At 63.4% G+C, this 54,977-nt stretch carries 57 protein-coding genes (2 of these 57 cut by a window edge); 26 read left to right on the forward strand and 31 right to left on the reverse strand.

Annotated features, from left to right (window positions below; genetic code table 11):
- From D0Z70_RS06980 to D0Z70_RS06990, 3 genes are all read right to left on the reverse strand, one after another.
- Nucleotides 1-196, reverse strand: partial view of a DUF1176 domain-containing protein gene (locus tag D0Z70_RS06980; protein WP_119744776.1) — the 5' end (the start) only. It extends 851 nt beyond the left edge of the window; the window shows 196 of its 1,047 coding nt (coding positions 1-196); the start codon lies at nucleotides 194-196; the stop codon falls past the left edge of the window.
- 109 nt (nucleotides 197-305) lie between these two features.
- Nucleotides 306-1,631, reverse strand: coding sequence for a NupC/NupG family nucleoside CNT transporter (locus D0Z70_RS06985; protein ID WP_119744778.1), 1,326 nt, complete (start codon nucleotides 1,629-1,631; stop codon nucleotides 306-308).
- A gap of 222 nt (nucleotides 1,632-1,853) precedes the next feature.
- The gene (locus tag D0Z70_RS06990) at nucleotides 1,854-3,434 is read right to left on the reverse strand and encodes a tetratricopeptide repeat protein (RefSeq protein WP_182913873.1); all 1,581 of its coding nucleotides are present in this window, start codon (nucleotides 3,432-3,434) and stop codon (nucleotides 1,854-1,856) included.
- Between the two features lie 132 nt (nucleotides 3,435-3,566).
- On the opposite strand from D0Z70_RS06990, the gene D0Z70_RS06995 reads away from it, so the two are divergent.
- A complete protein-coding gene (locus D0Z70_RS06995) occupies nucleotides 3,567-4,796 on the forward strand; it encodes an MFS transporter (protein ID WP_119744782.1) in 1,230 nt (409 codons plus the stop codon).
- Nucleotides 4,797-4,806: 10 nt separating this feature from the next.
- Here D0Z70_RS06995 and D0Z70_RS07000 read toward each other — a convergent pair whose 3' ends face one another.
- The 6 genes from D0Z70_RS07000 to typA form a co-directional block, all read right to left on the reverse strand.
- Nucleotides 4,807-5,280, reverse strand: coding sequence for an ArsR family transcriptional regulator (locus D0Z70_RS07000; RefSeq protein ID WP_119744784.1), 474 nt, complete (start codon nucleotides 5,278-5,280; stop codon nucleotides 4,807-4,809).
- Nucleotides 5,258-5,650 carry a hypothetical protein gene (locus D0Z70_RS07005; RefSeq protein WP_119745177.1) on the reverse strand — a complete coding sequence of 131 codons (393 nt, stop codon included), beginning with the start codon at nucleotides 5,648-5,650 and terminating at the stop codon, nucleotides 5,258-5,260. Before D0Z70_RS07005 ends, D0Z70_RS07000 begins: the two co-directional genes overlap by 23 nt.
- Before the next feature lie 90 nt (nucleotides 5,651-5,740).
- Complete coding sequence (locus D0Z70_RS07010; RefSeq protein ID WP_119744786.1) at nucleotides 5,741-6,088, reverse strand: hypothetical protein; 348 nt, start codon at nucleotides 6,086-6,088, stop codon at nucleotides 5,741-5,743.
- A 64-nt stretch (nucleotides 6,089-6,152) separates the two neighbouring features.
- Nucleotides 6,153-6,644: a response regulator transcription factor gene (locus D0Z70_RS07015; protein ID WP_119744788.1), complete on the reverse strand. Its 492-nt coding sequence runs from the start codon at nucleotides 6,642-6,644 to the stop codon at nucleotides 6,153-6,155.
- A 171-nt stretch (nucleotides 6,645-6,815) separates the two neighbouring features.
- Nucleotides 6,816-6,983, reverse strand: coding sequence for a hypothetical protein (locus D0Z70_RS24870; protein ID WP_182913874.1), 168 nt, complete (start codon nucleotides 6,981-6,983; stop codon nucleotides 6,816-6,818).
- A 111-nt stretch (nucleotides 6,984-7,094) separates the two neighbouring features.
- Nucleotides 7,095-8,915, reverse strand: a complete 1,821-nt coding sequence (gene typA / locus D0Z70_RS07020) for a translational GTPase TypA (protein WP_119744790.1) — start codon at nucleotides 8,913-8,915, stop codon at nucleotides 7,095-7,097.
- A gap of 215 nt (nucleotides 8,916-9,130) precedes the next feature.
- On the opposite strand from typA, the gene D0Z70_RS07025 reads away from it, so the two are divergent.
- The 3 genes from D0Z70_RS07025 (at nucleotide 9,131) to D0Z70_RS24875 (ending at nucleotide 11,357) form a co-directional block, all read left to right on the forward strand.
- The gene (locus D0Z70_RS07025; RefSeq protein WP_119744792.1) at nucleotides 9,131-10,351 is read left to right on the forward strand and encodes a toxic anion resistance protein; all 1,221 of its coding nucleotides are present in this window, start codon (nucleotides 9,131-9,133) and stop codon (nucleotides 10,349-10,351) included.
- 124 nt (nucleotides 10,352-10,475) lie between these two features.
- Nucleotides 10,476-11,186, forward strand: coding sequence for a hypothetical protein (locus D0Z70_RS07030; protein ID WP_119744794.1), 711 nt, complete (start codon nucleotides 10,476-10,478; stop codon nucleotides 11,184-11,186).
- 15 nt (nucleotides 11,187-11,201) lie between these two features.
- Nucleotides 11,202-11,357 carry a hypothetical protein gene (locus tag D0Z70_RS24875; protein WP_006951571.1) on the forward strand — a complete coding sequence of 52 codons (156 nt, stop codon included), beginning with the start codon at nucleotides 11,202-11,204 and terminating at the stop codon, nucleotides 11,355-11,357.
- Here the strand turns inward: D0Z70_RS24875 and D0Z70_RS07035 are convergent.
- From D0Z70_RS07035 to D0Z70_RS07055, 5 genes are all read right to left on the reverse strand, one after another.
- Nucleotides 11,354-11,662 carry a PilZ domain-containing protein gene (locus D0Z70_RS07035; protein WP_119744796.1) on the reverse strand — a complete coding sequence of 103 codons (309 nt, stop codon included), beginning with the start codon at nucleotides 11,660-11,662 and terminating at the stop codon, nucleotides 11,354-11,356. The two genes, D0Z70_RS24875 and D0Z70_RS07035, sit on opposite strands and share 4 nt — an antisense overlap.
- A 74-nt stretch (nucleotides 11,663-11,736) precedes the next feature.
- A complete protein-coding gene (locus D0Z70_RS07040) occupies nucleotides 11,737-12,471 on the reverse strand; it encodes a class I SAM-dependent methyltransferase (RefSeq protein WP_119744798.1) in 735 nt (244 codons plus the stop codon).
- The gene (gene prfB / locus D0Z70_RS07045) at nucleotides 12,471-13,598 is read right to left on the reverse strand and encodes a peptide chain release factor 2 (protein WP_119744800.1); all 1,128 of its coding nucleotides are present in this window, start codon (nucleotides 13,596-13,598) and stop codon (nucleotides 12,471-12,473) included. The genes D0Z70_RS07040 and prfB overlap by 1 nt, the downstream gene beginning before the upstream one ends.
- A 355-nt stretch (nucleotides 13,599-13,953) precedes the next feature.
- Nucleotides 13,954-16,488 carry a penicillin-binding protein 1A gene (locus D0Z70_RS07050; protein ID WP_119744802.1) on the reverse strand — a complete coding sequence of 845 codons (2,535 nt, stop codon included), beginning with the start codon at nucleotides 16,486-16,488 and terminating at the stop codon, nucleotides 13,954-13,956.
- A gap of 275 nt (nucleotides 16,489-16,763) precedes the next feature.
- Nucleotides 16,764-18,044: an N-acetylmuramoyl-L-alanine amidase gene (locus tag D0Z70_RS07055; RefSeq protein WP_119744804.1), complete on the reverse strand. Its 1,281-nt coding sequence runs from the start codon at nucleotides 18,042-18,044 to the stop codon at nucleotides 16,764-16,766.
- A 637-nt stretch (nucleotides 18,045-18,681) separates the two neighbouring features.
- On the opposite strand from D0Z70_RS07055, the gene D0Z70_RS07060 reads away from it, so the two are divergent.
- The 12 genes from D0Z70_RS07060 to D0Z70_RS07120 all read left to right on the forward strand — a co-directional run bounded on the left by D0Z70_RS07060 (nucleotide 18,682) and on the right by D0Z70_RS07120 (nucleotide 30,437).
- Entirely contained in the window at nucleotides 18,682-21,420 is a 2,739-nt protein-coding gene (locus D0Z70_RS07060) for an Rne/Rng family ribonuclease (protein ID WP_220475628.1), read from the forward strand.
- A 128-nt stretch (nucleotides 21,421-21,548) separates the two neighbouring features.
- The gene (locus D0Z70_RS07065; RefSeq protein ID WP_119744808.1) at nucleotides 21,549-22,898 is read left to right on the forward strand and encodes a M48 family metalloprotease; all 1,350 of its coding nucleotides are present in this window, start codon (nucleotides 21,549-21,551) and stop codon (nucleotides 22,896-22,898) included.
- Nucleotide 22,899: 1 nt separating this feature from the next.
- Nucleotides 22,900-23,667, forward strand: a complete 768-nt coding sequence (locus tag D0Z70_RS07070; protein ID WP_119744810.1) for a DsbA family protein — start codon at nucleotides 22,900-22,902, stop codon at nucleotides 23,665-23,667.
- A 234-nt stretch (nucleotides 23,668-23,901) separates the two neighbouring features.
- Nucleotides 23,902-24,036, forward strand: coding sequence for a 50S ribosomal protein L34 (rpmH, locus tag D0Z70_RS07075; RefSeq protein ID WP_006959075.1), 135 nt, complete (start codon nucleotides 23,902-23,904; stop codon nucleotides 24,034-24,036).
- A 32-nt stretch (nucleotides 24,037-24,068) separates the two neighbouring features.
- Entirely contained in the window at nucleotides 24,069-24,461 is a 393-nt protein-coding gene (gene rnpA, locus D0Z70_RS07080; RefSeq protein WP_119744812.1) for a ribonuclease P protein component, read from the forward strand.
- On the forward strand, nucleotides 24,458-24,670 hold the full coding sequence (gene yidD, locus D0Z70_RS07085) for a membrane protein insertion efficiency factor YidD (RefSeq protein WP_119744815.1): 213 nt from the start codon (nucleotides 24,458-24,460) through the stop codon (nucleotides 24,668-24,670). Before rnpA ends, yidD begins: the two co-directional genes overlap by 4 nt.
- 30 nt (nucleotides 24,671-24,700) lie before the next feature.
- Entirely contained in the window at nucleotides 24,701-26,404 is a 1,704-nt protein-coding gene (gene yidC, locus D0Z70_RS07090) for a membrane protein insertase YidC (protein ID WP_119744817.1), read from the forward strand.
- Between the two features lie 140 nt (nucleotides 26,405-26,544).
- Nucleotides 26,545-27,183 (forward strand): ribosome biogenesis GTP-binding protein YihA/YsxC, encoded by a 639-nt coding sequence (yihA, locus tag D0Z70_RS07100; RefSeq protein WP_119744821.1) that lies wholly within the window; start codon nucleotides 26,545-26,547, stop codon nucleotides 27,181-27,183.
- A gap of 249 nt (nucleotides 27,184-27,432) precedes the next feature.
- The gene (locus D0Z70_RS07105; RefSeq protein ID WP_119744824.1) at nucleotides 27,433-27,735 is read left to right on the forward strand and encodes an alkylphosphonate utilization protein; all 303 of its coding nucleotides are present in this window, start codon (nucleotides 27,433-27,435) and stop codon (nucleotides 27,733-27,735) included.
- Nucleotides 27,732-28,136, forward strand: coding sequence for a DoxX family protein (locus D0Z70_RS07110; protein ID WP_239018842.1), 405 nt, complete (start codon nucleotides 27,732-27,734; stop codon nucleotides 28,134-28,136). Before D0Z70_RS07105 ends, D0Z70_RS07110 begins: the two co-directional genes overlap by 4 nt.
- A gap of 70 nt (nucleotides 28,137-28,206) precedes the next feature.
- Entirely contained in the window at nucleotides 28,207-30,255 is a 2,049-nt protein-coding gene (locus D0Z70_RS07115) for a carbon starvation CstA family protein (RefSeq protein ID WP_119745181.1), read from the forward strand.
- The gene (locus D0Z70_RS07120; RefSeq protein WP_119744826.1) at nucleotides 30,252-30,437 is read left to right on the forward strand and encodes a YbdD/YjiX family protein; all 186 of its coding nucleotides are present in this window, start codon (nucleotides 30,252-30,254) and stop codon (nucleotides 30,435-30,437) included. The genes D0Z70_RS07115 and D0Z70_RS07120 overlap by 4 nt, the downstream gene beginning before the upstream one ends.
- A 171-nt stretch (nucleotides 30,438-30,608) precedes the next feature.
- Here the strand turns inward: D0Z70_RS07120 and D0Z70_RS07125 are convergent, their stop codons facing one another.
- On the reverse strand, nucleotides 30,609-31,526 hold the full coding sequence (locus D0Z70_RS07125; protein ID WP_119744828.1) for an XdhC family protein: 918 nt from the start codon (nucleotides 31,524-31,526) through the stop codon (nucleotides 30,609-30,611).
- A gap of 41 nt (nucleotides 31,527-31,567) precedes the next feature.
- A complete protein-coding gene (locus D0Z70_RS07130; RefSeq protein ID WP_119744830.1) occupies nucleotides 31,568-32,236 on the reverse strand; it encodes a S24 family peptidase in 669 nt (222 codons plus the stop codon).
- A 297-nt stretch (nucleotides 32,237-32,533) separates the two neighbouring features.
- Between D0Z70_RS07130 and D0Z70_RS07140 the strand changes: the two genes are divergently transcribed.
- A complete protein-coding gene (locus D0Z70_RS07140) occupies nucleotides 32,534-32,905 on the forward strand; it encodes a hypothetical protein (RefSeq protein WP_119744834.1) in 372 nt (123 codons plus the stop codon).
- Nucleotides 32,906-33,088: 183 nt separating this feature from the next.
- On the opposite strand, the gene D0Z70_RS07145 is transcribed toward D0Z70_RS07140, so the two are convergent.
- Both D0Z70_RS07145 and D0Z70_RS07150 read right to left on the reverse strand, forming a co-directional pair.
- The gene (locus D0Z70_RS07145) at nucleotides 33,089-33,952 is read right to left on the reverse strand and encodes a hypothetical protein (RefSeq protein WP_119745183.1); all 864 of its coding nucleotides are present in this window, start codon (nucleotides 33,950-33,952) and stop codon (nucleotides 33,089-33,091) included.
- 59 nt (nucleotides 33,953-34,011) lie between these two features.
- Nucleotides 34,012-35,238, reverse strand: a complete 1,227-nt coding sequence (locus D0Z70_RS07150; RefSeq protein WP_119744836.1) for a TIGR04063 family PEP-CTERM/XrtA system glycosyltransferase — start codon at nucleotides 35,236-35,238, stop codon at nucleotides 34,012-34,014.
- A 91-nt stretch (nucleotides 35,239-35,329) separates the two neighbouring features.
- Here D0Z70_RS07150 and D0Z70_RS25640 point away from each other — a divergent pair, with 91 nt between their 5' ends.
- From D0Z70_RS25640 to D0Z70_RS07160, 3 genes are read left to right on the forward strand one after another with little or no spacing between them, the layout of a single operon-like run.
- Complete coding sequence (locus D0Z70_RS25640) at nucleotides 35,330-35,452, forward strand: hypothetical protein (RefSeq protein ID WP_275402208.1); 123 nt, start codon at nucleotides 35,330-35,332, stop codon at nucleotides 35,450-35,452.
- On the forward strand, nucleotides 35,445-36,812 hold the full coding sequence (locus D0Z70_RS07155) for a putative O-glycosylation ligase, exosortase A system-associated (RefSeq protein ID WP_119744838.1): 1,368 nt from the start codon (nucleotides 35,445-35,447) through the stop codon (nucleotides 36,810-36,812). The genes D0Z70_RS25640 and D0Z70_RS07155 overlap by 8 nt, the downstream gene beginning before the upstream one ends.
- Nucleotides 36,809-37,489, forward strand: a complete 681-nt coding sequence (locus D0Z70_RS07160; RefSeq protein WP_119744840.1) for a hypothetical protein — start codon at nucleotides 36,809-36,811, stop codon at nucleotides 37,487-37,489. The genes D0Z70_RS07155 and D0Z70_RS07160 overlap by 4 nt, the downstream gene beginning before the upstream one ends.
- On the opposite strand, the gene D0Z70_RS07165 is transcribed toward D0Z70_RS07160, so the two are convergent.
- Nucleotides 37,479-38,033, reverse strand: a complete 555-nt coding sequence (locus tag D0Z70_RS07165; RefSeq protein ID WP_119744842.1) for a type 1 glutamine amidotransferase domain-containing protein — start codon at nucleotides 38,031-38,033, stop codon at nucleotides 37,479-37,481. The two genes, D0Z70_RS07160 and D0Z70_RS07165, sit on opposite strands and share 11 nt — an antisense overlap.
- A gap of 105 nt (nucleotides 38,034-38,138) precedes the next feature.
- Between D0Z70_RS07165 and D0Z70_RS07170 the strand changes: the two genes are divergently transcribed.
- Entirely contained in the window at nucleotides 38,139-39,119 is a 981-nt protein-coding gene (locus tag D0Z70_RS07170) for a DNA topoisomerase IB (protein ID WP_119744844.1), read from the forward strand.
- A gap of 20 nt (nucleotides 39,120-39,139) precedes the next feature.
- Nucleotides 39,140-40,294 carry a mechanosensitive ion channel family protein gene (locus tag D0Z70_RS07175; protein WP_119744846.1) on the forward strand — a complete coding sequence of 385 codons (1,155 nt, stop codon included), beginning with the start codon at nucleotides 39,140-39,142 and terminating at the stop codon, nucleotides 40,292-40,294.
- A gap of 6 nt (nucleotides 40,295-40,300) precedes the next feature.
- Here D0Z70_RS07175 and dgcA read toward each other — a convergent pair whose 3' ends face one another.
- Nucleotides 40,301-41,278 carry an N-acetyl-D-Glu racemase DgcA gene (dgcA, locus tag D0Z70_RS07180; RefSeq protein WP_119744848.1) on the reverse strand — a complete coding sequence of 326 codons (978 nt, stop codon included), beginning with the start codon at nucleotides 41,276-41,278 and terminating at the stop codon, nucleotides 40,301-40,303.
- 107 nt (nucleotides 41,279-41,385) lie between these two features.
- Here dgcA and D0Z70_RS07185 point away from each other — a divergent pair, with 107 nt between their 5' ends.
- Entirely contained in the window at nucleotides 41,386-43,173 is a 1,788-nt protein-coding gene (locus D0Z70_RS07185) for an ABC transporter transmembrane domain-containing protein (RefSeq protein WP_119744850.1), read from the forward strand.
- An 18-nt stretch (nucleotides 43,174-43,191) separates the two neighbouring features.
- Here D0Z70_RS07185 and D0Z70_RS07190 read toward each other — a convergent pair whose 3' ends face one another.
- The 5 genes from D0Z70_RS07190 to D0Z70_RS07210 form a co-directional block, all read right to left on the reverse strand.
- Complete coding sequence (locus D0Z70_RS07190) at nucleotides 43,192-43,521, reverse strand: PilZ domain-containing protein (RefSeq protein WP_119744853.1); 330 nt, start codon at nucleotides 43,519-43,521, stop codon at nucleotides 43,192-43,194.
- A 213-nt stretch (nucleotides 43,522-43,734) separates the two neighbouring features.
- Nucleotides 43,735-44,157, reverse strand: a complete 423-nt coding sequence (locus D0Z70_RS07195; RefSeq protein WP_006959125.1) for an ExbD/TolR family protein — start codon at nucleotides 44,155-44,157, stop codon at nucleotides 43,735-43,737.
- 24 nt (nucleotides 44,158-44,181) lie between these two features.
- A complete protein-coding gene (locus D0Z70_RS07200) occupies nucleotides 44,182-44,670 on the reverse strand; it encodes an ExbD/TolR family protein (protein WP_119744855.1) in 489 nt (162 codons plus the stop codon).
- Nucleotides 44,671-44,788: 118 nt separating this feature from the next.
- Nucleotides 44,789-45,544, reverse strand: a complete 756-nt coding sequence (locus D0Z70_RS07205) for a MotA/TolQ/ExbB proton channel family protein (protein WP_182913875.1) — start codon at nucleotides 45,542-45,544, stop codon at nucleotides 44,789-44,791.
- A 72-nt stretch (nucleotides 45,545-45,616) separates the two neighbouring features.
- On the reverse strand, nucleotides 45,617-46,276 hold the full coding sequence (locus D0Z70_RS07210) for an energy transducer TonB (protein ID WP_119744859.1): 660 nt from the start codon (nucleotides 46,274-46,276) through the stop codon (nucleotides 45,617-45,619).
- 348 nt (nucleotides 46,277-46,624) lie between these two features.
- Here D0Z70_RS07210 and D0Z70_RS07215 point away from each other — a divergent pair, with 348 nt between their 5' ends.
- On the forward strand, nucleotides 46,625-47,401 hold the full coding sequence (locus tag D0Z70_RS07215) for a hypothetical protein (RefSeq protein WP_119744861.1): 777 nt from the start codon (nucleotides 46,625-46,627) through the stop codon (nucleotides 47,399-47,401).
- An 85-nt stretch (nucleotides 47,402-47,486) separates the two neighbouring features.
- The gene (locus D0Z70_RS07220; RefSeq protein ID WP_119744863.1) at nucleotides 47,487-48,791 is read left to right on the forward strand and encodes a homoserine dehydrogenase; all 1,305 of its coding nucleotides are present in this window, start codon (nucleotides 47,487-47,489) and stop codon (nucleotides 48,789-48,791) included.
- Between the two features lie 6 nt (nucleotides 48,792-48,797).
- On the opposite strand, the gene D0Z70_RS07225 is transcribed toward D0Z70_RS07220, so the two are convergent.
- Nucleotides 48,798-49,223 (reverse strand): hypothetical protein, encoded by a 426-nt coding sequence (locus D0Z70_RS07225; protein WP_119744865.1) that lies wholly within the window; start codon nucleotides 49,221-49,223, stop codon nucleotides 48,798-48,800.
- Between the two features lie 116 nt (nucleotides 49,224-49,339).
- Between D0Z70_RS07225 and glpX the strand changes: the two genes are divergently transcribed.
- Entirely contained in the window at nucleotides 49,340-50,323 is a 984-nt protein-coding gene (gene glpX / locus D0Z70_RS07230) for a class II fructose-bisphosphatase (RefSeq protein WP_119745185.1), read from the forward strand.
- Between the two features lie 56 nt (nucleotides 50,324-50,379).
- Here the strand turns inward: glpX and D0Z70_RS07235 are convergent, their stop codons facing one another.
- From D0Z70_RS07235 to D0Z70_RS07255, 5 genes are all read right to left on the reverse strand, one after another.
- Nucleotides 50,380-50,757 (reverse strand): MerC domain-containing protein, encoded by a 378-nt coding sequence (locus D0Z70_RS07235; protein ID WP_119744867.1) that lies wholly within the window; start codon nucleotides 50,755-50,757, stop codon nucleotides 50,380-50,382.
- A gap of 89 nt (nucleotides 50,758-50,846) precedes the next feature.
- Entirely contained in the window at nucleotides 50,847-52,634 is a 1,788-nt protein-coding gene (locus tag D0Z70_RS07240) for a sensor domain-containing diguanylate cyclase (protein WP_182913876.1), read from the reverse strand.
- Nucleotides 52,635-52,774: 140 nt separating this feature from the next.
- Nucleotides 52,775-54,274: a catalase gene (locus tag D0Z70_RS07245; protein ID WP_119744869.1), complete on the reverse strand. Its 1,500-nt coding sequence runs from the start codon at nucleotides 54,272-54,274 to the stop codon at nucleotides 52,775-52,777.
- A 116-nt stretch (nucleotides 54,275-54,390) separates the two neighbouring features.
- Entirely contained in the window at nucleotides 54,391-54,765 is a 375-nt protein-coding gene (clpS, locus tag D0Z70_RS07250; protein ID WP_119744871.1) for an ATP-dependent Clp protease adapter ClpS, read from the reverse strand.
- 145 nt (nucleotides 54,766-54,910) lie between these two features.
- Nucleotides 54,911-54,977: the 3' portion of a phasin family protein gene (locus D0Z70_RS07255; RefSeq protein ID WP_119744873.1), read on the reverse strand. The gene runs 800 nt beyond the window's last position; the window shows 67 of its 867 coding nt (coding positions 801-867); the start codon falls outside the window, past its right edge; it ends in the stop codon at nucleotides 54,911-54,913.

Here is a 54,977-nt window from a genome sequence, read left to right on the forward strand (position 1 = left end):
CGATCATCAGCGGGATGTCGGGCAGGTCGCCGCCTTCGGGCAGCAGCGCGACGGCTTCGCACCGGTTGCGATTGTCGCAGCCGATGGTCCAGTCCTTATAGGTTTCCAGCGCCCCCGGCTTTGGCGCCTGCGCCATGGCCGTAGCCGATCCCAGCGTGACCGCCAGCGCGGCCGCGAAAAGTCTGTTTGCCCCCATGCGTTAACCATAATGGATTTGCGGGTAGAGGGATAGAGTCTCGTTACGTGGTCGTATTAAATTCAAGCGGCAGGACTGGGTTCCCGCCAGCGCGGGAACACGCAATGCGTCAGCGCAGGCTGAGCATCAGGCCGGCCAGCGCGGCGCTCATGAGGTTGGCGAGGCTGCCGGCGACCAGCGCCTTCAACCCCAGCTTGGCGATCATCGGACGCTGGTTGGGGGCCAGGTTGCCGGTTACCGCCATCTGGATCGCGATCGAGCTGAAATTGGCGAAACCGCATAGCGCGAAGGTGACGATGGCGACGCTGGCGGGGGACAGCGTCCCCTGCACCTGCCCCAGATTGATATAGGCGACAAATTCATTCAGCACGACCTTGGTACCGAACAGACCTCCCGCGACCTGCGCTTCTTCCCATGGGATGTTGAGCAGATACATGACCGGCGAAAAGACATAGCCCAGCAGTTGCTGGAAGCTGAGCGTAGGGTAACCGAACACGCCGCCAATGCCGCCCAATATGCCGTTCGCCAGCGCGACCAGCGCGACGAAGGCCAGCACCATCGCGCCGACTGCGACCGCGAGTTTCACGCCGGTCTGCGCGCCCTGGGCTGCGGCCATGATGATGTTGGCGGGCTTTTCCTCGTCATGGCTGGCGACGGGCATGGGTTCGCCCGGCGTGCCTTCGGGCAGCAGCGCGGCTGGCCCTGCCCCGCTGATCCGCGCTTCGGGCAGGTGAATGTCAGGATCGTCACCCAGCGGCAATTCGCCCTGCACCGGCAGGCGCGTGTCGGGCATCATGATCTTGGCCATCAGCAGCCCGCCGGGCGCAGCCATGAAGCTGGCGGCAAGGAGATAGTCGATCTTGATCCCCATCGAGGCATAGGCGGCAAGGATGGTGCCCGCGACCCCGGCCATGCCGCTGGTCATCACGGTGAAGAGTTGCGGCGGGGTGAGGCCGGCCAGATAGGGGCGGATGACGAGCGGGCTTTCGCTCTGGCCGACGAAAATGTTGGCGGCAGCGCACAGGCTTTCCACCTTCGACACGCCCGTCACCGCCTCGATCGCGCCGCCGACCCAGCGGACGATGAACTGCATGACCCCCAGATAATAGAGGATCGACACCAGGCTGGCGAAGAAGATGATGACCGGCAGCGCGGCGATGGCAAAGCTGGCCCCGCCGATTTCGGGACTGGCGAGCGGGCCGAAGATGAAATTGGTGCCCGCCTGCGCATAGCCGAGCAGGTTCGACACCCCCTTCGACATGCCCGCAATGACCGCGCGCCCGGCGGGGACATAGAGGACCAGCAGGGCAATGCCCGCCTGCAACAGGAAGGCCGCGCCCACGACCCGCAGCCGGATGGCGCGGCGGTCGGACGACAGGGCAATGGCGATGGCAAGGATGAGCAAGATGCCCGCAAGACCGATGAGAAGATGCATGAAGGGCTTTCGCGGGAAGAGTGGTGGCGCGACTATATGAGCGCCGCGCGGACATGGCGAGTCTGAGTTGTTCGACGAGCGAGAAGCGTGCTGTCAGTCGGCTGCGATAGGCACATGCGCCGCGATGAAGGCGACAAAGGCGGGATCATCGCGGACGGCATCGAAATCGGAGTCGATTGCGATGGCTTCGATATCTAACACGCCCTCCGTGCTAGCCCAACGTCACAACGTTTCTATCGAATCCGCAACATTTGCATCGAGTGCATGAATACAAGCAGTGTTGAACAGGGCATTCGCCACCTGCTTCTGTAGGTCGGGACACGCACTCCCTGCAAAACGCATCACAACATCGTTATAAGCGATGAGCGCCTCGGCTCCTTGGTCCAGCGCTCCAAGGTCACACCCTTTGCAGACCAAAGCCTTCGCCACTTGCTGCTGCAAACCGTGGTGTTCGCTATCACCAAAACGCGCCACAACATCATCATAAGTCACGAGCGCATCAGTCCCTCGGTCTAGCGCTCCGAGTACGACACCTTTGCAAACTAGCGCCTTCGCCACGTGCGTCTGCAGGTCGGGATTCTCGCTCCCGCCAAAACGCTTCACAATATCGTCGTAAGTCGTGATCGCATCGACCTTTCGGTCCAGCGCACCAAGTTCTAAACCCTTGTTAATCAGCGCTCTAGCAACCGGCTCCTGTAGTTCTGGTCGTTTATTCCCACCAAAATGCGTCACAACATCATCACAGACGGTGATCGCTTCAGCCCGACGATTCAACGCGGCAAGCTCTATGCCTTTATTGACCAGTGCCTTTGCCACCCGCTCCTGCAATTCGGGATGATGACTCTTGCCGAAACGTGTCATAATATCGTCATAGATCACCAGCGCCTCGGCCCGTCGGTTCAATGCGCCCAGTTCGTATCCCTGATTAAGAAGGGCCATCGCCACTTGTGTCTGCAAGTCGTGATGTTCACTGCTACTGAAGCGCGACACAATTTCGCCATAGATAGCGATCGCTTCAGCACGCTGGTCCAGTTCGCCAAGAGCATAGGCGCGATTAAACAGCGCAAAACACAAGCTTTCCTCATCTATATCGTCCTCGAACATATAGATCATGGCACTGGAACGCCTTTCCATCGCTGACCAGTCCTTGTCGAGAAAGGCCGCCATGACCAAGGCGCGATAATCATCTATGCTGCGGTCGCGTCGGGGCTTTGCCAATGCTGCATCCGCAATCTCCCGCAAATCGGCCTGTACCTTCGGGTCCGTCGGTACCTCACCCGGTTTAAGGTCGCCGATTAGCTGTTTGGCAGTCTCTCTGTGGGTCTGGATTTCCGCGACTGATGCTTTTGCATCGGCCAATAGCTGTACAATATCTTCCCGATCCTTGCGCAGCTCTTCGCGGGCTTCGGCGACAGCCGCCTTGCCGAAACGCAGCGCGAAGAAGATGACGATGACGGTGATCAGGACGCCAAACAGACCGATCATAGAGCTGGTCACTATCTCGAACCAATTGGTCTGGTTGTCGATGAGCTCGACCCGCAAGTCCGCGAATTTGCTCTCCAGTGCCAACGCCTCATTTTTCTGTCGGAGGGCAGCGAGTTCTTCAAGCAACCGCTTATGCTCCACCGCCGGTGTCGGGACGGGTGGCGCGGATACGATAGGGACAGCGACGGGCGTCTGCGGCGACTGTGCGGTGACGGCGCCTGCATCCGCGCAACTCAACAGCGCGCAGGAGACAATCATGAGGATTGCAATTTTCATTACGCGATCATGCACGATTGCGACGGCAAAAACAGCGGGCATAGTCATTTCGGACGAAATGTTACGTGCGCAATCCGCGATGCTGTCCAGCGGCACGAAATAAATGAGGCGCTATCGCTTTTCTTCACCGACGCATTAGTCTGGGGCAAGACAGAATCGGGTGAGGAGAGCGGGATGACGCAGGCGGGGGCTTTGACAGCCGGGGCGGAGTGGCGGCGGTCGCCGGTGCTGCCGATCTCGGCGGGGCTGGGCTATGCCACCAGCGTCATCCATATTTACGGGCTTGGTCCCTATATCGAGCCGATCAGCCAGTCTTTCGGCTGGTCCCGGACACAAACCACTATCGGGCTGACGCTGGCGACATTGGTGCAGGCGCTGTTTTCCGTGCCGATCGGGCTGATGGTCGATCGGCTGGGGCCACGGCTGTTCGGGCTGGTGGGGGTGCTGCTGACCTGTGGTGCCTTTGCGATGCTGGGGACGGCGAGTGGCGACAAGACGCAGTGGTTGATGCTGTGGAGCCTGTTGGCGCTGGCGACATTGCCGGTGCAGGCGACGGTGTGGACCAGTGCGGTCGCGACCCGCTTTGCCGCGTCGCGCGGGCTGGCCTTTGCCGTGTCCCTGTGCGGCGCGTCGCTGGCCGCTGCGCTGTTTCCGCTGCTGGGTAGCTGGCTGATCGGGCGATATGGCTGGCAAACAGCCGCGCCGATCCAGGCAGCGATCTGGGTGGCGATCGCCTTCCCGACGATCTTCCTCTTCTTTCGCGGCGCGCATGACCGGCGGGGCAAGGCGGCGGTGGAGGCGCGGCCGGTGCTGACCGGCGTGACATTGGGCGAAGGGCTGCGGTCGTCCATCTATCACCGGCTGTTGCTGGCCAGCCTGCTCTTCACCTTCACGATCATCGCGCTGGTGGTGCATTTCGTGCCGATCCTGACCGACCGGGGCGCAGACCGGATGGCGGCGGCGGGCGTGGCAGCGCTGGTCGGGCTGTTTTCCGTCATCGGGCGGCTGGCGACCGGGCTGTTGCTCGACCGGTTTCGCGCATCGATGGTGGGGGCGACCGTGTTCCTGCTGCCCGCGATCGGCTGCCTGTTGCTGCTGACGGGCGGCGACAGCTGGATGGCGCAGGCGGCAGCGGCGGCGATGGTCGGGCTAACCCTCGGCGCGGAAGTGGATGTGATCGTCTATCTGACCACCCAGCATTTCGGCCTCAAGACCTTTGGCGGGCTTTATGGCGGGCTGTTGATGGCGCTGTCGGTCGGCACCGCCACCGGGCCGCTGGGCGCGTCCGCTTTGTTCGATGCGACCGGAGGCTATGGGCCGTTCCTGTGGCTGACCATCGCGCTGATGGTGGCAAGCAGCGTGACGCTGGCCAGCCTGCCGCGCCCCGCCTTTGCGCGGAGCTGACCGGCAAGCCTCAGGCGTCTGCCACAAAGGCGAGAGAGAACCAGGAGGACATGGCATCGACCGCCAGCGGCGACAGGCAGATTGCGCGGCGGCGGCGGCTGTTGGGGGATGTTTGATGCTCGTCCAGCAGGCCGCGCCGCTCCAGCACGCCGACCTGGCCGACGATGACGCTCATCGACAGGCGCGATTTTTCGCTCAGTTGCTCCAGCGTCAACGCCCGTCCCTCCAGCCCCGCCTGATAGAGGAGGAGCAGCATGTCCCAGGCAGGGTCGCTGAACAGATTTTGGCCAAGCAAGGTGGCACGCGCCCGCCGCGCTTCGATATAGCGCGCGAGCGTGGCAAGCTGCCCACCGCCGTCGCCATCCAGAATCGCCGCATCCTCCTGCCGCGCATGCACATTGCTGAGACAGCGTTGCAGCGCGACGATGAGGTCGGCTGCTTCCTGGCTGGGAACGATGCTCTCAGGCGGGATATGCGCGGTCATGGAGCGACTTTCGATCAAGTTCGATGCCAATGATGGTGAAGAGCATCAGGGGGATGATCCAGACCGTGTTCAGACCTTCGTAGATGCGGTCGGAAAAACTCTGGAGCAGCAGCGTCGCCACATGGGACAACAGCGTCATCAGCTGGCAGGCGGAAACCCAGACCGGCCAGTAACGGTGGCTTTGCAGCATCAGCCAGAGCAGCGCGACGAAGGTCAGCAGATCGACCGTCATCAGCCAATATTGCGTCGCCTGCCACGATCCGGCGAGTTGGGCGGGAATGGTGAACAGCACCGCCGCCACCGAAATGACGACGAAGCGTCGCCCGTCCCGCCCGCCAAACGCCAGCGCAAAAGCGCAGGTTAAAAGCATCAGAAGCCAAAAAGAAGCCGCCAGCATTTGATCACCGGTTGAGAGGGGGGAGAAATCAAACGTTTACCCAATGCCGACGGCTCCACCTGGTCAGGCGACCAGGGTCAGGTGGCGCTGCACATCGTCCTGCACGGGCGCGTCCATCCCCAACGGGCATCCAAAAGCTGTGACGGCATGTTGGCTTTGTTCGATACAGCGGGTCAGCAGCGCTGTCGCGCGGATCATGTCGCTGCGCCCCTCGATAATCTTGGTCGCGCTTTCATGGATGCGCAGGATGATGCGCTGGCTTTCGGCGGCAGTGAGGCCGGAATCCTGGGCAGCGGTGAGAAAGGCGGTGGTCAGCTGCGCCGTGTCGACGAGCGCGACGTCCAGCGCGGCAAAAGCCTGCTTGGTCTGATCGGCGACGGCCTGGGTCTTTGCGGGATCAAGATTAAGCACAAGTCATCTCCTTCGCACGACGCCATGCAGGCGGTGCGTTGTCAGCGTGGCAATGTAGGAAGGATCAGGCCAGCGCCTTGAAGGCCCCGGCAATGAGCAGCAGCAGAGTGACGACACCAACGCCGGTCAGAACGGCGGCGCGGATCATCGCCAATATGCGGCCATCGATACTCAGTTCATTGATCGATCCCCCTAGCGGCGGGCCGAAGGCGAGGATGCGGCGCAGGAGCGTTTTGCGTTCCATATGCTCATCCGGACTGTCCGGCTGAGCGATGGATGACGCAGGAGAGGCATCGGAGGCAAGCCGCTGCGTTTGATGTATCAAAGGCTGATATGTGCCACTTTGGGTCTGTGGTTGATCGAACGAAACGAACAGGCGCGCCGCCTCCTTGCGGGACGGCACGCCGAACTTGCGCAAACTGGTGCGGACGCGCTGATCGACCGTATGCTCCGAGACGTGGAGCTGCCGCGCGATTTCCTTGGAATTGAAGCCCTGCGACACCAGCCGCAGGCACTGCTTTTCCCCCTCGCTCAAGGCTGGCAGGGTTTCCGCCACTCCATCGCTCCTCCTGCATGGGCTCTTTGCCTAAGAACGAACCAAAGGCATCAAAAGGCCCAGCCAACGCATATCACACCGTCAAGGTTGCGATTCGGTTTGCGTTGCGTCCTAAAGTGACACGACAGGGTGTTGATATGCAACTTAGTTACGTAAGTAGCGGTCAGACGATCAGCTCGTGGGCTTGCCATCCTGTTTTGCCTTGTGCGCCGCGAGCAGCGCGTCGATCTCGACGATGCGCTGGCGCTGGATCGTGTCCTTGGCCAGCCCCTTGAGGCGACATTCGGCCCAAAGGGCGCGACGCTCGGACGTAAGCGCTTTGAGATATAGATCGGCCATGGGTCTGTCCTTGGAATGGGAAAAGGGCGGGAGCGTTGCGACGCCCCTGCCCCTCCACCACCGACTACGTCGGCGGCCCCCCTCCCAAGGCAAGCCTGGGGAGGAATTATTTTAGGCCGCTTTCGAGCGGCTCATGCGCTTGCGCTCGTTCGGGTCGAGGTAACGCTTGCGCAGGCGAATCGTCTTGGGCGTGACTTCAACCAGCTCATCGTCATCGATATAGGCGATGGCCTGTTCCAGCGTCAGCTTCCATGGCGGGGTCAGGCGGACGGCGTCGTCCTTGCCGCTGGCGCGGAAGTTGGTCAGCGCCTTGGACTTCATCGGGTTGACTTCAAGATCGTCGGGCTTGGCATTTTCGCCGATGATCATACCTTCATAGAGCGCTTCGCCAACGCCCACCATCAGGATACCGCGTTCTTCGAGCGGACCCAGCGCATAGGCATTGGCTTCGCCCGCGCCGTTGGAGATCAGGACGCCATTTTTGCGGCCTTCAATCTTGCCCTTGTGGGGGCCATATTTCTCGAACAGGCGGTTCATGATGCCGGTGCCGCGCGTGTCGGACAGGAATTCGCCATGATAGCCGATCAGGCCGCGCGAGGGGGCGGAGAAGGTGATGCGGGTCTTGCCGCCGCCCGATGGGCGCATGTCGGTCATTTCCGCCTTGCGCAGGTTCATCTTCTCGACAACCGTGCCGGAAAATTCGTCATCGACGTCGATCATGACGGTTTCATAGGGCTCGGTCTTGCCGCCATCCTCATCTTCGCCGAACAGCACGCGCGGGCGGCTGATCGAGAGTTCAAAGCCTTCGCGGCGCATGGTTTCGATGAGGACGCCCAGCTGAAGTTCGCCGCGACCAGCGACTTCGAAGCTGTCCTTGTCGGCGCTCTCGGTCACCTTGACGGCTACGTTCGATTCGGCTTCGCGGGCCAGACGATCGCGGATCATGCGGCTCGTCACCTTGGTGCCTTCACGACCCGCCATGGGCGAATCATTCACCGCAAAGCGCATCGAGAGGGTTGGTGGATCGATCGGCTGGGCCTGGATCGGCACGGTGACCGACGTGTCGCAGATGGTGTTGGCGACGGTCGCGACCGCCAGACCGGCCAGCGAGATGATGTCGCCAGCCTTGGCTTCATCGACAGGCACGCGATCAAGGCCGTGGAAGGCCATGATCTTGGACGCGCGGCCGGTTTCGATCACCTTGCCATCCATGTCGAGCGCGTGGATCGCCTGATTGACCTTCACCGAACCGCTGGTCACGCGGCCGGTGAGGATGCGGCCGAGGAAATTGTCACGATCGAGCAGGGTCACCAGGAAGGTAAAGGGCACGCCTTCCACTTCCACGGCGGGCGCGGGCACATGATCGACGATCTTCTGGAACAGCGGCTTGAGCGTGCCCGACCGCAGCGTGGGATCTTCATTGGCATAGCCGTTGCGGCCCGACGCATAGAGGACGGGGAAGTCGAGCTGTTCATCGGTCGCATCGAGCGACACGAACAGGTCGAACACTTCGTCCAGCACTTCCTGGATACGCTCGTCGGGACGATCGACCTTGTTGACGACGACGATGGGACGCAGGCCCAGTGCCAGCGCCTTGCCAGTCACGAACTTGGTCTGCGGCATCGCGCCTTCCGACGAATCGACCAGCAGGACGACGCCGTCGACCATCGAAAGGATGCGTTCGACTTCGCCACCAAAGTCGGCGTGTCCGGGCGTGTCGACGATGTTGATGCGGGTGCCTTCCCACTCGACCGAGGTCGGCTTGGCCAGGATGGTGATGCCGCGTTCTTTTTCGAGATCGTTGCTGTCCATCGCGCGCTCTTCGACGCGCTGATTGTCGCGGAAGGTGCCGGACTGGCGGAAAAGCTGGTCAACGAGGGTGGTCTTGCCGTGATCGACGTGCGCGATGATGGCGATATTACGCAGGGACATGTCTTGCCTTCGGGATATGGGTTCACCCAAGCCGACACAAGGTCACGCAGAGGCTTCGGGCGCGCCCCTACAGGAATTGATGCGTTGCGGCAAGGGCGCGTGGCAGCCACGAAGCGGGGCGCTTCCCACTGGACGGCGCCGCCCCTATGTTTATCCTGCCGATTGCGCCTTGAAGCGCAGGTGTTCTATATCAATATGACACCAAGGGAGATATCATGGCCACGACCGCTACTGCGACTGCAACAACCTCCAGCGATCCGTTCAGCCTGACGCCGCCTGATCCGGTGCCGGTCGTCAGCGCCGAGAGGGCCGCCGGGCTGGTGCCGATCGACGAGGGCAAAAAGTCCAAGCTGGACGAGAAGGTGGATGCCTTCATCGACGATCTGGTGGCGCAGGACGCCAATTCGCCGGCATTCGGCGCGCGGGTCGATCAGTTGACCAATATGGGGCGCAAGGAAATTGCCGAGGCGGCGGGCCACTCCAACCGCTTCCTCGACCGACCGGTGCGGGCGATGGACAGCGACAGCAAGGTCGGCGCGGACCTGGCCGAACTGCGCCGCACGGTCGAGGATCTGGATCCCGGCAAGCGCGGCAGCCTGACCAGCCGCAAAAAGCTGTTCGGGATCATCCCGTTCGGTAACAAGATGCGCGACTATTTCGACGGCTATAAGAGCGCGCAGAGCCACATCAATTCGATCCTGGGATCGCTGGCCAGCGGCAAGGACACACTGATCAAGGATAATGCCGCGATCGATGTCGAGCGGCAGAATATGTGGGCGACGATGGGTCGCCTCGAACAGATGATCCATATCAGCAAGACGATGGACGCACGGCTGGAGGCCAAGGCGCTGGAACTGGATTCGACCGACCCGACCAAGGCGAAGGCGATCCGCGAGAGCGCGCTGTTCTACATTCGCCAGCGCACGCAGGATTTGCTGACCCAGATGGCAGTGACGGTGCAGGGCTATCTGGCGCTCGATCTGGTGAAGAAGAATAATGTCGAGCTGGTCAAGGGCGTCGATCGCGCCTCCACCACCACGGTCGCAGCGCTGCGCACGGCGGTGACGGTGGCGCAGGCGCTGGTCGGGCAAAGGCTGGTGCTGGAGCAGATCACCGCGCTCAACACCACGACCGCGAACATGATCGATTCGACCGGCGAATTGCTGAAAAGCCAGACCGCGCAGATTCACGAGCAGGCCGCGTCGAGCACGATCCCGATCGAAACGTTGCAGCGCGCCTTCCAGAACATCTACGACACGATGGACAATATCGACAGCTTCAAGCTGAAAGCGCTGGAGAATATGAAAACCACGGTGACGACGCTGTCGAACGAGGTAGAGAAGTCCAAGGGCTATATTGCGCGGGCCGAAGGGCAGGCGCAGGCGTCGAAGGAAGCACGGGCGGACAATCCCTTGCTGAGCGCGATCGAGGGGTGAGGATGAAACATCTCCCGTTCACCCTGAGCGAAGTCGAAGGGGTCGGCCGACCGATAGGGAGGCTACTTCGCTCCGCTCAGTGGAAGGCTTCGACTTCGCTCAGCCCGAACGGGGACGGGGTCCAATGAGCCGTTCCGATCGTGTGCTGGCCGATGCCGAAGCGGTGCTGCGGCGTCATAGCGAGCGCGGGCAGAGCCTGACAGCGCGGGCGCGGCAGCGGCGTAATGCAGGGCTGATCCGCAAGGTCAAATATGCCTTCTGGGCGGTGCTGGCGGTGATATTGGGCAGCGCAGTTGCGGGCTTTGTCGTGCCGCTGGGGACGACCGGCATCATGATCGCGCTAGGCGTGATGATGGCGGCTTTGCTGCTGATCGGCCTGCTGCCGACGGAAACCCGCGTGCGGACCGAGGCGCTGGCGGAAACGCCGCTTACCGCCCTGCCGCTCCAGACAGAAATCTGGCTGGAAAATCAGCGCAAGGCGCTGCCGGCCCCGGCGGTGACGCTGGTGGACAGTATCGGCGTGAAGCTGGAGATATTGGCGCCGCAGCTTGAACGGCTGGGACCGCAGGACCCCGCCGCGCTGGAGGTGCGCCGCCTGCTGGCCGACCATCTGCCCGAACTGGTGACCGGCTATCAGTCGATCCCGCAGCCCTTGCGGCGCGAGGAACGCAATGGCCGGGTGCCGGAAAAGCAGCTGGTCGAGGGGCTGGCGGTGATCGACGCCGAGATTGGGCGGATGAGCGAGAATCTGGCCAGCGGCGATCTGGACAAGCTGGCGACGCAGAACCGCTTTCTGGAGCTGAAATATCAGGAGGCGAAGGAATTGGGGCAATAGCCCCGTCCTTCCTGGATGATCCACCTCACCCTCATCATCGTCGATTTCCTGACCGGGCTGCTGGCGGCGGGCGCATGGGCGCTGGCGTCTGCGGGCGGGGCGATCGCGGCGGTGGTCGGCGGCGGGGTGCTGGGCGTATCGCTGTTCCGGCGTTGGCGGCGCAAGGGCTAACCCCCGCGCACGACTTGCTGCACGGTGGCGTCGGACAAGGGCATGTCGAAATGCAGGCCAAAGCGTTTGGCCCGGACCCAGACGACATGGGCGATCGCCGCAACCCCTTCCGCCTCTATTCTGACGCGATCACCCGCTTGTGGGGGACGATCGCAATGCGCCAGCGCGCCCGATGTTGACAGGTCCAATATATGCGCACGCAGCGCCATGCCGTGCAGGTGTAGCACAACCGGCTCGAACATCTTGTGCCGTGCGGCGATGCGCGGTTTTGGCCCTGACGGGGCAAGCGAAGCATGGTCGGTCATGAAGGAAACCTCCCCGCCGCCATTATAATGTGGCGGCGGACAACAGCATATCACCAGACAGGATCAGGCGCGCATTAACCCTGATTTTCGCTGTGATAGGCGCAAGGAACGATGCTGGCCGGATCGGGCCGCGCGGCGATGCGGCGGAAGCGGGCGAGATAGCCGCCTGCGGTCGGCTTGGGGATGACCTCTTCCAGCCGGAAGCCCATCGCCGAGAGTTCGCAGGCCAGCAGGCGCGGCGGCGTGCCATGCTGCTGCGTAGGACGATTGGCATCGACGACGATCAGCTCGCCATCCTTTTTCAGTGCCGGGCTGAGATGCCAGAGGAAGGCGTAAGGCTCGGCAATCTCATGATACATATGGACCATCAATATGCGGTCGAAACTGTCGACTGGCAGGCGCGGGTCTTCCGGCGCGCCCAGCTTGACGCTGACATTGTCCAGTTTTTCGCGGGTGATGCGGCGGGACAGCGCCTCGATCACTTCGGGCATGATATCTTCGGCCAGCACCCGACCCTTCTCACCGACGCGGGTGGCGAGGCGGACAGTATAATAGCCCTCGCCCGCGCCGATGTCCGCCACGGTCATGCCGGGACGGATGCCCGCGCGATCCATGATATCCTCCGCCTCATTCACCCGGTCGCGCGCCTCCTCGCTCGACCAGCGGGTCGACACGATCGGGGCGACCGGGCGGTCAGCACGCGGGAAGGGTGCTGCGGCAGGCGCGCGTTCCGTTTCGTTGTCGGGCGACAGGCGATCGCAGGCGGCCAGCAGGACAAGCATCCCCGCCAGAACCACCCGCAATGGCATCAGTCGACATCCTCGACATCGACGCTTTCGCCTGTCACCTTCTGGCTCAAGGCGGCGGCCATGAAGGGATCAAGCGCGCCGTCCAGCACATCGTCGGGCGCAGTCGAGGTGACGCCGGTGCGCAGATCCTTCACCAGCTGATAGGGTTGCAGCACATAGGAGCGGATCTGGTGGCCCCAGCCAATCTCCGTCTTGGCGGCATATTCGCCTGCGGTCACGGCTTCGCGCTTGGCCAGTTCCGCTTCATAGAGCCGGGCCTTGAGCATATTCATCGCGGTCGCGCGGTTCTTGTGCTGCGACCGGTCATTCTGTGAGGCCACGATGATGCCGGAGGGGACGTGGGTGATGCGGACGGCCGAATCGGTCGTGTTGACATGCTGTCCGCCTGCGCCCGACGCGCGATAGGTGTCGATCTTGAGGTCGCTTTCCTTGACCTCGATATCGATATCATCGTCGATCACGGGATAGACCCAGACCGACGAGAAGCTGGTATGGCGGCGCGCGGCGCTGTCATAGGGGCTGATGCGGACCAGGCGATGGACGCCGCTTTCGGTCTTGGCATAGCCATAGGCATTTTCGCCCTTGATCAGGAAGGTCGCGGACTTGATGCCCGCCTGATCGCCCGCCTGATAATCGACCAGTTCCACCTTATAGCCGCGCCGTTCGGCCCAGCGGCGATACATGCGGCTGAGGATTTCGGCCCAGTCCTGACTCTCCGTGCCGCCAGCCCCGGCGTGGATTTCCAGATAGGTGTCGCTGCCATCGGCTTCGCCCGACAGCAGCGCCTTGATCTTGTCCTCATCCGCGCGGTCGGCCAGCGCCTTCAGGGCGGCAATGGCTTCGGACACCATCTCCTCGTCGCCCTCGGCCTCGGCCATTTCGATGAGTTCGGCGGTGTCGGACTTTTCCGAAGCGATCGCACGGGTCGCGCCGATCGCGCTGTCCAGCCGGGTCCGCTCGCGCATCACCTCCTGCGCCAGCTTCGCATTGTCCCACAAAGTCGGGTCCTCGACACGGGCGTTCAGCTCGTCGAGACGGCGCAGCGCGCGGTCCCAGTCAAGCGACTGGCGCAGCAGGGCCAGCGCGGCGTCGATGCGATCAATATATTGCAGCGCTTCGGCGCGCATGGGTGGTCTCCGGGTATTGGCTGGCGTGTGAACGCATCAAGCGACCGCCCCTATCCGAGGGCGGCGGATTTGGGAAGATCAATCCTCCCCTGACTGGTGAGGGCTATCGCAGATGGAACGCTGCCCACCCAACTCGTCACCCTGAACTTGTTTAGCTGCGCTGGCCTTCGGCTCAGGGTCCATTTCTCGCCACGAGCGGCGGCTTTTGGCGCATGATGGATCCTGAAACAAGTTCAGGATGACGTTGAGAGATAACGAAAAGTCACATGCCAAAGCCCTGCCCTTGACGGGCAGGAACTCAATTGGTTTCACGCGTGCAGTTTCACAATCCTCCCCAAACGGTGTTGGGGTGATTTCAATAAATCCCGCCTTGATCCTGCAAAAAGTCGCTGTCGGTGCGCGTTCTGGTGCGGGCGGCGGCGCGGGTGGCGGCGACTTTGGCCTGTTCCTCCGCCTCTTCCTTGCGGATGGTGCGGCGGGGTTCGGATTCGGGTTTGAAGGCTTCCCAGATGACCGCAGCCTTGGGTTCGCTGGTCGGCCAGGCGCCATAGACGCGCTTGCCCGAACGCCGGTCGATCGCGACCATGCGGATGCCCGCTGGCGCAATGAAGGGCGTTTTGGGCATGGTTTCCAATATGGGGGCCATCGCCGCCTTCCAGATTGGCGCGGCGATGCGGCCGCCCTGCGCCCAGCCGCCCAGGCTGCGCGGCTGGTCGTAGCCGATATAGACGCCCGCGACGAGATCGGGCGATCCGCCGACGAACCACACATTGGTCGGGCCGTTGGTGGTGCCGGTCTTGCCGAACAGCGGGCGGTTGAGGTCGGCCAGCACGGTGGCGGTGCCGCGCTGGACCACGCCTTCGGCGATGTGGACGACCTGATAGGCGGTCATCGGGTTCATCACCTGTTTGCCCTCAAAGCCGAAGCGCGGCATCGATTTGCCGTCCCAACTGGCCATGTTGCAGCCATCGCAGGCGCGCCAGCGTTCGGGCCAGATCACCTTGCCGCGCCGGTCCTGCACATAATCCATGACCCGCGAGGGGAATTGCCGCCCCTGATTGGCGAGCGTCGCATAGGCGTTGACCATGCGTTCGACCGTGGTTTCGCCCGCGCCCAGCGCGAAGGAGAGATAGGGCTGATAATCGCCGATACCCATGGTCTTGATGGTGCGGACGACCCGTTCCATCCCGGTCTGGCTGGCCGCGCGCACGGTCATCAGGTTACGCGATTGTTCGACGCCCCAGCGCATCGTCTGCGGTCCCGCGCTGCCGCCGGAGAAGTTGCGAAAGCATTTCTGGCCAAGGCCCGCGCCCTGATAAACGCACAAAGGACCGTCGACGATGATCGAGGCCGGGGTCATGCCGCCATCAAGCGCAGCGGCATAGACGAACGGCTTGATGGTCGATCCGGGCTGGCGTAGCGCCTGGGTCGCGCGATTGTAGCTGGAGAGGCGCGAATCGAAGCCGCCCTGCATCGCGCGGATGCGGCCCGAATGGACTTCCTCCACCACCATGCCGCCCGATACTTCGGGGATGGAGCGCAGCGCCCAGCTTCCCCCGTTGCGCGCGACGACGATCAGGTCGCCGGGCTTCATGGCGGAGAAGGCAGGGCCGCCAATCTTGCGATAGGGGGTCTGCGCGGCGCTGGCGGGGAGCGTGCCGGTGCTGCCGTCGGAAAAGCCAAGCTGCGCGTCGGTCGATGTGCGGCTGATGACCACGGCGACGCGCCACTCCGCATAATCGACGTCGATATAGCTGGCGGCCAGTTCCCGCTCCCAGCCATTGTCGATATTGATATGGCCGACCGGGCCGGACCAGCCGCGCCCGGCGTCAAAGCGCAGCAGACCGCCGCGCAGGGCGTTTTGCGTGCTGTCCTGCACCACCGGATCATAGGGGCTGCGCACCCACAGGCCACCGGCATAGATGCTGTTGGGCCCATCGCTCGCCTTTTCCCCGAACAAGGCGATCAGGCGGCGGCGCACCTCTTCCATATAATAGCCGCCCGCGCGCGCATCGAAGCCCGAACCGTGCATCGCGACGGTGCCAAGCGGCTGCGCCATGGCCGCGTCGCGCTGGGCCGGCGTGATCCAGTTGCTCTTGACCATTTCGCCCAGCGCCCAGTTGCGCCGGTCGATCGCGCGGGCATGGCCGGTCGGGCTTTCGGGGCGATAATTGGCCGGCCCCTTGGGCAGGATCGACAGATAGGCCATTTCGTGGAGCTTGAGGTCGGCCACATCCTTGTCGAAATAGGCGCGGGCGGCGGCCTGCACGCCATAGGCGTTACGGCCGAGGAATATCTGGTTGAGATAGAGTTCGAGGATCTGCTGCTTGGTCAGGACATTTTCCATGCGCCAGGCCAGGATCATCTCCTTCACCTTGCGCGTGGGCGAATATTCATCGCCAATCAGCAGATTCTTGGCCACCTGCTGGGTGATGGTGGAGCCGCCGCGCGCGCGCTGGCCGGAGCCAAGCTTGCTGGCATAATCGACCACTGCCCCTGCAAAACCGGGGAAATCGACGCCATGATGGTCGAAGAAAGTCTTGTCCTCCGCCGCCAGATAGGCGTGGATCAGTTGCGGGGGATAATCGCTAAATTGCAGTTGGACGCGCCGTTCGCGGGCATAGCTGTGGACCGGCTGGCCATTGATATCGCGCACGATGGTGGGCAGCGGCGGCTCATATTCGAGCAAAGTCGCCGCGTCCGGCAGGCCGCGCGCGAAGATCAGCCAGAAGAGCGCGCAAAAGAGCAGGAAGCCGCCGAGCAGAATGGACGCCCAGCGGAACAGGCGGCGCTGCCAGAGCGGGCGCAGACGGTCCAGCACGCCGCCAGCGTCGCGACGCAGGCGATAGGCGAAGGACGATGCGGGCGGATTGGAACGGGCCTCTTCCATGACGGATCAGGCTCTAAGGTCAAAAAGCCTGGAGCGCCAGTGGGGATCGTTGACGCTCCTCCGGCCTCGCCTGCCCTCCCCTGCAAGGTAGAGGATTATATATGACCTTTCGCACCCTCTCCACGTCATGCTGAATTTATTTCAGCATCCATTTCTCGTCCCAAGCGACGGCTCGTGGGGCATGATGGATGCTGAAATAAGTTCAGCATGACGAACTATGATAGGGTGTGTCCATACACGACAGCCCCGCCCCCGGCGAGGCCGATTTGGCGTGATCAGCCCCCCGCCGCACCACCATGCATCGCCAGCTTGCGGGCGAAGTGGACCTCGATCGCACGGGCGACGCCGCGGGCGATTTTTTGCTGGCCTTCGCGCGAGGCGAGGAAAGCAGCGTCGTCGGCATTGCTGATATAGCCGGTCTCGAACAGGACCGAGGGCGTGTCGGGCGCCTTCAGCACCATCAGCGAGGCGAAGCGGTGATAGGCGCTGCGGAACGGAACATAGGGTGAGGCTTCGCGCTGGAGCAGGCGGGCGAAACTGGCCGAGATGTTCATCGATTCGCGCTGGGTCAGGTCGATCAGGATCGAAGAGACGTCGCCCGACTGGCCACCAAGGTTCACGCCATTGATGATGTCAGCCTTGTTTTCGCGCGCCGCCAGCCGGGCCGCTTCGCGGTCGGACGCGGTTTCGGACAATGTATAGACGGTCGCGCCATGGGCTTCGGTATTTTCCGCCGCGTCGGCATGGACCGAGATGAACAGGTCCGCGCCCAGCTTGCGGGCGATGCCATAGCGTTCCTGAAGCACGAGATATTTGTCGTCGTCGCGGGTCAGCGCCACGCGGACGCGGCCGGACTTGACCAGTTGGTCGCGGATCGCCTGGGCAATGGCTAGGGTCACATCCTTTTCGCGCTTGCCATTTTCCTTGTTAATCGCGCCCGGATCATGGCCGCCATGGCCCGCATCGATCACGATCAGCGGACGGGCGCCATCACGCGCACCCTCGACCGGCGGCAGGGCGACGCCGCGCGCCATGGACGGGATCGGCACGGTGATGGAATGGAGCCGCTTTTGCGGCCGGGCGCTCATATTGGCGGGCGCGTCGAAGCTGGTGCGGCCCCGGCCCACCGCGGTGCGAAACGCGCTGTCGGTTGCGCCCTTGAGCGAGAAGCTCAGCGATTTGCGATCGGGCGCGATCTGCGCGTCGCCCAGCGTCGCGGGGCTGGAAAGGTCGAGAACGACGCGGGCGGTGCCTTCGCTCAACTGGCCCTGACGCACGGCGGCGATCGCGCCATTGCCGGGGGCAAACTGGCCGCGCCCCACCTGCGCGCCGCTAATGTCGAGCGCGATCCGGCGTGGCGTGTCGAGCAGGAAGGCGGACGCGCCATCGACCCGATCATCGAAGCGGACAATGACGCGATCATCGCGCACGTCGACGGCATAGATGCCACCGGCGCTGCCGGGCGCTGCCATCGTCAGGGTGCTTGCCAAGGCAAGGCTCTGCAACATGCGCCGTTTGTGCATCGCTTCGATGCGGGCCGTCCAGCCAAATGTCATGCGCTTATCCGTTCAGCGTCCCCACGCTAAACCCCGGATTAAGCACAGCCTGTTGTGGCTCCGTAAAATGAGAGGGTTAATATGATTTTCAGCACGAGTGATTGTGGGAATGGGCTTCGCCCATTCGTGCCGCACCAGCCCACTCCCCCACCCGGCCGCCCACAGTATATCCTGATTGGGAGGCCGGGTGGGGGTTCAAACGAGTCACGTGCCTCGTTTGAAGGCTGGTGCGGTCCACAAAAGTCGAATCATAATATTTCTGCCAGCCGTTGCCCCGTGGGTCTTTGACTGCTACCCATTCACATTCCCGCAAGACTTGCCTGTTTCATGGCGGCGATGCGGGGGATCAAGAGAGGCATCGGCGCGCACCCTGCGCGCCAAGGGATGCCAGTAACAGGTTGACGCTGCATGAGGCATGAATTCCATTCCACGCTTGCCCCGGTAACGGGCGATGCGGCGTGGATGGTCCGGCCCGGCGATTTGTCCGGCCCTGCCGACGCAGCAGACACGCAACATTTCCTTCAAACCCGGATGACGCCGCAACCCGCGCCCCTTTCGGCGCGCGCGTTGTCGTCCCTTCACTATCGCGTGGCGGCGCGGCCCAGTGCCGCAGCCCGTCCACGCCGGAGACTATTACATGACAATGCGTATGCTGATCGATGCGCGCCACCGGGAAGAAACCCGTGTCGCGGTCGTCAAGGGTAACCGGATCGAGGAATTCGACTTCGAGTCCGCTGAGCATAAACAGCTCAAGGGCAATATCTATCTGGCCAAGGTAACGCGGGTCGAACCCTCGTTGCAGGCCGCCTTCGTTGACTATGGCGGCAACCGCCACGGCTTCCTCGCTTTCAGCGAAATCCATCCCGACTATTATCAGATCCCGCGTGAAGACCGCGAAGCGCTGTTGCGCGAAGAACGCGCCCATGCCGAGGAAGAGGCCGCACTGCGCGCCGATTTCGACGATGATGATATGGACGATGGCGAAGGCAGCGTCGAAACCGTCGAGGCGACCCATCATCATGATGATGAGGACGGCCATGACGAGCAGGATGGCGGCGAACCGGCCGAAGGCGGCGAGACCGAAGGCAATGGCGGACGCGGCAATGGTCGCGGACGTGGCCGTGGCCGGGGTGGCGACGATGCCGCCGACGAACTGCGCCGCAAGCGCATGGCGCTGCGCCGTCGCTACAAAATCCAGGACGTCATCAAGCGCCGCCAGGTGCTGCTGGTCCAGGTCGTCAAGGAAGAACGCGGCAACAAGGGCGCGGCACTGACCAGCTATTTGTCGCTGGCCGGTCGTTACTGCGTGCTGATGCCCAACACGTCGCATGGCGGCGGCATTTCGCGCAAGATCAGCAATGCGGCGGACCGCAAGCGGTTGAAGTCGATCATCGCCGACATGGCGCTGCCATCGTCGATGGGCTGCATCGTGCGCACCGCTGGCTTGCAGCGCACCAAGGTCGAGATCAAGCGCGACTTCGACTATCTCGCCCGGCTGTGGGACGAGATTCGCGAAAATACGATGAAGTCGGCCGCCCCTGCGCTGATCCACAATGACAGTGACCTGATCAAGCGGGCGATCCGCGATATCTACAACAAGGATATCGAGGAAGTCATCGTCGAGGGCGAGCATGGTTACAAGGCCGCCAAGGACTTTATGCGCCTGCTGATGCCCAGCCATGCGCGCAAGGTGAAGGGCTATGCCGACGCGGTGTCGCTGTTCCAGCGCGCGGGTGTCGAGGATCAGCTGGCCGCCATGTATAACCCGGTGGTGCAGCTGAAATCGGGCGGCTATCTGGTCATCAACCCGACCGAAGCTTTGGTGTCGATCGACATCAACTCCGGCCGCTCGACCCGCGAACATGGCATCGAACAGACCGCCGTTGCGACCAATCTGGAAGCCGCGCGCGAGATTGCGCGCCAGTTGCGCCTGCGCGACATGGCGGGCCTGGTCGTCATCGACTTTATCGACATGGAGGTGAACTCCAACATCCGCAAGGTCGAGAAGGCGATGAAGGACGCGCTGAAGGACGATCGCGCGCGCATCCAGGTCGGTCGGATTTCGGGCTTTGGCCTGATGGAAATGAGCCGCCAGCGCCTGCGCACCGGCGTTCTGGAAGCATCGACCCGCCAGTGCCCGCATTGCGAAGGCACCGGTCTTGTCCGCACCGCGTCGTCGGCTGGCCTGTCCGCGCTGCGGATGCTGGAAGAGGAAGCGGCGCGTGGTCGCGGCAACGTCATCACGCTGCGCGCCAGCCAGGAAGCGGCCTTCTACGTCCTCAACAACAAGCGTCGCGAACTGGACGAAATCGAGCAGCGCTACGGCGTCAGCATCGTCGTGCTGCCCGATGGCGAGGTTGAAGGCGCGCGCATGTCGGTCGAGCCGAGCGGCCCGCGCCCTGAACGGGTCGTGACCTACGCCCCGATGGATCAGGATGACGACGATCTCGACCTGATCGAGGAGGAAGAGGAAGAAGAAGAGGCGCTGGCCGAGGACGAGGAAGAGGTCGTTGCCGAGCGTGAGCCGCGTGGCGAGCGCGCCGAGCAGGGCGACCGGGGCGAGGATCGCGATGGCAACCGCCGTCGCCGTCGCCGTCGTCGCCGGCGTGGCGGCCAGCGCGATGACAATCGCGTCGAGGGTGAAGCCGGGGAAGAAGCCGAAGCTGGGGCCGAAGCCGCGGATGCCGAAGAAGGCTCGACCGAGGACAGCGAAGGCGAAGGCGAAGTCACTGCAACCACCGCCGAAACCGAGGAAGAGGGCGCTGCCCGTCGTCGTGGCCGTCGTGGTCGCCGTGGCGGTCGTCGTCGTCGCGAGGGTGGCGAAAATGCCGCCGAAGCCGGGACAGAAACCGCGGATGCCGAATCGGTTACCGAGGACGCGCCCATGGTAGAGGACGCAGCTGTTGAGGAGGCTCCCGCCGAGGAAGCGCCCAAGACCCGCCGTCGTCCCCGCGCCCGCAAACCCAAGGTCGACAGCGCGCCGGTGACCGAAGCGCCCGTGACCGAAGCGATCGTCGAGGACGCACCGGTCGAGGTGGCGGCCGAAGCCCCTGCCGAGGTCGTGGCCGAAGCGGCACCTGCCAAGCCGCGCCGTGGTCGTCGTACCAAGGCGCAGATCGAGGCTGATGCCGCTGCTGCGGCGGAAGCCGTGATCGAAGCGCCGGTCGCGGAAGAAGCGCCTGCCAAGCCCAAGCGCACCCGGCGCAAGAAGGCTGACGTCGCGGTGGAAGCAGAAGCGGCACCTGCCGTCGAAGCCCCTGCTGTGGCTGAGGAAGCGCCTGCTGCCGAGACAGTGGCAGCGGAAAACGAAGCCGAAGGCGTGAATGAAGATGGCTCGCCGCGTCGCGGCTGGTGGCAGCGCACCTTCGGTCAATAAAGACCGGTTCGCTCGCTGATGAAAAAACGCCGCTGCTCGTCCGGTCATATCCGGTGCGCAGCGGCGTTTTTCGTTCGGGCCGACGCTTCACCGGCGGTTCATGGCCTGCATGGCAGTGGCGGCGCGTGATGGTCCGACTGTTCCGATGGCTTGCCCTGCTGCTGGGTGCGTTCATGCTGATGGCGCGCCCGGCGCTGGCGCAGAGCATCTTGCGTGATGCGGAAACCGAAGCCTTCATGGCCGACATGTCCGCGCCTTTGGTCAAGGCGGCGGGTATGGACCCGCGCAATGTCGAAGTGCTGGTCATCAACTCACCCGAAATCAACGCCTTCGTCGCGGGCGGCCAATATGTGTGGGTGCATAGCGGACTGATCGCGCAGGCCGACAATGTGAACCAGTTGCAGGGCGTGGTGGCGCATGAACTGGGGCATATCGAAGGTGGCCATATCGTCCGCTTTGGCGAGGGGATACGCGAGGCGACCGGTGTAACGCTGCTGAGCCTGGTGCTGGGTGCCGCTGCTATCGCGGCGGGCGGCGCGGAAGCGGGCATGGGCATTATGGGGCTGGGCCAGCAGGCGGCGATGACCAAATTCCTGGCCTTTTCGCGCGGGCAGGAAAGCTCCGCCGATCTGGCCGGGGCGCGCTATCTGAGCGCGGCGGGCGTCAGCGGCCGAGGCAGCCTGGAATTTTTCAAGAAGCTGCAAAATCAGGAATATCGTCTCGCGATCCCGCAGGACAATAGTTATGGCCGCACCCATCCGCTGTCGGGCGAACGCATCAATGTGCTGCGCGAGGTCTATACGGTCGACCCGGCGTGGGAAAAGCCGGTCGACCGGGCGCTGGAGCAGCGGTTCGAGCGGATCAAGGCCAAGCTGGTCGGCTTCGTGTCCGAACCGACGCAAACCTTGCAGAAATATCCCGAAAGCGACCAGTCGATCCCGGCCCATTATGCCAGAGCCTATGCCTGGCACAAAAGCGCCTATCCGCAACGCGCGCTCTATGAAGCGGACGCGCTGCTGACGGCGGCGCCGGACGACCCCTATTTTCTGGAGCTGAAAGGCCAGATATTGCTGGAAAGCGGTCGCCCCAAGGACGCGGTTGCGCCGCTGCGCGAGGCGGTGCGGCTGACCAACCAGCCGCTGATTTCAGTGCTGCTGGCCCATGCGTTGATCGCGACCGAGGATGAGGCGAATTTTGCCGAGGCCGAGCAGGTGTTGCGGCTGGCGGTGGCGCGCGATCGGGAAAATCCCTTCGCCTGGTATCAGTTGGGCGTCGTCTATGAACGGCGTGGCGATACGCCGCGTGCGGCGCTGGCGACGGCGGAACGCTATGCCATGATCGGTGAGCATCCGATGGCGCTGCGCAGCGCGGATGCGGCGATGCAGGGGCTGAAACCCGGCACGGTTGACTATCTGCGCGCGCAGGATATCGCCATGGTATCGCGCGCAGCGATCGAGCAGCAGCGGAAGAAACGATAAGATGACGCAGCAAGACCGGCCGACATTCCGCACGGCCCTTTCCAACAGGATGATCCAGATGACCCTTGGCGCTTTCGCCTTTATCGCGGCGGCCGCCGGGACCGCATTGGCCGTGCAGGCTCCCGCTGGCGTGACTGCCACGGACAAGAGCGCGATCGAGAAAATCGTCCATGACTATATTCTTGGGCATCCTGAAATCATCCCGCAGGCGATCGAGAAATTGCAGGCCAAGCGGATGTCGGGGACGATTTCCGACAATCGCGCGGCGCTGGAAAAACCCTATGCCGGGGCGTGGGAAGGCGCGGCCAATGCCGACGTCACCGTGGTTGAATTTTTCGACTATGCCTGCGGTTATTGCCGCGCATCGCTGCCCGATCTTGCGAAGCTGGTCGGGTCGGATACCAAGGTGAAGGTCGTGTATCGCGAACTGCCGATCCTGTCGGAAGAAAGCAGCGAGGCGGCCAAAGTATCGCTGCTGGCGGCCGAGCGCGGCCAATATATGGCCTATCACAAGGCGATGTATGGCGCGGGCAAGGTGACGCGCGATACGATTCTTTCGGCGGCGGCGAAGGCGGGCATCAGCAAGGCTGAGGCGGAAGCGGCGATCACATCGAGCAAATATGACGCCGAAATCCAGTCCAACATCGCGCTTGCCCAGAAATTGCAGGCAAGCGGGACACCGACCTTCGTGATCGGCGACCAGGTGCTGAACGGCGCGGTCGGCTTTGACGCGCTAAAGGGCGGCGTCGCGGCAGCGCGGGGGAAGTAGGAAAGCCTGGTGTTTCTGCGCGGGCAGGAACCCAGTTCAGCCCGCGCGGTCATGCGGCAAGGCCGGACTGGGCTTCTGCCTGCGCAGGAGCACGAAGTGCATGATACAGGCGCATCCTGCCATTGACTTCCCCCCCCCATTTGCCTATCGGACGCCCCCTGAACATGCGGCCGCTGCTTTGGCGGCCCTTTTTTGTCACGCCCGATTCTCTAGTTGTTTTTTGAGGAATGAACGATGAAGCGCACTTTTCAGCCGAGCAATCTGGTTCGGAAGCGCCGTCACGGTTATCGCGCCCGCATGGCGACCCCCGGCGGCCGCAACATCATCCGCGCCCGTCGTGCGCGCGGCCGCAAGAGCCTGAGCGCCTGATCGAAGGGCCGCCTTCGGCTGCGCCTGCCATCATGGGCAAGCGGGCCGATTTTCTGGCGGCCAATCGCGGCAAGCGCGCACCGATGCCGGGATTCGTCCTGCTGGTGCGCGAACGCGACGATGGCGATCCGGCGATGCGCTTTGGCATCACGGTCACGAAAAAGATTGGCGGCGCCGTCATCCGTAACCGGATGAAGCGCCGCTTTCGCGTTCTCGCACGCGAATTGCTGCCGCTGCATGGCTATGCCGGTGCCGATCATGTGCTGATTGGCCGCGACGGTGGCAAGGAACGCGATTTCGCCCTGCTGCGCACCGAACTGGAAAAGGCGCTGCGCAAGATTGCGCGCGCCCAACCCGGCGACGCGCCAGCGCGCAACGGGCCGCGTGCCGGTCATGGCCGGGGCAAGGGCAAAGTCGGCGCATGATTGCCCGCCTCCTGATCCTGATCGCGCGCTTCTGGCAGATCGGCCCTTCGCGCATCCTGCCCCCCTCCTGCCGCTATGCCCCTTCCTGCTCCGAATATGCGATCCAGGCGGTGCGCAAATATGGCGCGATCAAGGGTAGCTGGCTGGCGGGTAAGCGGCTAATGCGATGCCACCCATGGGGCGGTTCGGGCTATGACCCGGTCCCCTGACACAGTTATAAGACGGCGGAGCCGAACAACGTGGACGACAAGAAGAATATTATTCTGGCGGTGCTGCTGACCGCGGCGATCCTGTTCGGCTGGCCCTATGTCTCGACCTATTTCTTCCCGGCGGCCAATCCGCCTGCAACGAAGATAGAGGGTGGCAAGACGACAGCGGTCGCCAATCCCGCAGCGGACCCCGCCGCCGACAGCGTGACCGCGATTCGCGACCGGGCGCTGGTGCTGAAGGAAAGCCCGCGTATCCCCATTCGCACGCCCAAGCTGGACGGGTCGATCAACCTGAAGGGCGCGCGCATCGATGACATCGTGCTGCCAACCTATAGCGAGACGATCGCCAAGGATTCGCCTGCGGTGCGGCTCTATTCGCCCGCTGGTACGCAGGACGCCTATTTCGCCGGTTTCGGCTGGCAGGGCGAAGGGTTGAAAACCCCTAACAAGGACACGGTCTGGACCGCGCAGGGCCGCGAACTGACCCCGACGAGTCCCGTTACGCTGAGCTGGAATAATGGCGCAGGCCAGACGTTCGAGATTCGCCTGAGCGTCGATGAAAATTACATGATCTCTGCCGCGCAGAAAGTGTCGAACAGCGGTGCGGGCGCGGTGGGCGTGAAGCCCTATGGCTATATCAGCCGCAGCAGCATCCCCAAGGACCCTGATACCTGGACCATCCATATCGGCCCGATGGGCGTGTTCAACAATGCGGCCAATTATGATGTGAACTACAAGGATCTGGACGAAGGTCCGTCCACCCGCGATTTCCAGTCCAAGGGCGGCTGGATCGGCTTTACCGACAAATATTGGTTGTCGGCGCTGGTGCCGGGCAAGGACGCCGATGTCGCGGCGCAGTTCCGCAAAGGGGCTGGCACCCAATATCAGGCCGATGTCGCGCTCGATTCGACGATGCTGGCACCGGGCAAGGCAGTCACGCAGACGCTGCGGCTGTTCGTCGGGGCCAAGGAGGTCAAGACGCTCCAGGCCTATGAGCGTGACGGCGTCAAGCTGTTCGACCGCGCGATCGACTGGGGCTGGTTCTACTGGTTCGAGCAGCCGATCTTCGCGCTGCTGCACTGGCTGTTCGAGACGCTGGGCAATTTCGGCGTGGCGATCATCTGCCTGACCTTCGTCGTGCGCGGCCTGATGTTCCCGGTCGCCCAGCGCCAGTTCGCCAGCATGGCGGCAATGCGCGCGGTGCAGCCCAAGATGAAGGCGCTGCAGGAGAAGTATAAGGACGACAAGCCCAAGCTCCAGCAGGAGATGATGGCGCTCTACAAGACGGAGAAGGTCAACCCGCTGGCCGGGTGCCTGCCCATCTTCATCCAGATTCCGATCTTCTTCGCGCTCTACAAGGTGCTGATGCTGACGATCGAAATGCGGCACCAGCCCTTCATCCTGTGGATCAAGGATCTGTCCGCGCCCGATCCGCTGCATATTCTGAACCTGTTTGGCCTGCTGCCCTTCACCCCGCCATCCTTCCTGGCGATCGGCGTGCTGGCGGTGCTGCTGGGCATTTCGATGTGGTTGCAGTTCAAGCTGAACCCCGCGCAGATGGACCCGATGCAGCAGCAGATCTTCTCGATCATGCCGTGGATGATGATGTTCATCATGGCACCGTTCGCGGCGGGCCTGCTGGTGTACTGGATCACCAACAACTGCCTGTCGATGGCGCAACAATGGTGGCTGTATCGCAAGCATCCCGTGCTGAGCGCGGCGGTCGCGAAGTAAGTATCCTCCCCTGCAAGGGGAGGTGGCTGGCCGCAGGCCAGACGGAGGGGTGTCATGCCATCGATAGGGTGACACCCCTCCACCACCGCTTCGCGGCGGTCCCCCTCCCCTTGCAGGGGAGGATTTGAAAGGTGAACGACATGGACTCCCCTGACCTGACCGAAGAAGCGCGCAAGGTTTTTTCCGGGCCGATCACCTTCCTCAAATCCGCGCCGACGCTGGAATTTCTGCCCGACATGGCGGTCAACGAAGTGGCGTTTGCGGGCCGGTCCAATGTCGGCAAATCATCGCTGCTCAACGCGCTGACAAACCGCAACAATCTGGCGCGCACGTCCAACACTCCGGGGCGGACGCAGGAGCTGAACTTCTTTGACGTGGGCGAGCCGCTGCGCTTCCGCCTGGTCGACATGCCGGGCTATGGCTATGCCAAGGCACCCAAGGATGTGGTGCGCAAATGGAAGTTCCTGGTGAACGACTATCTGCGCGGGCGGGCCGCGCTCAAGCGCGCGCTGGTGCTGATCGACAGCCGCCACGGCATCAAGGAGGTCGATACCGACATGCTGGATATGCTGGATGGCGCAGCGGTGAGCTATCGCATCATCCTGACCAAGGCGGACAAGATCAAGGCGAGCGAACTGGCGGCAGTGACGCAAGCGACCGCCGACGCAATTCGCAAGCGCCCCGCCGCCCATCCCGACATCATCGCCACGTCCGCCGAAAAGGGCATGGGCCTGCCCGAATTGCGCACCGCCGTGCTGGAAGCAGTGACGATCGGATAAAAGCTCCACGCGAAGAATTTCCCCCGCGAGGCAGGGCTATTGCGTATGGTTTTCCATTATCCACAAACGTCATGCTGAACTTGTTTCAGCATCCATCATGCCCCGAAAGCGGCTGTTCGTGACGAGAAATGGATCCTGAAACAAGTTCAGGATGACGATTAAGGGCGGGGCCGTTTCATATTCGATAGCCCTGTTCACAACGGGGAGATGCCTGGACAATCTCGATCGAACTGCATTTAGGAATTGACCATGGCCGACGACGATTATGTCTATGACGAAGCGAGTGGCGAGTGGATCAGTGCCGCTGATGCCGCGCAGGCCGACAGCGAGCCGAACAGTGTCGAAGTGCGCGATTCGGTTGGCAATGTGCTGGCCGATGGCGATCAGGTAACGCTGATCAAGGATCTGACGGTCAAGGGCGCGGGCCAGACGCTGAAGCGGGGCACGCTGATCAAATCGATCCGGCTGACCGGGGACGCGCAGGAAATCGACTGCAAGTTTGACGGGATCAAGGGGCTGGTGCTGCGCGCCGAATTTGTGCGCAAGCGGTGAACGAAAGCCGCGGCCGCAGGATCGCGCGGTGGGTGCTGGCGCTGGCCTATCTGGTCGCGGGGGTGGCGCATTTGCGGTCGCCCGGCGGCTTCATCGCGATTACGCCGGGCTGGGTGTCCTACCCTGCGACGGTGATTTTCCTGACCGGTCTGGCCGAGATCGCCGGCGCGGTCGGGCTGATGGTGCCGCGGTTGCGCAAGGCGGCAGGCATTGGTCTGGCACTCTATGCACTGTGCGTATGGCCGGCCAATATCAACCATGCTTTCCATGATATAGCGATTGGCGGTGTGCATCTGGGCTGGGCCTATCATGGCCCGCGCCTGGCGTTGCAGCCGGTGATCATCTGGTGGGCGCTGTGGGCGGCCCATGTCATCGACTGGCCCTTTGCCCGGCGCGATTAGCCAGCGATTGTCTTTCCGGTTCAGCGCCCTACTGTGCGGCCTTCCCTACTGACGAGCGTGAGAGAGCATGATGACCCGGCATCTTCCCTGGATAGCCATCGCTATCATCGGCGCGGTGGCGCTGGGCGTCGTTGCGGTGTCGCGGGGCGAGGCAGTCAATGCGCTGTGGATCGTCGTCGCTGCGGTCAGCTGTTTCCTCGTCGCCTATCGCTATTATGCCCTGTTTATCGCGACCAAGGTGATGCGGCTCGATCCGTCCCGGCCCACCCCGGCGCTGCGCCGTGCCGATGGGCTGGACTATGTCGCGACCGACCGAACGGTCCTGTTTGGCCATCATTTCGCGGCGATTGCGGGCGCGGGTCCGCTGGTCGGGCCGGTGCTGGCGGCGCAGATGGGCTATCTACCCGGCACATTGTGGATCATCGTCGGTGTCGTATTGGCGGGCGCGGTGCAGGATTTCATGGTCCTGTTCATTTCCATGCGCCGCGACGGCAAGTCGCTGGGCGAACTGATCCGCATGGAAATGGGGCAATGGGCCGGGACGATTGCCTTGTTCGGTGCCTTCATGATCATGGTCATCATTCTGGCCGTGCTGGCGCTGATCGTGGTGAAGGCGCTGGCGGAGAGCCCGTGGGGTATGTTCACGGTGGCGGCGACCGTGCCGCTGGCGATGATCATGGGTGCCTATACGCGCTGGATCAGGCCGGGGCGGATCGGCGAAGTGTCGCTGCTGGGGCTGGTCGGCTTGCTGGCCGCGATCGTCTATGGGCAGGCGGTGGCGGCTTCGCCCTTCTGGGGACCGGTGTTTACCTTCACGCCGCTGACGCTCTGCTGGATATTGATCGGCTATGGCGCGGTAGCGTCGGTCCTGCCGGTGTGGCTGCTGCTGGCACCGCGCGATTATCTATCGACCTTCCTTAAGATCGGGGCGATTGCGGCGCTGGCGGTCGGCATCGTCATCATGGCGCCGCCGCTGAAAATGCCTGCGTTGACGCAGTTTGTGGATGGCGGCGGGCCGGTATGGGCGGGCGGCCTGTTTCCCTTCCTGTTCATCACTATCGCCTGCGGCGCGGTGTCGGGCTTCCATGCGCTGATTTCCAGCGGCACCACGCCCAAGCTGATCGCCAGTGAGGGTCATGCCCGCGTGATCGGCTATGGTGCGATGCTGATGGAGGCGTTCGTGGCGATCATGGCGCTGGTCGGCGCGTCGATCCTGGACCCCGGCATCTATTTCACGATGAACAGCCCCACCGCGCTGATCGGCACCGATGCGGCCAGCGCGTCTGCCGCCGTGACTGCGATGGGCTTTCCGATCTCGCCCGACCTCATCACCCAGACGGCGAAGGATGTCGGCGAACATAGCATCATCAGCCGCGCGGGCGGCGCGCCGACGCTGGCGGTCGCGATGGCGGAGATATTCAGCCATGTCGTCGGCGGCCCGGCGATGAAGGCTTTTTGGTATCATTTCGCGATATTGTTCGAGGCGCTGTTCATCCTGACGGCGGTGGACGCAGGGACGCGCGCCGGGCGCTTCATGTTGCAGGATCTGATCGGGCTGGCGGTGCCAAGCTTCAAGGAGAGCAAGGGCCATATGCCCGGCATCGTCGCCACCGCGCTGACGGTCGCGGCCTGGGGCTTCTTCCTGCATCAGGGGGTTACCGATCCGCTGGGCGGGGTGAACACGCTGTGGCCGGTGTTCGGCATTTCGAACCAGATGCTCGCCGCGATCGCGCTGATGCTGGCGACGGTCGTGCTGTTCCGCATGAAGCGCGACCGCTATGCCTGGGTCACGATGATCCCGACCGCCTGGCTGCTGGTCTGCACTTTGTCGGCGGGATGGCTGAAGCTATTTTCGGCTGATGCCAAGGTAGGTTTCCTGGCCCATGCCGCGAAGTTCAGCGCGGCGGCAGGCGCGGGCGAGGTGCTGGCCCCGGCCAAGTCGATGGCGGAAATGGAGCGGATCATCTTCAACGACCGGGTCGATGCGGCACTGGTCGCGCTGTTCCTGTCGGTGGTGCTGGCGCTGCTGTTCTTCACCATCCGCACCTGCATTGCCGCACGGCGAAGCGCGGCACCGACCGCGCGCGAAATTCCGGCGCAACTGGTGCCAGCGCAATGAGCGGATTTCTGACCATGCTGCGGCAGACCGCGCGACTGATGGTCGGGATACCCGACTATGACGCCTATCTGCGCCATATGCTGACCCACCATCCCGACCAGCCCGCGATGGACCGGACACAATTTTTTCGCGACCGGCAGGAAGCGCGTTATGGCGGAAAAAATGGCGGGAAATGCTGCTGATACGGGTAATATTACGTTTGTAAAATGCCCGACAACGACAGAAAATTACAAGTTTGTTGCGGAATCCTGTTGATTTGATCAACCATCCTGCTAGGCGGCAGCGTCCTTTTTGCCCGACAGCTTCTGGGATGTGCCCCCTGCCCCATCCCTTGCGGCAGGGGGCAGTTCATTTCAGCGCCGCGCGTTGAAGCCCGCCACCATCCCCGCCGTGATCGACAGCGCGATTTCCGCCGCGCCGATTGCACCGATATCCAGCCCTGCCGGGCCGTCAATTCGCGCGAGATCGTCCGCATCAAAGCCCTGCGCCGCCAGCCGCTCCAGCCGCGCGGCGTGGCTCTTGCGTGATCCCAGCGCGGCGACATAGCCAGTCGGTGCGCGCAGCGCGGCCTCCAGCGCCGGATCGTCAATCTTGATGTCATGGCTGAGCGTCACCACCGCGGTCGATTCGCCGGGGAAGCGCGCGGCGATGGCTTCGTCCGGCCAGCGATCATCCAGTTCAACGCCGGGGAAGCGTTCCGCCGTCAGGAACCGCCCGCGCGGGTCGATCACGACCGGGGTCACGCCGATGGCCTGTGCCAGCGGGACGAGCGACTGGGCGATCTGCACGGCACCGACGATCAGCAGGCGGCGCGGCGGATCATAGCGGTTGAGGAAATCGCCCTCGCCCGCCTGTTCGCGGGTGATTCCGCTGGCAAGGTCGGTTGCCAGCGTCAGCGCCCGGCCTCGCGCGCTGGCGGCCTCGATCCGGTCGAACAGGTCGGGGGCAAAGCCATCCTCCACCACGGGTTGGACCAAGACGGCGATTTCACCGCCGCAGGGCAGGCCGACTTCCCAGGCATCGCCATCGGCCACGCCATAGGTGGCGACATGGGCGGTGCGCCCGGCGATCACCTCGGCGGCGCGGTGCAGCACGTCGCTTTCGACGCAGCCGCCAGAAATGCTGCCTTCAAAGCGGCCGTCCTGATGGACGATCATATGGCTGCCGCGCGGGCGCGGGGCGGACCCCCAGGTCGACACCACCGTCGCCAGCGCCAGCCTGGCGCCGCGCCATTCCAAAGCCTTGCGGATCACCGCGCCATTATCGTTCAAACTGGGACTCCTCTGGCGCCAAGATAGGAACGCCTCCCCCGCTACACCAGACGCCTGCCGGTCCAGACGACCCGGCCGACAATATCCACCAGCGCCGGGTCGATATCGGTCCAGTCGGGATAATGGAGATTGTCGCTGACGACGCTGAAGCGCCCGCGCAATGGTCCCATCGCGATCCGCTTGACCATCAGCACCCCGTCCAGCCGCAACACATAGACGCCGTCGCGCAACCGGGTGGCGTCATCGTCATGATCGACCATGATGTCGTCGCCATCGCTGAGTGTCGGCGCCATCGATTCGCCATCGACCCGGATGATCGACACGCGCTGCGGTCGCACTCCCAGATGACGCAGCCAGTGGGCGTCGAACGCCATCACGCCTGCTGCGCGCTCATCATCGTCCAGCGTACCGACCCCCGCCGACGCGCCCAGCGCCAGACGCGGCACCGCCACCACCGCGGGCATCCCGCGCGTGCGGGCGGGAATCGCCACCGGCGCTGTGCTGCCGCCCAGCATCTGTTCGGCCACGCCAAAATAGCGGGCCAGCACATGGCGGTCCGCCTCATCCAGTTTGCGCGGGGTGCCGCGTTTGATGAACTGCTGAATGTAAGCGGGGTTGCGGCCGATCAGCCGGGACAGATCGGCATAATTTTCCCCCCGTTCGGCAATCAGCCGATCCAGCGCGATCCGGGCGTTCTGCGATTCATCCATATCCAGTCCATAATGATAGGAATTTTCCTAGACAAGTAGGAAATTGGCTTAGAGATAGGAATATACCTATCGGCTTGCAGCGGGCGAGTCGGACCAACAGGGGAGAAAGACGCCGATGCTGTTGCACGCGATCGAACGATTCCTTCGCCAATATGACATGCCGCCGACCACCTTCGGACGCGCCAGCACGCGCGATCCACGGCTGGTTTTCGACCTGCGCCAGGGGCGCGAGCCGGGGGACCGCGTGAGGAGACGAATAGAACATTTCATGAACACATATCGCAGGAGCATCAGCCAATGACAAGCGTGCATCATGGATTTCGGCCTGAGAATCTGGTCCGAAACAAACCGATAGGAAAAACCCAGCGCGACCCGCTGCCGCGCTTGCTGGAGCAGCTGCTCAAGCGCGCTGGCGCGCCGACGACGATCGAGCGCGCAGTGAGCCGCCCCTGGGCCAGCGCCCTGTTCGAGGGGCGTCGCCATGTCATCGCGCTGCGCCTGTCGGGCGCGAAGGTTGCGACGCGACTCTGCGATTTTGTCGAAGGCATAGAAAGCGCGGAATGGCAGCTGCCTGGCCATTTCGTCGCCGACATCACCATAGATGAGGTGCGGGAGGGCGAGGGTGAAATCTGGCTGGAGCTGTCGGCGCTGACAATCGAGGACTGGTGAAATACAAGGTCAAAGCCGATCCAGACGGCACGTTGCCGAAGCATCCTCCCCTGCAAGGGGAGGTGGATGGCCGCAGGCCAGACGGAGGGGTGTCACCCTATCGATAGGGCAACACCCCTCCGTCATCGCTTCGCGCTGACACCTCCCCTGCAAGGGGAGGATCAGAAAGCTGTCGATTTGACTCTAGCGCCCCCGGCCAGCCATGCTGCGCAATGCACCAAGCGCAGCCCGCAGGGCGTCGTCGGCGTCCTGCGCCACCGTGTCGCGCACCGGCACGGCGGGTGTGACCGGCATGTCGGCGATGACCCGCACGACACCTGTTTCCGCCGCCGGGGTGCGGCTGCGCAGGGCGAGGCCGCGTTCCAGCCGCTGGGTCAGTTCAGTGATCGACAGACCCTGGGTCGGAATGGGATCGAGCGGCGGGGGCGTGATGGGCGCTGCGTCTTGCGGCGCTTCGTCCTCTACGTCTGGTTCGACCAGCGGCGCGGCGGGCCGCAGGAAGGTCGGCTGGGGCAATTCTTCTTCGGCAATCGGCAAGGGCGCGCTCGGCATGACCAAGCCGGCGGACGGAACGATGGCGTTCTGCTCCGGTTCTGGATGCACGACCAGCGGCCTGCGCGGCGCATCGGGGCGGGCAAAAATGTCGGCACCGCCAAAATCGCGGCTGGCAAAGATCGGCGCGCGGGCGGGAGCATCAGGATGCGCGTCGGCACGGCGCAACAATGGCGCATCGCGTTCGACAGGGGCAGCACGTCCCCGCGTCAGCGCGGTCAGTTTGGAAAAGGCGAAACCCATTTTTCTTGCTCCCTGGACGCGCAACCTGCGTCTCTCTTGTTCAGCTGGCCGGTCCTGCCGGCGCATCATCCCCATCAGTCCCACCGCCATCAGCGCGGCAAAGCCCGCCAGCAGCAGCCGGGCTTTCAACCCCAGAGGCGGCGCAGCGGCGGGCAAGCTTTCCGACAGGCCGCTTGACGCCACGACCATTTCGATCAGCCCGACCGGAATCCACAGCACCAACAGCGCCGCGGCCAGGCCGCCCAGCGCCATGATGGCGATCCCCCTTGTCTGTGCTGCCTTCATGGCCACTGTAATTCTTCAAACCTCGATCAGGCCGCCGCGCGCGTGCCGGCAGGACGCGCCAGCAGCTGCTGGTAAACAGGTTCGTAACGCAAAATGTTTGACGACCAGTTACGCTCACGCTCAACAAAGGCGCGGGCGAGCGCGCGCCGTTCGTCCCATATGCTGCGATCCGCAAACAGGCCCGCCAGCGCGGCGGCCATGCCGGCCGGATCATCGGGCGGGAACAATGTCCCGGTGACGCCATCCTCGATCAGTTCGCGGTGGCCGCCGACGCTGGATGCGGCGACCAGCTGCCCCTGCGCCATGGCTTCGAGCGGCTTTAAGGGCGTGACCAGATCGGTCAGCCGCATCGCCTTGCGCGGATAGGCCAATATGTCGATCTGGGCATAATAGTTTTCGACCTGATCGTGCGGCACCCGCCCGACAAAGACGATATGGTCGGCAAAGGGAGAGGCCAGCGCCTGATCGCGCAAAGCCTGTTCGCGCGGGCCGCCACCCACCAGCAGCAGCTTGGCCCTGGGCCGGGCGCGGACAAGTCGCGGCATCGCGGCGATCAGATCGTCCAGCCCTTCATAATCATAGAAGCTGCCGATGAAGCCGACGACGTCGGCCCCTTCGAGGCCCAATTGCGCCGTCAGCGCCGGATCGCGCGGCACGGGTGTGCCGAACTGGTCCATATCGACGCCATTGGGCGACACGATGATCTTGGCCGGGTCGATGCCGCGCGTGGCGAGATCGCTGCGCAGCCCTTCGCAGATGACCGCAACCGCATCGGCATTGCGCACCGCATGGGTTTCAAGCTGGCGGGTCAGCCAGTAACGCGGGCTGCCCTCCGTCCCGGTACCATTGCCGACCGCCGCATCTTCCCAGAAGGCGCGGATTTCGTAGACCAGGGGGATGCCATGACGCTTGGCCACGCGCTGCGCGGCGATGGCGTTCAGCACCGGCGAATGGGCGTGGATGATGTCGGGCCGCCATTGCTGCACCAGCGCATCGATCGCGTCGGCATGGGCGGCAATGTCGCGCCATTCGCGCAGCACCGGATTGCCGGTGGCGGGCGCGCCGGGGGTGCGGTGGAAGTGAAGGCCGTCCACCACCTCCTCCAGCGGACCTGACGCACTGTGGCGATGCCCGGTTATGCCGCGCACCTCCCAGCCTCTGGCCATCTGCGCCCGCAGGATGGCGCGGGTGCGGAAGGTGTAGCCGCTGTGCAGCGGCAGGCTGTGGTCCAGCACATGAAGAATATGGGTCATAGCCCATGGACTTAACCACAAAAGGTTTAACGGCCCGTCAACTGTGTCGCGTTAGGGAGGGTCGGGTAGCCAGTGGAACCACCAAGACGCAATGATCGACACCCTGTCCCTGCTGATCAGCCATGGCGTGATCCTGCTCGCCGCGTGGCGGCTGTTGCCGCGCGCGGATCTCGATCGCGATCCGCCAGTAGAGGAAAGCGCGCGCGATGCGTGACCTGTTCTTCCTCGCCTTCCTGGCCGTGTTTTTCCTGATGGGGCTTAGGCGGCCGTTCCTGCTGGTTGCGGTCTATGCCTATATCGACATCGTATCGCCCCAGCGCCTGTCCTATTTCCTGCTCAATTCAATCCCGATTTCCGCCATCGCCTTTGCCGCGATGGTGGGGGCCTGGCTGGTGATCGACGACAAGAAGGATTGCCGCTTTTCCGCGCGACAGGCGCTGCTGCTGATCCTGCTGATCTGGTGCGGCTATACCACCGCGACCGCCGATTTCCCGGTCGAGGCACTGACCAAATGGAACTGGGTGTGGAAGGCGATCATTGCGGGCATCTTCCTGCCGCTCACGCTCCGCACGCGGCTGCGAATCGAGGCGATGACCGTTTTCATGATCCTGTGCGCCAGCACGATCATCATCAATGGCGGGCTGAAAACCGCGCTGTCGGGCGGCGGCTATGGCGTGCTGAACCTGATGGTCGACAATAATAGCGGCCTGTATGAAGGGTCGATCATCAGCTGCGTCGCCATTTCGTTGATCCCGCTGATCCTGTGGCTGTCGAAACATGGCACCATCTTTCCGCCGGACGACTGGCGGGTGAAGGGCTTTTGCTACTGCCTGTGTCTGGCCTGCCTGCTGATGCCGATTGGCACTGAGGCACGCACGGGGCTGGTGTGCATCGTCATTCTGGCCGGGCTGATGCTGGTGCGATCGCCGCGTCGCTTCGTCTACGGGCCGCTGATGCTGCTCGCCGCGCTGGTCTCCATCCCCTTCCTGCCCGCCAGCTTCACCCAGCGGATGCAGACAATCGAAAATCATCAGGGTGACGAGAGCGCATCGACCCGCGTGGCGGTGTGGATGTGGACGCTCGACTATGTAAAAACCCATCCGGGCGGCGGCGGCTTCGACAATTATCTCCAGAACAGCTTTACCTATTTCGCGCAGAGCGAAGTGGGCGACGGCGACGCCAAGCGGGTCGAGCGGCGGCTGGTGACCGACAAGGGCCGCGCCTATCACAGCGCCTATTTCGAGATGCTGGGCGAACAGGGCTATTTCGGCTTCCTGCTCTGGGCGCTGATCCACGGCATCTGCTTCATCCGCACCGAAATGATCCGCCGTATGTACGCCAAGCGGGCGGGACCGGACGAGGCGTGGGTCGCGCCCTTCGCGCTGGCGCTGCAACAGGGGCATATTATCTACATGATCGGATCACTGTTCGTGGGCATCGCCTATCAGCCCTTCATCTTCATGATGCTGGCGCTCCAGATCGGTCTGGACACTTATCTCAGCCGTAGGCGCAAGGCCGCGGCACGGCTTGACCTCAACGCGGCAATGAACCGGACGCGCGGGGCGCTGGCATGAGCGGCGAATTGCGCGCGTTGGGGCTGGTTCACGGCCTGTTGCTGGGGCTGCTGCTGGCATCGCCACTGATCGCGCCGGGGCTGCTGCCCTGGGGGGTGGAGGCACTGTTCATCATCGGCGCGTTCCAGTTGCGGCTGGCCGACCGGCGTTGGGACATGCGCGATGGCTGGCGCAGCTGGATCAGCCATATCCGCATGGCACCGTTGCGGCTGATCCCCTGGGGCGCGGCGGCAACCGTCGCGCTGATCGCAGGCAATGGCGCGCGGGCGCAAGCGATCCTGATCGCCGCGTCGCTGTGCGAATTGCTGGTCTATCCGGTCTGCACCCATGTGCTGGCCCGGCTGTCGCGGCGCGTGGTCGGCGCGGTGCTGGTGCTGCTGATCCTGATCGGCTTGAGCGCTGTAGGCGAGACGATCCGCTACATGATCTGCTTCATGACCGGGATGAGCGCCTGCCTATTCTGGCTGCGCGGTCCCGATGGGGAGGGCCATGCGCTGGGGCTGGCGCTGGCCGGGCTGGTCGCTGCGGCGATAGCACCGGTGTTTTGGCCTGCCGTCCTGCCCGTCGCCTTCCCTGCCGCCATCGTCTGCGCGACATTGGCGCTGGCGCATGTCTCGACGCTGCGCCGCCGCCCGGTCCCATGGCGGGCGGGCGGCGGTACACAGGTCAGGCCGTAACGGTTCCGGCTTCCACCACCGCCTTGCTGAAGGCTTCGATGAAGGCAGGGATATCGTCGGGCTTGCGGCTGGTGATGATGTTGCCGTCCACCACGACGGCTTGATCGACCACATTTCCGCCAGCATTGCGAAGGTCGGTGCGAACCGATGGCCAGCCAGTGACGGTCCGGCCATTCACAACGTCAGCCTCCACCAACAGCCATGGGCCATGGCAGATCGCGGCGACCGGCTTGCCCGTGGTCACGAACGCGCGCACCAGCGACACGGCGGCGGCATTGGTGCGCAGCGTATCGGGATTGGCGACGCCGCCGGGCAGGATCAGCCCGTCATATCCCTCTATCCTGACGGCATCGAGGCGGATGTCAGGCGTGATGGTGTCGCCTTTTTCATCATGTTTCATGCCCTGAATAGGGTTCAGGTCCGGCGATGCTAACGTCACACTGGCCCCCGCCGCGATCAGGGCGTCGCGGGGATCGAACAATTCGGACTGCTCGAATCCGTCGGTCGCGATGATGAGGATACGGCTGTTGGTAATGGCGGGCATGGGGCTTCTCCTTGCGCCTGATGGGAGACAGGCTAACGGACCGCCGCCCGACCCGTTGCGGAACGAAGCGATGAAAGGTGGGTTTTTGGCCATGAGAAGGACAATATGGCCACCCAATCCCTCATCCACGTAGATGACAGCATCCCCGGCATTTCGCGACGCGCGCTAAAAAGCGGCTGGGGCTATTACCAGCCCGATGGCGGGCGCATCGCCGACCGGGACGAGATTGGGCGACTGAACGCCATCGCCCTGCCCCCTGCCTATCGCGATTGCTGGTTCTGCCCGATGCCCCATGGCCATATCTTGGCGACGGGGCATGACGAGCGGGGCCGCAAGCAATATCGCTATCATCCCGATTTTCGCGCGACGCGGGAGGCGCAGAAATATGAAGGCTGCGCCGGCTTCGGTCGCGCCCTGCCCAAATTGCGCGCGCAACTGGAGGCGGACCTGTCGCAGCGCGGGTTGCGCAAGGAACGGACGGTCGCGGCTGTAGTGCGGCTGCTGGACCTGGGGCGGTTGCGCGTGGGCAATGAATATTATGCCACGACCAACAAGAGTTTCGGCGCGACGACCCTGCGCCGTCGCCATATAGACCTCACCGGCAAGGCGCTGACGCTGCGCTATCGCGCCAAGTCGGGCAAGCAGCATCAGGTGACGCTGACCGACACACGGCTGCTGCGTTTCGTGCGGCAGGTGCAGGATTTGCCGGGCCAGCATCTGTTCAAATATCTGGACGAGGATGGCGAGGCGCGGCCGATCACATCGAGCGACGTCAACGCCTATATCGCGCAGGCCATGGGCGGTCCCTTCACCGCCAAGCATTTTCGCACATGGGGCGCATCGACCGTCGCTTTTGCCACATTGGCCGCCGGACCGGTGTCGATGAAGGGCTTGCTGGAACCGGTGGCGGCCGCGCTGGGCAATACGCCCGCGATCAGCCGCAAAAGCTATATCCACCCTGCCCTGCTCGACCTGTGCAAGGATGGACAGGATGCGTGGCGCGCGGGGCTTCGCCTGCCGCGTTCAACACGCTATCTGTCTCGCGAAGAACGCGGACTCATCGCATTTCTCGACACTTTAGCCTGATACAGACTAACGGGACCAGCATGGCCAATAAAACTGAACCTGCCGCCGCCGCCGTATCGGTGCGCGCGCCCGATTTCGTCGAAATGTGGCGATCGACCAGCGACTGGTTCGCTGTTCACTATGTCCAGATCATCGTCGCCATTGGCGCGGGCGTTCTGATCTACCTCCTCCTGGCGGCGCTGCGCTCGTTCGGGAAAAGATGGCGCGGCACCCGTGGCGACCCGCTGGGCTATGCCAATGTACTGGGCCGGGCGGTGGCGCGGACATCCCATTTCTTCATGGTCATGGTCGCGGCCAAGCTGGTCGCGGGTTATGCCGATCCGCCTGCGGTGCTGTTCAAGACGATTGCGTTTCTCTTCACCATCGCCGCGGTGTTGCAGGGGGCGATCTGGGCGCGGGAGATCATCCTGGGGCTGATCGAGCGCAAGACGCTGGCGGAGGATGGCCAGGGCGAGACGCTGGCCAACGCGATGGGCCTGATTCGCGTGCTGGTGACCTTTGCCCTGTTCGCGATCGCCACCATCGTCGTGCTCGACAATCTGGGGGTCAACGTCACTGGCCTGGTCGCGGGTCTTGGCATTGGCGGCATCGCCATTGGCCTGGCTGCGCAGGGAATTTTCTCCGACCTGTTCGCCGCGCTGTCTATCATCTTCGACAAGCCGTTCCGGCGCGGCGAGATCATCACCTATGACCAGACCACTGCGCGGGTCGAGAAGATTGGCCTCAAAAGCACAAGGCTGCGCGCGATGAGCGGGGAGAAGAAGGTCATCTCCAACGCCAATCTGTTGCAGAAGGAAATTACCAGCCTGCAGACGCTGATCCAGCGGCGCGTGACCTTTGCGATCGGCATCATCTACCAGACGCCGGAGGAGAAGGCCGAAGCGATACCGGAGATGCTGCGCGAGATTGTCGAGGCAGAAGGGTTCATCTTCGTCAATGCTGGCCTTGTCCGCTTTGGCGCGAGTTCGCTGGACTATGAGGTGAATTTCGACGTGCCGGACCCCGATACGCATGATTATTTCCTGTCGCGGCACCGCATGGGGCTGGCGATCTGGAAGCGGTTTAACGCGGAAGGGATAGAGTTCGCCTATCCTACCCAGACCAGCTTCACCGCTGCGCCGGATGGACGAACCATCATGCCTTATCCAGAGGTGCAGCCGGTGCGATCCGCCTGACGCAGCTTATTTACCCATCCCCCACAGGCTGCCGGGCTGAAGCAGGCCGTCCTCCAGCGCCAGCCCGCCGTCGCGATCCCGCGCCAGCAGCAGCGCACCGTCAAGGTCGATCCAGTCCGCCCCCTGCGCCACCAGCGCTGCGGGCGCGATGCCAAGCGAGGTGCCGAGCATACAGCCGACCATGACGCGAAAGCCCCGGTCCCGCGCCGCCTGACGCAGCGCCAGCGCTTCGGTCAGACCGCCGGCCTTGTCGAGCTTGATATTCACCGCGTCGAAATCGCCAAGCCGATCAAGGTCCGCGCTGGTGTGGCAGCTTTCGTCAGCACAGAGCGGCAGCGGCGCGCGGACCCCGGCCAGCGCCGCTTCCCGGCCATGGATCACCGGCTGTTCGACCATCTCGACGCCAAGGTCGGCCAGCACCTGCGCCTCTGTGGCAATGTCCAGATCATGCCAGCTTTCATTGGCATCGACGATCAGCCGCGCGTCGGGTGCGCCCGTCCGGACCGCTGCGATGCGCGCCCGGTCGCCCTCGCCAGTCAGCTTGCATTTGAGCAGGGCAAAGCCGCGCCCCGCCGCTGTTCGCGCCGCCGCCTCCATCGTCGCGGGATCGCCAAGGCTGATGGTGAAGGCGGTGGGTAGAGGGGTGGGTGCGGCCAGCCCGGCAAGTTGCCAGACCGGCACGCCCGCACGCTTCGCTTCCAGATCCCACAGAGCGCAGTCGAGCGCATTGCGCGCCGCGCCGCGCGGCATCTGCGTCAATAGCGCCTGCCGGTCGAGCGGCCCGGCATAGGCGCGGATCGCCGCTGCGCAGCCCTCTGCCGTCTCGCCCTCATAATAGATCGCCGTCCCCTCGCCCCGGCCGACATGGGTGCCGTCACCTACGGTGCAAACGACCACGTCCACATCGGTCTTGGCCCCGCGAGCGATGATGAACGCGCCCGCCACCGGCCAGCGTTCGACGGTCGCGGACAATAGGTGGATCATTGCTGGCTCCAATGGCGTGAACAGACCGACCGCCTATGCGCGAAAGTCGCACGCGCCACCAGCCCCGCCCCATTGAGGCTTGGTTGGCAGCCTGCTAAGCGCCGCGCATGGAGGAACAACCCACCCCGTCGCTGCGCACCAGCGCCCGTCCCGCGCTTGGCAGCCTGGCGATGCTGTGGATGTTCGCCAAACGCTATCCGGGGCGGATCGCGGGCGCGTTGGCGGCACTGATCGTGTCGTCTGCCGCGACGCTGGGCATCCCCAGCGGCTTCCGGCTGGTCATCGACCGGGGCTTCATGGGCGGGGGCGATATCAGCCGCTGGTTTGAATATCTGCTGTTGATCGTCATCATCCTGGCTGTTGCGAGCGCGCTGCGCTTTTACTTCGTGTCCTGGCTGGGCGAGCGGGTGGTTGCCGATATTCGCAGCGCCACCCAGGCGAATCTGCTGCGGCAGGCGCCCCGTTTCTTTGAAGAAAACCGCCCGTCCGAAATCGCCTCGCGGATGACCGCTGATACTGCCGTGGTCGAACAGGTGGTCGGATCGACCGTGTCGATCGCGCTGCGCAATCTGGTGACCGGCATTGGCGGCCTCATCTATCTGTTCGCGCTGGCGCCCAAGCTGGCGGCGATGCTGCTGCTGGGCATACCCGTCATCCTGCTGGTGCTGATCAGTCTGGGGCGCAAGGTGCGCAGCCTATCGCGCGCCAGTCAGGACCGGCTGGCCGATGTCGGTAGCGTCACCAACGAAGTGCTGGCGGCGATGAAGATCGTCCAGGCGTTCGGGCAGGAGGGGCGCGAAGCCGCGCGGTTCGACGCCACGGTCGAAAGCGGGTTCGGTACTGCGCGGCGGCGCATCCGGCTGCGCGCAATCATGACGGCGGTGGTGATATCGCTGGTGTTCGGATCGATCACGGCGGTGATGTGGCAGGGCGCGCTGGACGTCGCGGCGGGGAAGCTGTCGGGCGGAAGCATTGCCGCGTTCGTGCTGACCGGCGGGCTGGTCGCAGGCGCCTTCGGATCGCTTTCCGAAAGCTGGGGCGATCTGCTGCGCGGTGCGGGGGCGGCCAGTCGCCTGCATGAGTTGATGACTGCCACGCCGGACATATTGCCGCCTGCCAGCCCGACCATCATTCCGCCGGCGGCGCATGGCGCGCGGCTGACGTTCGAGGATGTGCATTTCCATTATCCGACCCGGCCCGATCAGGCGGCGCTCAATGGCGTGTCGATCGACGTTGCGCCGGGCGAAACGGTGGCGGTGGTCGGGCCGTCGGGGGCTGGCAAATCGACGCTGATCCAGTTGGCGTTGCGATTTTACGATCCGGCGTCCGGCGTGGTCCGGTTGAACGGCGTACCCCTGCCGCAGGCCGATCCCGCCGCCTTGCGCGCGATGATGGCGATGGTGCCGCAGGACAGCGTGATCTTCGCCGCGTCGGCGCGTGACAATCTGCGCTATGGCCGGTGGGACGCGACCGACGAACAGATTTGGGATGCCGCCCGCGCCGCCAATGCCGAGGGCTTCCTGCGCGCGCTGCCGCAGGGGCTGGACAGTCCGATGGGGGAAGCAGGTACGCGCCTGTCGGGTGGGCAGCGGCAAAGGCTGTCGATCGCGCGCGCGCTGCTGCGCGATGCGCCGATCCTGTTGCTCGATGAGGCGACCTCTGCGCTCGATGCTGAATCGGAACGGCTGGTGCAGGATGCGCTTGGCCGGTTGATGCAGGGGCGCACGACCATCGTCATCGCCCATAGGCTAGCGACGGTGCGCGCTGCGGACCGGATCATCGTGCTGGACGAAGGGCGGATCGTCGAACAGGGCGATCATGCGTCGCTGGTCGCGCAGGGCGGCCTCTATGCGCGCCTTGCCAATTTGCAGTTTCAGGATGCGCCGCTGATCTGACCTTTTGGGCGTTGGCGCTCAAACGAACGCCGGGCCGCTGCTCAGCTTGAGGATATGATCGAGGATCGCGGGATGGAGCGGGCGTTCAAAGGCGCAGCCTGCTTCATGTGCGCGGGACCATAGGACGCGGGCGCGGCGCCCCTCGAACCCCGGCAGCATGATCCATAATTCGCTGCCGCTGGTCAGTTTCATGAAGCTCTGAAGGCGAAAGCCGGTGACGGAAACGTCAGCAATGCGGCTGTTGAACCAGGTCTCACCGGGACGGCGCACACGGACGCTGATCTGCACATAGCTGCGCTCGGCAAGCCGTGCCTTTCGATCGAAATCAGTCTGTCGCTCGGCACCCATGGCTCACTATCGCCCATCCTTTCCCGCCAATATCGACGATCGGGGTAAGCAAAGGGTTAAGGGGGGGCGACCCCACGCAAAATGCGTGCAAAAAAGGGGCCGCCCGAAGGCGACCCCCTGAAAGTTTGGCATCATCCAAACTCTGATCCCGCCCTGCCCGCCTGGAAAAACGGGAAGTCCTGACACAAACTGGCAGGCGCGGACAATCAGCGTTTAGAAATTGCCATATTGTTCGTTGCCGACGAAGCCCAGCTTCGTCACGCCCGCGCGCTTGATCTCCGCCAGCACCTCATCAACGGTGACATAGCGGGTCTGCGCGTTCGGCTGGAACTGAAGTTCCGGCTCGACCGGCAGGCGCAGCGACTGCTGCAGATATTGACGCAGGGTCAGCAGGTCGATCGCCGAACCGTTCCAGGTGATGATCCCGGCCTGGTCGATGGCGACCTTGTTCTTCACCGGATCGATCGGGCTATCCGTCGGCGGTGCGCTCTGCGGCAGGTCGATCTTGACCGCGTGGGTCTGGATCGGAATCGTGATGATGAACATGATGAGGAGAACGAGCATGACGTCGATCAACGGCGTCGTGTTCATTTCCATCATCGGTTCGCCTTCATCGGAACCCATGCTCATGGCCATAGCGAAATCTCCTTAATCAGCCGGTCAGAGGCGGGTCGTCGTCGTGCCGGGTTCCGGCTCGGAGATGAAGCCCACCTTGGGGAAACCGGCGCGCTGCATCGTGTAGATCGTACCACCGATGCACCGGTAGGGGGTGTTGATGTCGCCGCGGATATGCACTTCGGGCATGTCTTCGGGCGTCATATTTTCGACGCCGCCTGCCTTCTTGATATCCGATTCCAGCTTCGCAACGGCCCGGTTGAGCAGATCGCTGGAATCGACCTTGGTCATGTTCCAGAAAACAGCGCAGCTGCCATCCGACCCGGTCGTGACCGAGAGGGAGACATTTTCGGGCTTCGTCGTGGTCGGCTCGAACGCCACCTTGGGAAGTTGCAGTTCGACCGTCTGGACGACGACCGGGACCGCGATGAGAAAGATGATGAGCAACACCAGCATGACGTCGACGAGCGGCGTCGTGTTGATGTCGGACAACGGTTTGTCGTCACCGCCGCCGGGGCCAACACTCATTGCCATTGATAATATCCTAACATTGGTGTCGATGGCGCCTCACCATCGCGACGAGGCCCATGGTCGGCGGGGAACGGGATGGTCGCAGCGGCCATCCCGTTCCCGCGCCGGCATCTCAAGACAATCAGGCCTTGGTCGGCGCAGCAACCGGCTTGGCAGCAGGTGCGGCGGGAGCCGGAGCAACGCTGGGCTTAACCGCGCCGTTCGACACCAGATAGGCCAGCAGATCGACGGTGAAGCCGTTAAGCTGTTCGGCGATCGACTTGTTGCGGCGCTGCAGGAAGTTGTAGGCGAGCACCGCGGGAACGGCCACGGCCAGACCCAGGGCGGTCATGATGAGCGCTTCACCGACGGGACCGGCGACCGCGTCGATCGAGGCCTGACCGGCTGCACCGATCTTGATCAGCGCGCGATAGATGCCGATAACGGTACCGAACAGACCGATGAACGGCGAGGTCGAACCCACGGTTGCGAGGAAGGCGAGACCGCCACCCAGCGACGAGTTGATCGCGGCTTCCGAACGGCCGAGCGAACCGTGCAGCCAGTCATGCGCTTCGACCGGATCGGTCAGCTTGGTATGTTCTTCCTGCGCCTTGATGCCGTCATCGACGATCTGCTTGTAGGCGGAGTTCTTTTCCAGCTTGGCCGAGCCTTCCTTGATGTTGGCGGCGCGCCAGAAGGTCGCACGAACCTTCTTGCCCTGGTTGATCACCTTCTGCTGTTCGATCAGCTTGGTGAAGAGAATGTAGAAAGTGCCGACCGACATGCCGCACAGAATGAGGAACACGGTCCAGGCGATCGTGCCGCCCTGTTCCAGAGCTTCCATCAGGCCATAGGGGTTTTCCGGCTTCGGCGCCGCAGCTGCGAGATACATCAACATGTTCAAGACTTCCCTCTCAATGAGATCAAGCTAGAGCAAGGCGGCGCCGGGCGCGCACCTTGCCCGTTTGGATTATTCCGGCAGACGCCAGGTGATACGGCCATTGTACGTATCGGGCATTTCCGCACCATCAGACCCCTTGGCCGGCTTGAAACGCGCACGGCGCGGCAGCAGGCGGCAGGTCGCCTCATCGAGATCCGGGTGGCCGGTCGAGGAGGTGATGGTGCAGTCGGTCACCCGACCATCAGCACCGATTTGCAGGCGGAACCCTGCCGTACCGGAGCGTTCTTCACGCTGGGCGCGGCTTGGATAATCCGCATCGCTAAGCCAGCTGCCGGGCGCACTGCGCGGGGTAGCGCGGCTTGCGGCGACAGGCGGCGGCGGCGGGGCCGGCGGCGGCGGCGGGGCGGCGACCGGAACCGGGTTGAACACCGGAGGGGGCGTCCGAACAACGGTCATGGTCGGCGCAGGCGCCGGGGTCTGCACGATCGGCGGCGGGGCCACGACCGGCGGCGGCTCGACCGGCTGGTCTGGCGGCGGCGGCGGCGGCTCCTCGTCCGGTGGCGGCGGCTCTTCCTTCACGTCGATCACGTTCAGCTGTTCTGCCGCCTTTTTGACATATTTCATGCCAAGACCGGTGACGAAGGCATAGCCAAGAACAGCGTGAATCAGGGCGACGATGATGATCGAGACAGTCCGACTCGATCCTTGCGAGTGGTCAGCATAGGCCATTCGGCAACGACACTCCTTAACTCATCTTACCAGTGGTTTATACAAATCAGCCAAAAACGACCCAAGCCGACCGGGCTACCCCGGCCACCTTCGGCCCCTGTCCGTCCAATTGCTACCGCGCAAACTCCTATCGCGGCATATCGTGGCACGCAAACGCTTTATCGATATGTTCATTTGCGGTTACCATTTCATAGCGGAATGACTTGCCTGTGACATCCTTGCCACGAGCCAAAACATAGGACGAAGCTGATCATGAAATCCACCACCCTGTTGTACCGGCTCGCGCTGCCATGCCTCATTTCAGCCGCAAATCTCGCGGTTTCTCCGGCTTTAGCGCAACAATCGCCGATGACAGCGCAATCGAGGGTTGCGACTGGCGGCCTGTCCTATGCCGACATTGTAGACCTGGCGGACAATGCGCCGCTGGTCGCACATGTGCGAATCCGCAACATCATCACATTGAAGCCCGAACAGGCCGGAGACGTCCCGGCAGGCTATAGACGGCTGTTTATCGAGGGCGATGTGACGGGTTTGATTCGCGGCGATGCGGGAATCGCCCCCCTTGTCAGCTGGCTCTATGATGCCCCGATCAATGCGCGCGGCAAATTGCCCAAGCTAAAGAAAGCACAGGTCATCCTGTTCGCCCGACCCGGCAGCCGCCCCGGCCAGATCCAACTGGTTGCCCGCGACGCGCAGATTCCGGCAACGCCCGCCGAAATCGACCGGGTCAAAGGCATATTGTCGGCTCTGGTCGCACGCGATGCCCCGCCGCGCATCCTGGGGCTGGGCGATGCCTTCCATGTCGCGGGTACGGTGGCGGGCGAGGGTGAGACGCAGATTTTCCTGCGCACCGAAAAGGGCGATCCGGTGTCGCTCTCGATTTTGCGTCGGCCCGGCGAACCGCCCCGCTGGGCAGTGGCGCTGGGCGAGATTGTCGACGAAGCCGCCCGCCCGCCCGTTCCCGGCAGCCTGCTCTGGTATCGCCTGGCCTGCGCGCTGCCCCCTGCCCTGCCCGCCCGCGCGGTGCGCACCCTGTCCGTGCAGGATGCCGAAGCGGCGCGCGCAGACTATAGGGTGGTGATTGATGCACTGGGGCCGTGCGGGCGGACGCGGACGCCCGGCTGATACAGCTTTTGCTTGGACGGGCGCGCACCTGTCGCTATCAGCGCGGGCTTCATCACCTGCGCCGATTATAGAGAGAGACGTCCCCATGACCAATCTGCACCGCCATGCCCCGCTGCGCGTCGCGCTCGTCGGCCTCGGCACGGTGGGTGGAGGCGTCATCCGGCTGCTCAACACCAATGGCGACCTGATCGCCAGGCGCGCGGGTTGCCCGATCCAGGTCGTCGCGATTTCGGCGCGCGACCGGAACAAGGATCGCGGCGTTGATCTGTCCCCCTATGAATGGGTGGACGATATGAACAGCCTGGCGACGCGCGACGATATCGACGTCGTTGTCGAACTGATCGGCGGGTCGGACGGCCCGGCGCTGACGCTGGCGCGGCACTGCCTGAATGCAGGCAAGCCCTTCGTCACGGCGAACAAGGCGATGCTGGCCCATCACGGGCTGGACCTGGCACGCCTTGCTGAAAAGGGCGGCATAGCGCTGAAATATGAAGCTGCGGTCGCGGGCGGCATTCCGGTGATCAAGGGGATGCGCGAAGGCGCGGCGGCGAACGAGATTTCGCGCGTCTATGGCATCCTGAATGGCACCTGCAATTACATCCTGACGACGATGGAGAAGGAAGGCCGGGGCTTTGACGAGGTACTGAAGGAAGCGCAGGAACTGGGCTATGCCGAGGCTGATCCCAGTTTCGACATTGATGGCGTGGATGCGGCGCATAAGCTGACCATCCTGGCCAGCCTGGCGTTCGGCACCGAACTGGATTTTGCCGCCGTCGCCACCACTGGCATCCGCCACGTCATCGCCGCCGACATTGCCGAGGCCGCCGCGCTGGGCTTCCGCATCCGGCTGGTCGGCATGGCGCAGAACGGTGCAGACGGGCTGTTCCAGCGGGTCCACCCGATGCTGGTGCCGCTCGACCATCCGCTGGCGCATGTCGATGGATCGTTGAACGCGGTGGTGGCGGAGGGGAATTTCGTCGGTCGCCTCTTCTTCCAGGGGCGCGGCGCGGGCGATGGCCCGACGGCCTCGGCTGTGGTCGCCGACCTGATCGACGTCGCGCGTGATGAATATGGTGACGCCTTCGCCATGCCGGTCGCGGCGCTGACCCCGCAGAACACCGCCGATGCGGGCGCGCGGGTCGGCCGCACCTATTTGCGCTTCATGGTGCAGGACCGCCCCGGCGTGCTGGCCGAAATCGCCGCTGCCACGCGGGATGCGGGCGTATCGATTGAAAGCATGATCCAGCGCGGCGCGCATCAGGAGGATGGCGTGCTGGTCGCCATCGTCACCCATGCGGGCGAGGAGCGCTGCATCCGCGACACGCTGGAGCGGCTTGCGGGATCGGAAAGCCTGCTCGGCACGCCGATGGTGATGCACATTCTCGACTGAGCAAATTCAATGCTGCCCGGCACCTTTGAAACGGTCCGGGAGCGGCGGCGGTACGGCGAGGTCGGCATCGGGATCGATGATCGCGGTCACGCTCTTGCGCACAACGTCCGCCACCTTGAACACCGACAGGCCGCCGACACATCCCGTCCCCTGCCCGCCGACCACGCCGCAACTGCCCTGCCGTACCGCCGCTGCCGATGCACGCGGGGCATCCCCCCTCACGACACCACTCTGCATAGATTCGCGTGGGAGAGGCAGGCGTTCGCGGGCATTGCGTTCGGCACGATTCCCGCACACCACAATTGCGTCGCCGCTGCGGTCGCATGGTTTGACGACCTGTGTTTTGGCGCGATAGGCGGCCATCAACGCTTCGTCCGCCGCCTGCGCATCCAACGGCAAGAGGAGAATGAGGAGGCTGGCCAGAGCTTTCATTGCATCCAATCCATCACGCAATCATGGCTGCATGATGGCCGACACCCTTCCCCGCTCGACAAGGACGGGGCAACGGCCTATCCGCTCTGCGCATAAGAAAAGGCAGAGGAATGAAGATGGTACAGGCAAGTTCGACGCTGGATCGCGTGTTGGTGCTGGAAATGGTCCGCGTTACCGAAGCGGCGGCCATTGCCGCGTCGAAGCTGATCGGCCGGGGCGATGAGAAAGCCGCCGATGCCGCCGCTGTCGAAGCCATGCGCCTGGCCTTCAACGACCTCTATATGGACGGCACCGTCGTGATCGGAGAGGGTGAGCGCGACGAGGCGCCGATGCTCTATATTGGCGAGAAGGTCGGCAATGCCATCGGCACCGGGCCGAAGATCGACATCGCGCTCGACCCGCTGGAGGGCACCACCATCACCGCCAAGGCCGGGCCGAACGCGCTCGCCGTGCTGGCCATTTCCGAAGAAGGCGGGCTGCTCAACGCGCCCGACGTCTATATGGACAAGCTGGCGGTGGGGCCGGGCTATCCCGATGGGATCATCGATCTGGCCCGGTCGGCGAAGGAAAATGTCGAGGCGGTCGCCGCCGCCAAAGGGGTGGAACCCGCCGACATCATCGTGTGCGTGCTGGACCGGCCGCGCCACGAGAAACTGATCGCGGAATTGCGGGCCATTGGTTGCGGCATCATGCTGATCCCCGATGGCGATGTGGCCGGCGTGATCGCGACGACCGATCCTGAGACCACGATCGACATCTATATGGGGTCGGGCGGTGCGCCGGAAGGGGTGCTGGCCTGTGCAGCGCTGCGCTGCGTTGGCGGGCAGTTCAAGGGTCGCCTGCTATTCCGCAACGAGGATGAGAAGCAGCGCGCCCGCAAATGGGGGATCACCGATCTCGACAAGATTTATGACCTGAAGGAACTGGCCAAGGGCGACTGCATCTTCGCCGCCACCGGGGTCACTGACGGGTCATTGCTCGACGGGGTCAAGCGGCTGCCGGGCGGCAAGCTGACGACCGAAAGCGTGGTGATGCGCGCCAGCACCGGCACGGTGCGCTGGGTCAAGGGCGAACATCGGCTGAACGCCAAGCCGGCATAAGCGACAATGAGCCGGACATAGTGAAAGGGAGCCTGCTGGCTCCCTTCTTTGCGGACCTAGCGCCCGGCGCGGTGGTTGAGGTCGTGGCCCAGCGCCAAGATGCCGACACCGATCAGCGTATAGACGCTTTCCTGCCAGCCATGATCCATGGTCAGCGCCCCGGCCATCACGCCGAGTCCCAACGCTCCGATCGCGGCGGGCATCATGAAGCGGTGGACCATCGCGCCATGGCCCAGCGCGATCGCGCCCAGCAATATGGCCAGCACCAGTCCCGCTTCATGAAAGATAGGGCTTTCAAAGATTCCGCCTGCCGTCGCCAGCAGGCCCAGCACGACGGCGGTGACGAAGCAATGCGCCAGGCACAGGCCTGACAGCGCGATTGCGAAGCGATCGAGGCGGCCGGACAAGAGGAGGTGGCGAAGGGACTGCGACATGCTGGCTGCTACATAGGCCAACCCATCATAAGTTACAACATATCATTGCGTGTTTTTGTGGACGGGCATGAACCTGCCGTCCGCCGCGTCTAAGCCGCCAGACGCAGGCAGTTACGGCCGCTATGCTTGGCACGATACAGCGCCTTGTCAGCTGCCTCCAGCATCGCCGATCGGGTCGATTTGCCGTCCAGTTCCACGAGGCCGGCACTGAACGTGACGGAGATGGCCTCTCCCCCCGCTTCGTCCACCGGGATCGGATCGATCATGCGGACGCGCAGCCGTTCGCAGATCATGCTCGCGCGATCGATGTCGCTGTCGGCCAGCAGGATCGCAAATTCCTCGCCACCCAGACGACCGATGCTGTCGACGCTTCGCAGCCCCGGCCGCAGCCGTTCGACAAAGGCGGTGAGTACCCGGTCGCCTGCGCCATGGCCGTAGCGGTCGTTGACCGCCTTGAAATGGTCGATGTCGATCAACAACAGGCAGGATCGCGCGCCCTGACGCGCGCGCAATATTTCCGCTTCCAGCTTTTCGAGGAAGGCGTGGCGACTGTCCGCGCCAGTCAGCGAATCGCGCGCAGCGACCTGTTGCAGCGCCTGCTGGCGTGCCTTGTGCCGCGACATGTCGCGAATCATGCTGACAACGCCGCTGGGTTTGCCACGTTCATCCACCACCGCGCGGCTGACCATCTCGCACCATTGCAGGTCGCCATCGGACACGAGGGGACGAAATTCCACCATGTGGTTCACGCCCGGATGCGCCAGCGCGCGACGGTGGGTAGCGATGACGAGTGCACGGTCGTGCGGATCGACCAGATTGGCGGCGGACTGGCCAATCAGCAGTTCGGGCGCGCAGCCAATCTGTTCGGCAGCCGAGGGCGAGGCATAATGGATGATGCCGTCCACACCGATGTTGAGGACCACGTCGCCGCTATGTTCGGCAATGGCGCGATAACGCGCTTCGCTATCCTGCAACATCAAGAACAGGCGCCGACGGCTGTTGAGTTCGGCCGCAACCAACATGCTCAGCAGGAAGCTGAGGGCGAGGTAGAATTGAAAATATTGCACCCGCGCCCCGGTCGATCCGGGGATGAGCGTCATCGGGCCGACGCCATGCATGGTTGCCACTCCACCGACGACTGCCAGGATGATGATGGACGCCGCCGCGCCCATCTGTCCGGTGCGAAAGGCGATCAGGACCAGCGGCAGGAGTGACGCGAACAGCAGTGGATAGCGTGCCCAGAAAAATATATGGACGATGCCTAGGGCGAACAGCGCCAGCAGCCCGACCATCTCGACCTTCGCCCGCACCGGCGTGTCACGCCACCAGCGGCCACATTCCCCCTGCAACAACAGGATCATGATCGGCGCGAAGGTCAGCCCGCCCAGCACATGACCGCTATACCATTGCAGCCAGGACGCTCCGAATGGCACCGGGCTCAGGAAGGAGGCGACGGTCGCTGCCATGGCAGCGGCGATCACATTGGCAACGCCACACAGGGCGATGATGAACACCATCAACGGGCGGATCGCACCGATAATCCGACGATCCGGCACGAAGCGACGGCAGATGATCGCAACGATCAGCGATTCGACGACATTGATCGCAGCCATCGGGATGGCGGCCAGCGGTCCCATGCCGAACAGGGCGGTGGCGACTGCGCTGGCGATGGCGCAGGCGATGATGGCACGCGGCCAGTAGCGGGTGCGCGATGTCAGCAATTCTGCCATCAGGAAAGCGTTGGCGCCCCAGATGAAGGCGAGGCCGCCTTCAAAGCGGGAGAGCAGCAGCGCCACCGTCGCCACGACGAAGTACACGCTGCCGGTGATGACCGGCGCGAATATCGAAGAGGAGTGACGAAGGGCGGACCGTTGCATGTTGGCAAGGAGGCTAGCGCGGCATCCTTAATATTTGCTCACTATTCGCCCGCTATGGAGGGAAAGGCCGCTGTAATGGCGACGCAAAAACCCCGGCGCTTTCGCGCCGGGGTCGCGTATTTCAAAGCTGGGCCGTGGCGTCAGGCCGACGCATCCGAAAGCAGCTGATCGGTCGGCGCGGAGATGGACGGATTGCGGTCCTTGATCGTCGCCCGCGCCGCGCGCACGCCCGCGCCATAATCGGGGTGGACCTGGTCGAACAGCTTGCACTGACGTTCCTCGATAAAGTCGGGGATATCGCCCATGGCTGCGGCGATATTGGCGAACAGCCGGTCTTTCTCGCCCGCGTCGAACAGTTCGAACAAGGCGCGGGGCTGGCTGAAATCGTCATTCCCCTCCCTGTGGTTCCACCGGTCTGCATCGCCCGAAATCCGCAGCGGCGGCTCCAGGAATTTATTGTCCTCGACCGGTCCGCCAAAGCTGTTCGGCTCATAATAGGCCGCCGGGTTGGGGTTGTTGGGCGTGAAGCGCATCGCCCCGTCCTTGTGATAATGATGCACCGGGCATTTTGGGGCGTTGACCGGCAGCGCCTCATAATGGGTGCCGATGCGGTGACGATGTGCGTCGGCATAGGCGAAGATGCGCGCCTGGAGCATCTTGTCGGGCGAGAAGCCGATGCCCGGCACGATGTTGGACGGCGACATCGCCAGCTGCTCGATTTCCGCGAAATAATTGTCGGCGTTGCGGTTCAGCTCCATCACGCCAATGTCGATCGGGGGATAATCGGCGTGCGGCCACACCTTGGTCAGGTCGAACGGATTATAGGGCGTCTTGTCGGCGTCCAGTTCGGGCATGATCTGGACCTGCACCTTCCATTTGGGGAAGTCACCCTTTTCGATCGCCTCAAACAGATCCTCCTGCGTCGATTCGCGGGTGCGGCCCACGACCTGCGCCGCTTCCTCATTCGTCCAATGCTTGTGGCCCTGCATCGTCTTGAAGTGGAACTTGACCCAGCACCGCTCATTGGCGTCGTTGATCAGGCTGAAGGTGTGGCTGCCATAGCCGTTGATGTGGCGCACATCGGTGGGTAGGCCGCGATCTGACATCAGGATCGTCACCTGATGCAGCGATTCCGGACTGAGCGACCAGAAGTCCCACATGGCCGTGGGCGAGCGCAAATTGGTGCGCGGATGACGCTTTTGCGTGTGGATGAAATCGGGGAATTTCAGTGGATCGCGCACGAAAAAGACCGGCGTGTTGTTGCCGACCAGATCCCAATTGCCTTCGGGCGTGTAGAATTTCATGGCAAAGCCGCGCACGTCGCGCTCCGCATCCGCCGCGCCTGCTTCACCGGCAACGGTGGAGAAACGCAGGATCATCGGCGTCTGCGCGCCCGGTTGCAGCACCTTCGCCTTGGTATAAGCGCTGATGTCGCCGGTGATGGTCAGCGTGCCATGCGCGCCCCAGCCCTTGGCATGGACGACGCGCTCAGGGATGCGTTCACGATTCTGGTGGGCCAGCTTTTCGAGCAGCTGATAATCCTGGAGCAGCAGCGGGCCGCGCGGGCCAGCGCTCAGGCTGTTCTGATTGTCGGCGATCGGCGCACCGCCGCTGGTCGTCATGATGGGCTTGTCGGCCATGATCTTGCTCCTCGTCTAGCGAATGGAGAAAGGATAAGCCGCCTTCAAGTTCCGGTGAAATTAATTAAAACGTGCTGACTGATCGAATTTTACGGTAAATCCGATAATGGCCGCAATCAGGCCTTTTCCAGCGTGCATTGCAGCGGATGCTGGTTCTGCCGGGCGAAATCCATCACCTGATTGACCTTGGTCTCCGCAACTTCATAGCTGAAAATACCGCATACGCCGACGCCGCGCTGGTGGACATGCAGCATCACGCGAGTCGCCTGCTCCATATCCATGCGGAAAAATTGCTGGAGGACATGCACGACGAATTCCATCGGCGTGTAATCGTCATTGAGCATCAGCACCTTGTAGAGCGACGGCTTTTTCGTGCGGGTGCGGGTGCGCGTGGCAATGCCGACGCTGGGACCGGTGCCATCGCCCGGATCGTCGCGATCCTCCCCCGCCATCGTCACGGGGATCATCGATGCTGTCAAAATGCTGGTCATGATGGGCGAGAATATGGCGATTTGTCATCGCATGGCAAGGGGTCCACAGGGACATGCGCCTGTGGTAACCATCTATTTTGCAGACAGCAAAAGGGCGCGCCCTCCGATATGGAGAGCGCGCCCCTGATGCCATGCGTCCGGTCGCTTAGGCAGCGAGCGACTTCACCTTGTCGGTGACCAGGGTCACGCGGGCGGTCAGCGGGCTGGCGACG

Source organism: Sphingobium terrigena (genome assembly GCF_003591655.1).
Classification (GTDB): domain Bacteria; phylum Pseudomonadota; class Alphaproteobacteria; order Sphingomonadales; family Sphingomonadaceae; genus Sphingobium; species Sphingobium terrigena.

What these genes read in the sequence shown, in the direction of transcription:
- D0Z70_RS06985 (WP_119744778.1), bottom strand. Translation starts at nt 1,631, where the DNA reads ATGCATCTTCTCATCGGTCTTGCGGGCATCTTGCTCATCCTTGCCATC.
- D0Z70_RS06990 (WP_182913873.1), bottom strand. Translation starts at nt 3,434, where the DNA reads ATGCCCGCTGTTTTTGCCGTCGCAATCGTGCATGATCGCGTAATGAAA.
- D0Z70_RS06995 (WP_119744782.1), top strand. Translation starts at nt 3,567, where the DNA reads ATGACGCAGGCGGGGGCTTTGACAGCCGGGGCGGAGTGGCGGCGGTCG.
- D0Z70_RS07000 (WP_119744784.1), bottom strand. Translation starts at nt 5,280, where the DNA reads ATGACCGCGCATATCCCGCCTGAGAGCATCGTTCCCAGCCAGGAAGCA.
- D0Z70_RS07005 (WP_119745177.1), bottom strand. Translation starts at nt 5,650, where the DNA reads ATGCTTTTAACCTGCGCTTTTGCGCTGGCGTTTGGCGGGCGGGACGGG.
- D0Z70_RS24870 (WP_182913874.1), bottom strand. Translation starts at nt 6,983, where the DNA reads ATGGCCGATCTATATCTCAAAGCGCTTACGTCCGAGCGTCGCGCCCTT.
- typA (WP_119744790.1), bottom strand. Translation starts at nt 8,915, where the DNA reads ATGTCCCTGCGTAATATCGCCATCATCGCGCACGTCGATCACGGCAAG.
- D0Z70_RS07025 (WP_119744792.1), top strand. Translation starts at nt 9,131, where the DNA reads ATGGCCACGACCGCTACTGCGACTGCAACAACCTCCAGCGATCCGTTC.
- D0Z70_RS07030 (WP_119744794.1), top strand. Translation starts at nt 10,476, where the DNA reads ATGAGCCGTTCCGATCGTGTGCTGGCCGATGCCGAAGCGGTGCTGCGG.
- D0Z70_RS24875 (WP_006951571.1), top strand. Translation starts at nt 11,202, where the DNA reads ATGATCCACCTCACCCTCATCATCGTCGATTTCCTGACCGGGCTGCTG.
- D0Z70_RS07035 (WP_119744796.1), bottom strand. Translation starts at nt 11,662, where the DNA reads ATGACCGACCATGCTTCGCTTGCCCCGTCAGGGCCAAAACCGCGCATC.
- D0Z70_RS07040 (WP_119744798.1), bottom strand. Translation starts at nt 12,471, where the DNA reads ATGCCATTGCGGGTGGTTCTGGCGGGGATGCTTGTCCTGCTGGCCGCC.
- prfB (WP_119744800.1), bottom strand. Translation starts at nt 13,598, where the DNA reads ATGCGCGCCGAAGCGCTGCAATATATTGATCGCATCGACGCCGCGCTG.
- D0Z70_RS07050 (WP_119744802.1), bottom strand. Translation starts at nt 16,488, where the DNA reads ATGGAAGAGGCCCGTTCCAATCCGCCCGCATCGTCCTTCGCCTATCGC.
- D0Z70_RS07055 (WP_119744804.1), bottom strand. Translation starts at nt 18,044, where the DNA reads ATGACATTTGGCTGGACGGCCCGCATCGAAGCGATGCACAAACGGCGC.
- D0Z70_RS07060 (WP_220475628.1), top strand. Translation starts at nt 18,682, where the DNA reads ATGACAATGCGTATGCTGATCGATGCGCGCCACCGGGAAGAAACCCGT.
- D0Z70_RS07065 (WP_119744808.1), top strand. Translation starts at nt 21,549, where the DNA reads ATGGTCCGACTGTTCCGATGGCTTGCCCTGCTGCTGGGTGCGTTCATG.
- D0Z70_RS07070 (WP_119744810.1), top strand. Translation starts at nt 22,900, where the DNA reads ATGACGCAGCAAGACCGGCCGACATTCCGCACGGCCCTTTCCAACAGG.
- rpmH (WP_006959075.1), top strand. Translation starts at nt 23,902, where the DNA reads ATGAAGCGCACTTTTCAGCCGAGCAATCTGGTTCGGAAGCGCCGTCAC.
- rnpA (WP_119744812.1), top strand. Translation starts at nt 24,069, where the DNA reads ATGGGCAAGCGGGCCGATTTTCTGGCGGCCAATCGCGGCAAGCGCGCA.
- yidD (WP_119744815.1), top strand. Translation starts at nt 24,458, where the DNA reads ATGATTGCCCGCCTCCTGATCCTGATCGCGCGCTTCTGGCAGATCGGC.
- yihA (WP_119744821.1), top strand. Translation starts at nt 26,545, where the DNA reads ATGGACTCCCCTGACCTGACCGAAGAAGCGCGCAAGGTTTTTTCCGGG.
- D0Z70_RS07105 (WP_119744824.1), top strand. Translation starts at nt 27,433, where the DNA reads ATGGCCGACGACGATTATGTCTATGACGAAGCGAGTGGCGAGTGGATC.
- D0Z70_RS07115 (WP_119745181.1), top strand. Translation starts at nt 28,207, where the DNA reads ATGACCCGGCATCTTCCCTGGATAGCCATCGCTATCATCGGCGCGGTG.
- D0Z70_RS07120 (WP_119744826.1), top strand. Translation starts at nt 30,252, where the DNA reads ATGAGCGGATTTCTGACCATGCTGCGGCAGACCGCGCGACTGATGGTC.
- D0Z70_RS07130 (WP_119744830.1), bottom strand. Translation starts at nt 32,236, where the DNA reads ATGGATGAATCGCAGAACGCCCGGATCGCGCTGGATCGGCTGATTGCC.
- D0Z70_RS07140 (WP_119744834.1), top strand. Translation starts at nt 32,534, where the DNA reads ATGACAAGCGTGCATCATGGATTTCGGCCTGAGAATCTGGTCCGAAAC.
- D0Z70_RS07145 (WP_119745183.1), bottom strand. Translation starts at nt 33,952, where the DNA reads ATGGCGCTGGGCGGCCTGGCCGCGGCGCTGTTGGTGCTGTGGATTCCG.
- D0Z70_RS07150 (WP_119744836.1), bottom strand. Translation starts at nt 35,238, where the DNA reads ATGACCCATATTCTTCATGTGCTGGACCACAGCCTGCCGCTGCACAGC.
- D0Z70_RS25640 (WP_275402208.1), top strand. Translation starts at nt 35,330, where the DNA reads ATGATCGACACCCTGTCCCTGCTGATCAGCCATGGCGTGATCCTGCTC.
- D0Z70_RS07155 (WP_119744838.1), top strand. Translation starts at nt 35,445, where the DNA reads ATGCGTGACCTGTTCTTCCTCGCCTTCCTGGCCGTGTTTTTCCTGATG.
- D0Z70_RS07160 (WP_119744840.1), top strand. Translation starts at nt 36,809, where the DNA reads ATGAGCGGCGAATTGCGCGCGTTGGGGCTGGTTCACGGCCTGTTGCTG.
- D0Z70_RS07165 (WP_119744842.1), bottom strand. Translation starts at nt 38,033, where the DNA reads ATGCCCGCCATTACCAACAGCCGTATCCTCATCATCGCGACCGACGGA.
- D0Z70_RS07170 (WP_119744844.1), top strand. Translation starts at nt 38,139, where the DNA reads ATGGCCACCCAATCCCTCATCCACGTAGATGACAGCATCCCCGGCATT.
- D0Z70_RS07175 (WP_119744846.1), top strand. Translation starts at nt 39,140, where the DNA reads ATGGCCAATAAAACTGAACCTGCCGCCGCCGCCGTATCGGTGCGCGCG.
- dgcA (WP_119744848.1), bottom strand. Translation starts at nt 41,278, where the DNA reads ATGATCCACCTATTGTCCGCGACCGTCGAACGCTGGCCGGTGGCGGGC.
- D0Z70_RS07185 (WP_119744850.1), top strand. Translation starts at nt 41,386, where the DNA reads ATGGAGGAACAACCCACCCCGTCGCTGCGCACCAGCGCCCGTCCCGCG.
- D0Z70_RS07190 (WP_119744853.1), bottom strand. Translation starts at nt 43,521, where the DNA reads ATGGGTGCCGAGCGACAGACTGATTTCGATCGAAAGGCACGGCTTGCC.
- D0Z70_RS07195 (WP_006959125.1), bottom strand. Translation starts at nt 44,157, where the DNA reads ATGGCCATGAGCATGGGTTCCGATGAAGGCGAACCGATGATGGAAATG.
- D0Z70_RS07200 (WP_119744855.1), bottom strand. Translation starts at nt 44,670, where the DNA reads ATGGCAATGAGTGTTGGCCCCGGCGGCGGTGACGACAAACCGTTGTCC.
- D0Z70_RS07205 (WP_182913875.1), bottom strand. Translation starts at nt 45,544, where the DNA reads ATGTTGATGTATCTCGCAGCTGCGGCGCCGAAGCCGGAAAACCCCTAT.
- D0Z70_RS07210 (WP_119744859.1), bottom strand. Translation starts at nt 46,276, where the DNA reads ATGGCCTATGCTGACCACTCGCAAGGATCGAGTCGGACTGTCTCGATC.
- D0Z70_RS07215 (WP_119744861.1), top strand. Translation starts at nt 46,625, where the DNA reads ATGACAGCGCAATCGAGGGTTGCGACTGGCGGCCTGTCCTATGCCGAC.
- D0Z70_RS07220 (WP_119744863.1), top strand. Translation starts at nt 47,487, where the DNA reads ATGACCAATCTGCACCGCCATGCCCCGCTGCGCGTCGCGCTCGTCGGC.
- D0Z70_RS07225 (WP_119744865.1), bottom strand. Translation starts at nt 49,223, where the DNA reads ATGAAAGCTCTGGCCAGCCTCCTCATTCTCCTCTTGCCGTTGGATGCG.
- glpX (WP_119745185.1), top strand. Translation starts at nt 49,340, where the DNA reads ATGGTACAGGCAAGTTCGACGCTGGATCGCGTGTTGGTGCTGGAAATG.
- D0Z70_RS07235 (WP_119744867.1), bottom strand. Translation starts at nt 50,757, where the DNA reads ATGTCGCAGTCCCTTCGCCACCTCCTCTTGTCCGGCCGCCTCGATCGC.
- D0Z70_RS07240 (WP_182913876.1), bottom strand. Translation starts at nt 52,634, where the DNA reads ATGCAACGGTCCGCCCTTCGTCACTCCTCTTCGATATTCGCGCCGGTC.
- D0Z70_RS07245 (WP_119744869.1), bottom strand. Translation starts at nt 54,274, where the DNA reads ATGGCCGACAAGCCCATCATGACGACCAGCGGCGGTGCGCCGATCGCC.
- clpS (WP_119744871.1), bottom strand. Translation starts at nt 54,765, where the DNA reads ATGACCAGCATTTTGACAGCATCGATGATCCCCGTGACGATGGCGGGG.